The 57,671-nt window shown below is 67.8% G+C and carries 47 protein-coding genes and 3 tRNA genes (1 of these 50 running past the window's edge); 36 read left to right on the top strand and 14 right to left on the bottom strand.

Annotated features, from left to right (window positions below; translation table 11 throughout):
* Together LQZ87_RS00250 and rpoC are read left to right on the top strand one after the other, a co-directional pair.
* Positions 1-1,060, top strand: partial view of a DNA-directed RNA polymerase subunit beta gene (locus tag LQZ87_RS00250; RefSeq protein ID WP_230101441.1) — the 3' portion only. The gene continues 2,441 nt to the left of window position 1, outside the view; the window shows 1,060 of its 3,501 coding nt (coding positions 2,442-3,501); its start codon lies off the left edge, out of view; its stop codon occupies positions 1,058-1,060.
* A gap of 56 nt (positions 1,061-1,116) precedes the next feature.
* A complete protein-coding gene (gene rpoC / locus LQZ87_RS00245; protein WP_230101440.1) occupies positions 1,117-4,992 on the top strand; it encodes a DNA-directed RNA polymerase subunit beta' in 3,876 nt (1,291 codons plus the stop codon).
* A 55-nt stretch (positions 4,993-5,047) separates the two neighbouring features.
* Here the strand turns inward: rpoC and LQZ87_RS00240 are convergent, their stop codons facing one another.
* Complete coding sequence (locus tag LQZ87_RS00240; RefSeq protein ID WP_230101439.1) at positions 5,048-5,638, bottom strand: hypothetical protein; 591 nt, start codon at positions 5,636-5,638, stop codon at positions 5,048-5,050.
* Between the two features lie 141 nt (positions 5,639-5,779).
* On the opposite strand from LQZ87_RS00240, the gene LQZ87_RS00235 reads away from it, so the two are divergent.
* The 10 genes from LQZ87_RS00235 to LQZ87_RS00190 all read left to right on the top strand — a co-directional run bounded on the left by LQZ87_RS00235 (position 5,780) and on the right by LQZ87_RS00190 (position 12,917).
* Positions 5,780-6,697 (top strand): PfkB family carbohydrate kinase, encoded by a 918-nt coding sequence (locus tag LQZ87_RS00235; RefSeq protein ID WP_230101438.1) that lies wholly within the window; start codon positions 5,780-5,782, stop codon positions 6,695-6,697.
* Between the two features lie 87 nt (positions 6,698-6,784).
* Positions 6,785-6,869, top strand: a tRNA-Tyr gene (locus LQZ87_RS00230).
* A gap of 203 nt (positions 6,870-7,072) precedes the next feature.
* Positions 7,073-7,957: a bile acid:sodium symporter family protein gene (locus tag LQZ87_RS00225; RefSeq protein WP_230101437.1), complete on the top strand. Its 885-nt coding sequence runs from the start codon at positions 7,073-7,075 to the stop codon at positions 7,955-7,957.
* Positions 7,958-7,966: 9 nt separating this feature from the next.
* Positions 7,967-8,461, top strand: a complete 495-nt coding sequence (locus LQZ87_RS00220) for an FBP domain-containing protein (RefSeq protein ID WP_230101436.1) — start codon at positions 7,967-7,969, stop codon at positions 8,459-8,461.
* Positions 8,462-8,511: 50 nt separating this feature from the next.
* The gene (locus LQZ87_RS00215) at positions 8,512-9,309 is read left to right on the top strand and encodes an enoyl-CoA hydratase/isomerase family protein (protein WP_230101435.1); all 798 of its coding nucleotides are present in this window, start codon (positions 8,512-8,514) and stop codon (positions 9,307-9,309) included.
* A 53-nt stretch (positions 9,310-9,362) separates the two neighbouring features.
* Positions 9,363-10,568: a hypothetical protein gene (locus LQZ87_RS00210; RefSeq protein WP_230101434.1), complete on the top strand. Its 1,206-nt coding sequence runs from the start codon at positions 9,363-9,365 to the stop codon at positions 10,566-10,568.
* 8 nt (positions 10,569-10,576) lie between these two features.
* Positions 10,577-11,365, top strand: a complete 789-nt coding sequence (locus LQZ87_RS00205) for an inositol monophosphatase family protein (RefSeq protein WP_230101911.1) — start codon at positions 10,577-10,579, stop codon at positions 11,363-11,365.
* A 204-nt stretch (positions 11,366-11,569) separates the two neighbouring features.
* Positions 11,570-12,688, top strand: coding sequence for a M23 family metallopeptidase (locus LQZ87_RS00200; protein ID WP_230101433.1), 1,119 nt, complete (start codon positions 11,570-11,572; stop codon positions 12,686-12,688).
* Between the two features lie 50 nt (positions 12,689-12,738).
* Positions 12,739-12,810, top strand: a tRNA-Thr gene (locus LQZ87_RS00195).
* 33 nt (positions 12,811-12,843) lie between these two features.
* Positions 12,844-12,917 (top strand) — tRNA-Met (locus tag LQZ87_RS00190).
* 228 nt (positions 12,918-13,145) lie between these two features.
* On the opposite strand, the gene LQZ87_RS00185 is transcribed toward LQZ87_RS00190, so the two are convergent.
* The 3 genes from LQZ87_RS00185 to LQZ87_RS00175 form a co-directional block, all read right to left on the bottom strand.
* A complete protein-coding gene (locus tag LQZ87_RS00185) occupies positions 13,146-13,316 on the bottom strand; it encodes a hypothetical protein (RefSeq protein WP_230101432.1) in 171 nt (56 codons plus the stop codon).
* Between the two features lie 70 nt (positions 13,317-13,386).
* Positions 13,387-15,585: a heavy metal translocating P-type ATPase gene (locus LQZ87_RS00180; RefSeq protein WP_230101431.1), complete on the bottom strand. Its 2,199-nt coding sequence runs from the start codon at positions 15,583-15,585 to the stop codon at positions 13,387-13,389.
* 29 nt (positions 15,586-15,614) lie between these two features.
* Complete coding sequence (locus tag LQZ87_RS00175) at positions 15,615-15,824, bottom strand: heavy-metal-associated domain-containing protein (protein WP_230101430.1); 210 nt, start codon at positions 15,822-15,824, stop codon at positions 15,615-15,617.
* A 95-nt stretch (positions 15,825-15,919) separates the two neighbouring features.
* Here LQZ87_RS00175 and rraA point away from each other — a divergent pair, with 95 nt between their 5' ends.
* Together rraA and LQZ87_RS00165 are read left to right on the top strand one after the other, a co-directional pair.
* A complete protein-coding gene (gene rraA, locus LQZ87_RS00170) occupies positions 15,920-16,387 on the top strand; it encodes a ribonuclease E activity regulator RraA (protein ID WP_230101429.1) in 468 nt (155 codons plus the stop codon).
* Positions 16,388-16,444: 57 nt separating this feature from the next.
* Positions 16,445-17,128, top strand: coding sequence for a hypothetical protein (locus LQZ87_RS00165; RefSeq protein ID WP_230101428.1), 684 nt, complete (start codon positions 16,445-16,447; stop codon positions 17,126-17,128).
* A 28-nt stretch (positions 17,129-17,156) separates the two neighbouring features.
* On the opposite strand, the gene LQZ87_RS00160 is transcribed toward LQZ87_RS00165, so the two are convergent.
* Together LQZ87_RS00160 and truA are read right to left on the bottom strand one after the other, a co-directional pair.
* A complete protein-coding gene (locus LQZ87_RS00160) occupies positions 17,157-17,825 on the bottom strand; it encodes an endonuclease/exonuclease/phosphatase family protein (protein ID WP_230101427.1) in 669 nt (222 codons plus the stop codon).
* Positions 17,826-17,889: 64 nt separating this feature from the next.
* Positions 17,890-18,732 (bottom strand): tRNA pseudouridine(38-40) synthase TruA, encoded by an 843-nt coding sequence (gene truA, locus LQZ87_RS00155; RefSeq protein WP_230101426.1) that lies wholly within the window; start codon positions 18,730-18,732, stop codon positions 17,890-17,892.
* Positions 18,733-18,754: 22 nt separating this feature from the next.
* On the opposite strand from truA, the gene LQZ87_RS00150 reads away from it, so the two are divergent.
* From LQZ87_RS00150 to glmM, 4 genes are all read left to right on the top strand, one after another.
* Positions 18,755-20,683, top strand: coding sequence for an acyltransferase family protein (locus tag LQZ87_RS00150; RefSeq protein WP_230101425.1), 1,929 nt, complete (start codon positions 18,755-18,757; stop codon positions 20,681-20,683).
* Between the two features lie 169 nt (positions 20,684-20,852).
* Positions 20,853-21,299, top strand: coding sequence for a 50S ribosomal protein L13 (gene rplM, locus LQZ87_RS00145; protein ID WP_230101424.1), 447 nt, complete (start codon positions 20,853-20,855; stop codon positions 21,297-21,299).
* A 26-nt stretch (positions 21,300-21,325) separates the two neighbouring features.
* The gene (gene rpsI, locus LQZ87_RS00140) at positions 21,326-21,808 is read left to right on the top strand and encodes a 30S ribosomal protein S9 (RefSeq protein ID WP_290368232.1); all 483 of its coding nucleotides are present in this window, start codon (positions 21,326-21,328) and stop codon (positions 21,806-21,808) included.
* A gap of 7 nt (positions 21,809-21,815) precedes the next feature.
* Positions 21,816-23,174 (top strand): phosphoglucosamine mutase, encoded by a 1,359-nt coding sequence (gene glmM / locus LQZ87_RS00135; RefSeq protein ID WP_230101423.1) that lies wholly within the window; start codon positions 21,816-21,818, stop codon positions 23,172-23,174.
* 484 nt (positions 23,175-23,658) lie between these two features.
* Here glmM and LQZ87_RS00130 read toward each other — a convergent pair whose 3' ends face one another.
* The 3 genes from LQZ87_RS00130 to rfbA are packed head-to-tail and all read right to left on the bottom strand — an operon-like array spanning position 23,659 to position 26,923.
* Positions 23,659-25,059 (bottom strand): bifunctional dTDP-4-dehydrorhamnose 3,5-epimerase family protein/NAD(P)-dependent oxidoreductase, encoded by a 1,401-nt coding sequence (locus LQZ87_RS00130; protein ID WP_230101422.1) that lies wholly within the window; start codon positions 25,057-25,059, stop codon positions 23,659-23,661.
* Positions 25,059-26,054 carry a dTDP-glucose 4,6-dehydratase gene (gene rfbB, locus LQZ87_RS00125; protein ID WP_230101421.1) on the bottom strand — a complete coding sequence of 332 codons (996 nt, stop codon included), beginning with the start codon at positions 26,052-26,054 and terminating at the stop codon, positions 25,059-25,061. Before rfbB ends, LQZ87_RS00130 begins: the two co-directional genes overlap by 1 nt.
* Positions 26,051-26,923 carry a glucose-1-phosphate thymidylyltransferase RfbA gene (rfbA, locus tag LQZ87_RS00120; protein WP_230101420.1) on the bottom strand — a complete coding sequence of 291 codons (873 nt, stop codon included), beginning with the start codon at positions 26,921-26,923 and terminating at the stop codon, positions 26,051-26,053. The genes rfbB and rfbA overlap by 4 nt, the downstream gene beginning before the upstream one ends.
* Before the next feature lie 315 nt (positions 26,924-27,238).
* Between rfbA and LQZ87_RS00115 the strand changes: the two genes are divergently transcribed.
* The 17 genes from LQZ87_RS00115 to LQZ87_RS00035 are packed head-to-tail and all read left to right on the top strand — an operon-like array spanning position 27,239 to position 50,213.
* Positions 27,239-32,617 (top strand): DUF4082 domain-containing protein, encoded by a 5,379-nt coding sequence (locus LQZ87_RS00115; RefSeq protein ID WP_230101419.1) that lies wholly within the window; start codon positions 27,239-27,241, stop codon positions 32,615-32,617.
* A gap of 55 nt (positions 32,618-32,672) precedes the next feature.
* On the top strand, positions 32,673-33,743 hold the full coding sequence (locus LQZ87_RS00110) for a Gfo/Idh/MocA family oxidoreductase (RefSeq protein ID WP_230101418.1): 1,071 nt from the start codon (positions 32,673-32,675) through the stop codon (positions 33,741-33,743).
* On the top strand, positions 33,740-34,735 hold the full coding sequence (locus LQZ87_RS00105; protein ID WP_230101417.1) for an NAD-dependent epimerase/dehydratase family protein: 996 nt from the start codon (positions 33,740-33,742) through the stop codon (positions 34,733-34,735). Before LQZ87_RS00110 ends, LQZ87_RS00105 begins: the two co-directional genes overlap by 4 nt.
* Complete coding sequence (locus tag LQZ87_RS00100) at positions 34,732-35,922, top strand: DegT/DnrJ/EryC1/StrS family aminotransferase (RefSeq protein WP_230101416.1); 1,191 nt, start codon at positions 34,732-34,734, stop codon at positions 35,920-35,922. The genes LQZ87_RS00105 and LQZ87_RS00100 overlap by 4 nt, the downstream gene beginning before the upstream one ends.
* On the top strand, positions 35,919-36,929 hold the full coding sequence (locus tag LQZ87_RS00095; protein WP_230101415.1) for a hypothetical protein: 1,011 nt from the start codon (positions 35,919-35,921) through the stop codon (positions 36,927-36,929). The genes LQZ87_RS00100 and LQZ87_RS00095 overlap by 4 nt, the downstream gene beginning before the upstream one ends.
* On the top strand, positions 36,919-37,878 hold the full coding sequence (locus tag LQZ87_RS00090) for a methionyl-tRNA formyltransferase (protein ID WP_230101414.1): 960 nt from the start codon (positions 36,919-36,921) through the stop codon (positions 37,876-37,878). Before LQZ87_RS00095 ends, LQZ87_RS00090 begins: the two co-directional genes overlap by 11 nt.
* The gene (locus LQZ87_RS00085) at positions 37,875-39,005 is read left to right on the top strand and encodes a DegT/DnrJ/EryC1/StrS family aminotransferase (protein WP_230101413.1); all 1,131 of its coding nucleotides are present in this window, start codon (positions 37,875-37,877) and stop codon (positions 39,003-39,005) included. Before LQZ87_RS00090 ends, LQZ87_RS00085 begins: the two co-directional genes overlap by 4 nt.
* 5 nt (positions 39,006-39,010) lie before the next feature.
* On the top strand, positions 39,011-40,207 hold the full coding sequence (locus LQZ87_RS00080; protein WP_230101412.1) for a glycosyltransferase family 4 protein: 1,197 nt from the start codon (positions 39,011-39,013) through the stop codon (positions 40,205-40,207).
* The gene (locus LQZ87_RS00075) at positions 40,204-41,799 is read left to right on the top strand and encodes a lipopolysaccharide biosynthesis protein (RefSeq protein WP_230101411.1); all 1,596 of its coding nucleotides are present in this window, start codon (positions 40,204-40,206) and stop codon (positions 41,797-41,799) included. Before LQZ87_RS00080 ends, LQZ87_RS00075 begins: the two co-directional genes overlap by 4 nt.
* Positions 41,796-43,163, top strand: coding sequence for a glycosyltransferase family 4 protein (locus tag LQZ87_RS00070; RefSeq protein ID WP_230101410.1), 1,368 nt, complete (start codon positions 41,796-41,798; stop codon positions 43,161-43,163). The genes LQZ87_RS00075 and LQZ87_RS00070 overlap by 4 nt, the downstream gene beginning before the upstream one ends.
* Positions 43,160-44,038 carry a glycosyltransferase gene (locus LQZ87_RS00065; protein ID WP_230101409.1) on the top strand — a complete coding sequence of 293 codons (879 nt, stop codon included), beginning with the start codon at positions 43,160-43,162 and terminating at the stop codon, positions 44,036-44,038. Before LQZ87_RS00070 ends, LQZ87_RS00065 begins: the two co-directional genes overlap by 4 nt.
* 30 nt (positions 44,039-44,068) lie before the next feature.
* Complete coding sequence (locus LQZ87_RS00060) at positions 44,069-44,785, top strand: hypothetical protein (RefSeq protein ID WP_230101408.1); 717 nt, start codon at positions 44,069-44,071, stop codon at positions 44,783-44,785.
* Positions 44,782-45,705: a hypothetical protein gene (locus LQZ87_RS00055; protein ID WP_230101407.1), complete on the top strand. Its 924-nt coding sequence runs from the start codon at positions 44,782-44,784 to the stop codon at positions 45,703-45,705. Before LQZ87_RS00060 ends, LQZ87_RS00055 begins: the two co-directional genes overlap by 4 nt.
* Positions 45,702-47,144: an O-antigen ligase domain-containing protein gene (locus LQZ87_RS00050; protein ID WP_230101406.1), complete on the top strand. Its 1,443-nt coding sequence runs from the start codon at positions 45,702-45,704 to the stop codon at positions 47,142-47,144. The genes LQZ87_RS00055 and LQZ87_RS00050 overlap by 4 nt, the downstream gene beginning before the upstream one ends.
* A complete protein-coding gene (locus LQZ87_RS00045) occupies positions 47,144-48,703 on the top strand; it encodes an acyl-CoA ligase (AMP-forming), exosortase A system-associated (protein WP_230101405.1) in 1,560 nt (519 codons plus the stop codon). The genes LQZ87_RS00050 and LQZ87_RS00045 overlap by 1 nt, the downstream gene beginning before the upstream one ends.
* On the top strand, positions 48,700-49,926 hold the full coding sequence (locus LQZ87_RS00040; protein ID WP_230101404.1) for a pyridoxal-dependent decarboxylase, exosortase A system-associated: 1,227 nt from the start codon (positions 48,700-48,702) through the stop codon (positions 49,924-49,926). The genes LQZ87_RS00045 and LQZ87_RS00040 overlap by 4 nt, the downstream gene beginning before the upstream one ends.
* Positions 49,927-49,949: 23 nt before the next feature.
* Positions 49,950-50,213, top strand: coding sequence for an acyl carrier protein (locus LQZ87_RS00035; RefSeq protein ID WP_230101403.1), 264 nt, complete (start codon positions 49,950-49,952; stop codon positions 50,211-50,213).
* 597 nt (positions 50,214-50,810) lie between these two features.
* Here LQZ87_RS00035 and LQZ87_RS00030 read toward each other — a convergent pair.
* The 4 genes from LQZ87_RS00030 to LQZ87_RS00015 are packed head-to-tail and all read right to left on the bottom strand — an operon-like array spanning position 50,811 to position 55,530.
* Positions 50,811-51,959 carry a hypothetical protein gene (locus LQZ87_RS00030; protein ID WP_230101402.1) on the bottom strand — a complete coding sequence of 383 codons (1,149 nt, stop codon included), beginning with the start codon at positions 51,957-51,959 and terminating at the stop codon, positions 50,811-50,813.
* Positions 51,960-51,994: 35 nt separating this feature from the next.
* The gene (locus LQZ87_RS00025) at positions 51,995-52,855 is read right to left on the bottom strand and encodes a hypothetical protein (protein WP_230101401.1); all 861 of its coding nucleotides are present in this window, start codon (positions 52,853-52,855) and stop codon (positions 51,995-51,997) included.
* Positions 52,852-54,384 (bottom strand): glycosyltransferase family 4 protein, encoded by a 1,533-nt coding sequence (locus LQZ87_RS00020; protein WP_230101400.1) that lies wholly within the window; start codon positions 54,382-54,384, stop codon positions 52,852-52,854. Before LQZ87_RS00020 ends, LQZ87_RS00025 begins: the two co-directional genes overlap by 4 nt.
* A gap of 15 nt (positions 54,385-54,399) precedes the next feature.
* A complete protein-coding gene (locus LQZ87_RS00015) occupies positions 54,400-55,530 on the bottom strand; it encodes a glycosyltransferase (protein ID WP_230101399.1) in 1,131 nt (376 codons plus the stop codon).
* Positions 55,531-55,663: 133 nt separating this feature from the next.
* On the opposite strand from LQZ87_RS00015, the gene LQZ87_RS00010 reads away from it, so the two are divergent.
* Entirely contained in the window at positions 55,664-56,563 is a 900-nt protein-coding gene (locus LQZ87_RS00010) for a glycosyltransferase family 2 protein (protein WP_230101398.1), read from the top strand.
* 50 nt (positions 56,564-56,613) lie between these two features.
* On the opposite strand, the gene LQZ87_RS00005 is transcribed toward LQZ87_RS00010, so the two are convergent.
* Positions 56,614-57,531, bottom strand: a complete 918-nt coding sequence (locus LQZ87_RS00005; protein ID WP_230101397.1) for a hypothetical protein — start codon at positions 57,529-57,531, stop codon at positions 56,614-56,616.
* Positions 57,532-57,671: the final 140 nt, after the last annotated feature.

Genomic DNA, 57,671 nt, shown 5'->3' with positions numbered 1-57,671 from the left:
GATCTTCAACGAGAAGAGCCGCGAAGTCCGCGACACGTCCCTGAAGGTGCCGCACGGCGAGCAGGGCACGATCATCGCGGTCAAGGAGTTCAACGCCGAGGACGGCGATGACGAGCTCGGCTCCGGCGTCAACCGCCGCGTCGTGGTCTACATCGCCCAGAAGCGCAAGATCACCGAGGGCGACAAGCTCGCCGGCCGCCACGGCAACAAGGGTGTCATCGCGAAGATCCTCCCGATCGAGGACATGCCGTTCCTCGCCGACGGAACTCCGGTCGACATCGTCCTGAACCCGCTCGGAATCCCCGGTCGAATGAACTTCGGTCAGGTTCTGGAGACCCACCTCGGGTGGATCGCCAAGCAGGGCTGGAAGGTCGAGGGCAAGCCGGAGTGGGCATCGACCCTGCCCGAGGTCGCCTTCGAGGCGGCTCCTGGCACGAAGGTCGCGACCCCGGTGTTCGACGGTGCCGAGGAGCAGGAGATCGCCGGTCTCCTCGACTCGACCCTGCCGACGCGCGACGGCATCCGCCTCATCGACCGCTCGGGCAAGACCCAGCTGTTCGACGGGCGCTCCGGAGAGCCGTTCCCGGCTCCGATCTCGGTCGGCTACATGTACATCCTGAAGCTCCACCACCTGGTCGACGACAAGATCCACGCCCGTTCGACCGGTCCGTACTCGATGATCACCCAGCAGCCGCTCGGTGGTAAGGCGCAGTTCGGTGGACAGCGCTTCGGCGAGATGGAGGTGTGGGCCCTCGAGGCCTACGGTGCGGCATACGCCCTCCAGGAGCTCCTCACGATCAAGTCCGACGACATCCTCGGTCGCGTCAAGGTGTACGAGGCCATCGTCAAGGGCGAGAACATCCAGGAGCCCGGCATCCCCGAGTCGTTCAAGGTGCTCATGAAGGAGATGCAGTCGCTCTGCCTGAACGTCGAGGTCCTCTCGGCCGACGGCACCGCTGTCAACCTCCGCGACACCGACGACGAGGCATTCCGTGCCGCCGAAGAGCTCGGTATCAACATCTCCAGCCGATTCGAGTCCGCCTCGATCGACGAGATCTGACGCGCGGCTCCGCCCAGCGTCTGATCACAGAAATTTATTGAGACACAGGAGAACTAGTGCTCGAGTCAAACACCTTCGATGAGCTTCGCATCGGTCTGGCCACCGCAGACGACATCCGCGGATGGTCCTACGGTGAGGTGAAGAAGCCCGAAACCATCAACTACCGCACCCTCAAGCCCGAGAAGGACGGTCTGTTCGGCGAGCAGATCTTCGGCCCTTCCCGTGACTGGGAGTGTGCATGTGGAAAGTACAAGCGCGTCCGCTTCAAGGGCATCGTGTGCGAGCGCTGCGGCGTGGAGGTCACCAAGAGCTCCGTCCGTCGTGAGCGCATGGGCCACATCGAGCTCGCCGCGCCCGTCACCCACATCTGGTACTTCAAGGGCGTGCCTTCGCGCCTCGGGTACCTGCTCGACATGGCGCCGAAGGACCTCGAGAAGGTCATCTACTTCGCCGCATACATGGTCATCTCGGTCGATGAGGATGCTCGTCACCGCGACCTGGCCACGCAGGAGAACAACATCCGCCTCGAGCTGAAGACGCTGGGAGATCGTCGCGACGCGAAGATCGCCGAGCGGATGACCAAGCTGGAGGAGGAGCTCGCGGCCCTGGAGGCCGAGGGTGCCAAGGCCGACGCCAAGAAGAAGGTGAAGGACGCTGCTGAGAAGGAGATGACCCTCACCCGCAAGGGCGCCGACGAGGCGATCGCCAAGCTCGAGCGCGTGTGGGAGGACTTCCGCACGCTCGAGGTCGGCGCACTCCGTCCTGAGGATGACGTCTTCCACGAGCTGCAGGACCGCTTCGGTCAGTACTTCGAGGCCTACATGGGCGCGGAGTCGATCCAGCGCCGCCTGGCCGCCTTCGACCTGAAGGCGGAGGCCGAGAGCCTGCACCTGCAGATCTCCGAGGGCAAGGGCCAGCGCAAGATCCGTGCGATCAAGCGTCTGAAGGTCGTCAACTCGTTCCTCGAGACCGGCATGTCCCCGGCATCCATGGTTCTGGACGTCGTCCCGGTGATCCCGCCGGAGCTGCGCCCGATGGTCCAGCTCGACGGTGGCCGCTTCGCGACCTCCGACCTGAACGACCTGTACCGCCGTGTGATCAACCGCAACAACCGTCTTCGTCGTCTGATCGACCTCGGTGCCCCCGAGATCATCGTCAACAACGAGAAGCGGATGCTGCAGGAGGCCGTCGACGCACTGTTCGACAACGGCCGCCGCGGTCGCCCGGTCACCGGTACCGGAAACCGCGCCCTGAAGTCGCTCAGCGACATGCTCAAGGGCAAGCAGGGTCGTTTCCGTCAGAACCTGCTCGGGAAGCGCGTCGACTACTCCGGCCGTTCGGTCATCGTCGTCGGCCCGCAGCTCCAGCTGCACCAGTGCGGTCTTCCCAAGACGATGGCGATCGAGCTGTTCAAGCCGTTCGTGATCAAGCGTCTGATCGACCTCGGCCACTCGCAGAACATCAAGGCTGCGAAGCGCTCCGTCGAGCGCATGCGTCCTGAGGTCTGGGATGTGCTCGAGGAGATCATCCGCGAGCGCCCTGTGCTGCTGAACCGTGCACCCACCCTGCACCGTCTCGGCATCCAGGCGTTCGAGCCGCAGCTCGTCGAGGGCAAGGCCATCCAGCTGCACCCGCTCGTCTGCGCCGCGTTCAACGCCGACTTCGATGGTGACCAGATGGCTGTGCACCTGCCGCTTTCGGTCGAGGCTCAGGCCGAGGCCCGCGTGCTGATGCTCGCGTCGAACAACATCCTGAAGCCGTCCGACGGCCGCCCGGTCACCCTGCCTTCGCAGGACATGATCATCGGTCTGCACCACCTGACGGTGGTCAAGGATGGCGCCAAGGGCGAGGGTCGTGCGTTCGGCTCGGTCTCCGAGGCGATCCTGGCCAAGGACGAGGGAACCCTCGACCTGCAGGCGAAGATCCGCATCCGCATCCCCGGTCTGTCCTTCCTCGAGGGTCAGGCTCCTGAGGGCTACGAGAAGCACGGCCTCGTCGACGCTTCGCTGGGTCAGGCGATCTTCAACGACACGCTGCCCAAGGGCTACCCGTTCGTCCGCGAGCCTGCCGACAAGGGCAAACTGTCGCAGATCGTCAACAAGCTGGCCGAGGAGTACCCCAAGGTCGAGACGGCTGCGACGCTGGACCGCATCAAGGATGCCGGTTTCTACTGGGCGACTCGCTCCGGTGTGACCGTCGCCCTGAGCGACATCCTCACTCCTCCGAACAAGAAGGAGATCGTCGCCGGCTACGAGAAGCAGGCCGCGAAGGTCCAGTCGCAGTACGAGAAGGGCCTCACGACCGACGCCGAGCGTCGTCAGGAGCTCATCAAGATCTGGACCGAGGCGACCGACGAGGTTCAGGCCGCGATGCGCGCCAACTTCCCCGAGGACAACACCATCAACCGCATGGTGTCGTCGGGTGCTCGTGGTAACTGGCTGCAGATCCGCAACATCGCGGGTATGCGTGGTCTGGTGAACAACCCCAAGGGTGAGATCATCCCGCGTCCGATCATCTCCTCGTACCGCGAGGGTCTGTCGGTGGCGGAGTACTTCATCGCGACGCACGGTACCCGTAAGGGTCTGGCCGACACCGCTCTGCGTACCGCTGACTCGGGTTACCTGACCCGTCGTCTGGTGGATGTCTCGCAGGACGTCATCATCCGCGAAGAGGACTGCGGCACGTCGAAGGGCCTCGAGCTCCCGATCGCCGCTCCGAACTCGCAGGGCGAGCTGGTCCGCGACGCGAACGTCGAGAACTCGGTGTTCGCTCGTACCCTGGCCGCTGACGTGGTGAGCGAGTCGGGCGAGGTCCTGGCCGCTGCTGGTGACGACGTGGGCGACGTGCTCATCGACAAGCTCGTCGAGCTCGGCGTCGAGACCATCAAGGTCCGTTCGGTGCTGACCTGCGACTCGGCTGTCGGCGTCTGCGCGCAGTGCTACGGCCGTTCGCTCGCGACCGGCAAGACCGTCGACATCGGCGAGGCCGTCGGCATCATCGCCGCTCAGTCGATCGGTGAGCCCGGTACCCAGCTGACGATGCGTACGTTCCACACCGGTGGTTCTGCATCGGCGGATGACATCACCCAGGGTCTGCCCCGTGTGCAGGAGCTCTTCGAGGCTCGTACGCCCAAGGGCGCGTCGCCGATCGCCGAGGCCGATGGCCGCATCACGATCGACGAGACCGACAAGGCCAAGAAGGTCATCCTCACGCCCGACAACGGTGATGAAGAGGTCGTCTACCCGGTGCTGAAGCGTGCGACGCTTCTCGTCGAGGACGGCCAGCACGTCACGGTCGGTCAGCCGCTCCTGGTCGGCACGCTGGACCCCAAGGAGGTCATGCGTGTCATGGGTGCTCGCGAGGTGCAGCGTTACCTCGTCGGCGGCGTCCAGGGCGTCTACCGTTCGCAGGGTGTGCCGATCCACGACAAGCACATCGAGGTCATCGTCCGTCAGATGCTCCGCAAGGTCACCGTCGTCGATCACGCCGACACGACCCTGCTGCCGGGTGAGATGGTCGACCTCAAGCGCTACCAGGCGATCAACCGCGAGGCTGTCGCTGAGGGCAAGCGTCCGGCCTCCGGCCGTTCGGAGCTGATGGGTATCACGAAGGCGTCGCTTGCGACCGAGTCGTGGCTGTCGGCTGCGTCGTTCCAGGAGACCACTCGCGTGCTCACCGAGGCTGCCATGCAGGGCAAGCGCGACCCGCTGGTCGGTCTCAAGGAGAACGTCATCATCGGTAAGCTCATTCCCGCCGGAACCGGTCTCTCGAAGTACCGTGACGTCACGGTCGAGGCGACCGAGGAAGCCAAGAGCGAGCGCTACCCGAACCGGATCTTCGCATCCGACGGCGCGTACGCCGAGGGCGACTTCGGCTACGTCGACTTCGACGCGTTCTCGACGGATGACGTGACCCCTGGTACGTACAACTGACCCAGGTTCGATACGAAGGCCCCGCCCCTCTTCGGAGGTGCGGGGCCTTCGTCGTCTAGTCGAACAGGTGCGCGACGATGCTCGAGGTGTACCCGCTCGGGGCGAGGTTGGAGTAGCTCGTGTCGATGAGTACGCCCTCGCGCCAGAACAGGGTGCGTCCGTCGGTCACGGGGTAGGTGTCGTTCTTCCAGGTCTTCTCGCACCGGGTGCCATCGTGGGGCGTGAAGCAGGTGAAGCCCTCGTCGTCGGCGAGCTCGTTGAGCATGTCGAGCGCCGGCCCGCGGTTCAGGTGCGAGATCGTCGTGGCGAGTGCGGTGGTGTCTGCGCGCGGGTCGCGCCAGATGCACAGCAGCGAGCCGTCGGGCTGGATGCCGGTGGCACCGACATCCGGGTCGTTCAGCGGGATGCCGTCGAGCTGAGCGAGCACGTCGTCGGACAGGAGTGCCCGGCAGTCGTCCGGGATCGGAATCGCGTCCGCCGCCGGCGTCTCGCTCGGCTCAGGCGATGCGGATGCTGCGGTCGATGGACCCGCGGACCCGGATGCCGAGCCCGACGGCGACGGCGTCGTCTGCGCGGGCGTGCACCCGACGAGTGCAAGCGCGAGCAACATGGCGGCAGCGGCCAGAGACGACATCGTGGTCCTCATGCCCACACGGTAGGGCATCCGTCGCGACCGGAGAAGGATTTCGCGGCTCCGACGCCGCCTGAAGCCCCGAGATCCTTCTCGCATACCCCAAGAAGACGCGCGCGGGAGCACGTGTAAGCGCGGGTGCGACACAATGAGTGGATGCCGCACACACCTCGCTCCGTCGTCATCGGCGACGCCCTCATCGACGAGATCCACGACTCCGGCGGAGTGCGAGAACTGGTCGGCGGCGCCGCCCTGAACGTCGCGGTCGGGCTGCGGCGTCTCGGCATCCAGAGCACCCTCATCGCGATGGTGGGCGATGACGAGGCGGGCGACCACATCCGCGAGTATCTCGCCGACCACGACGTGACGCTCGTGGAGAGTACGGCGCCGAACGGTTCGTCGCGCGCGATCGTGCGGCGTGATGCGAGCGGAGAGCCGACGTACGTGTTCAACGACGCGGCGCAGCGGCGCAGCATCCGTTACGGCGACGCGGCCAGGCAGGCGATCGGCGGCGCTGACCTCGTGGCGATCAGCTGCTTCCCCTTCGATCGGGCGGACGAGGTGGACGCTCTCGCCGAGGCCCTGGTGGGAGCGCGGGTCGCGATCGATCCGAATCCGCGCACCGGCATGCTCAGTGACCGCGCGGAGTTCGTCAGGGGATTCGAACGGGTGGCCGCGGATGCCGCGATCGTCAAAGTCGGCGCGGACGACGCGACGATCCTCTACGACGGCGACCTCGATGCGCTGCGGGCCCGGCTGCGCGACGCCGGCGCGCAGGCTGTGCTGGCGACGGCCGGCCGCGATGGGGCGGTTCTCGAGACGGATGCCGGCACCTTCACGGCACCGGTCTCCGAGCTGTCCGGCCCCATCGTCGACACGGTCGGAGCCGGGGATGCGACATTGGCGGCGGTGGCTGCCGGTCTCGTCGGCGCTCGACCTGCGACGTCCGAGGACTGGCAGGGCCTGCTCGTTCGGGCCATGGATGTCGCGGCTGCGACCTGCCGCGCCGAGGGCGGGCTGCTGCGCACTCCGGAGTCGCTTCAGGACGGGGAACGGGGCGTGCACGGCAGCTGACGGTTCGATTTCTTGCACCTGCTTCTGGCAGGTATGATTGATACTCGCGCCCCCGGTTGGCTGTACAAGCTGGACGGGTGTGCATTTGGCAAGTTACCCAAGTGGCCAAAGGGAGCTGACTGTAAATCAGCCTGCATCGCATTCGGGGGTTCGAATCCCTCACTTGCCACCAAATGAACTGAGCGTCGTCCCGCAGGGGCGGCGCTCAGTTCGTTTATCAGGTGATGCGGGATTCGGGGAGGCGTGAGCGCAGCGAACACCGGAGTCCCTCACTTGCCACCAAATGAACTGAGCGTCGTCCCGCAGGGGCGGCGCTCATTTTGTTTATCAGGAAGCTCGTGACATCCGGACCCAGTGTCCGCCACACTGAGTCCCATGGGATCAGCGTTGACCACCATCGGACTACCCGTCGCCCTCGGCATCATCATGCTGGGGCTCGGGCTCAGCCTCACACTCGCCGACTTCGCCCGCGTGCTCAAGCAGCCGAAGGCGGTGCTCATCGCCCTGGTCTGTCAGCTCCTGCTTCTGCCGGCGATCTGCTTCGGGCTCGTGCTGTTGTTCCAACTGCCGCCCGTGCTCGCGGTGGGCATGATGATGCTCGCGGCATCGCCAGGAGGGACGACGGCGAACCTCTACAGTCATCTGTTCCGCGGTGACATCGCGCTGAACATCTCGCTCACCGCCGTGAACTCCGTCATCGCCGTGATCACTCTGCCGCTGATCACGAACTTCGCGATCATGTACTTCGAGCCCTTCGACGACCAGCTCGGGCTGCAGTGGGCGAAGGCGCTCGAGGTGTTCGCGATCGTGCTGCTCCCTGTCGCCGTCGGGATGCTCATCCGGCGCTTCTGGCCGAAGTTCGCCGATGGCATGGATCGGCCGGTGCGGATCGCGAGCGTCATCATCCTCATCGTCGTGATCGCGGGTGCCGTGGCATCCAACTGGTCGCTGCTGGTCGACAACTTCGCTCAACTCTCCCTGATCACGATCCTGTTCTGTCTGATCAGCCTCGCCCTCGGATACGTCGTGCCCAGGGGCCTGAAGATCGAACGGCGTCAGGCGATCGCGACGTCGTTCGAGATCGGCATCCACAACGCCACCCTCGCGATCGTGATCGCCCAGAGCGTGCTCGGCTCGACCGAGCTCAGCCTGCCTGCCGCGGTCTACGGCGTGCTGATGTTCTTCGTCGCCTTCGGTTTCGGGTTCCTCATCCGAGACCGCAGCCGCGACCGCGCGCCCGCCGACGCCGTGACTTCATAGACTGGAGCGATGCGAGCGCTCACCGAGTCCGACGTCCGCGCGGCGTTCATCAACGCGACAGACGACGAGCTGCGGATGATCGAGATGCCGCACGACTTCCTCCTCGTCGACTGGGACTTCCACGATTTCCTGGCCTGGCGCGACCCGGCATCCAGCAAGCGCGGCTGCATCCTCGTGCAGAGCGGCGACGATGTGGTCGGCATCGTGGTGCGCGCGAGCGAACCGGGTCGCAGCCGCAACGGCATGTGCAACATCTGCCACACCATGCAGCCCGGCAACCAGGTCGCCCTCTTCGGGGCGCGCAAGGCCGGCGATGCCGGACGACGCGGGGACAGCGTCGGCACCTACATCTGCGCCGATCTGTCCTGCCACGAGAACGTCCGGCTCGCGCATCCACTCGCACCGAACGAGGTCCGCGCCGCCGGCCAGGTGGATACGCGACTGGACGGCACCCGTCGTCGTATGGAGAATTTTGTCGGTCGGGTACAACACGAAACGGACTGAGTGCACGCTCTGGATAGGCTGACGAAGTCCGCGCTTCGAAGGAGATGCCCATGAGCGATCCCATCCTGTTCTCGGTCGATGAGGGGCTCGCGCGCCTCACGCTGAACCGTCCGACCCGTCTCAATGCCTTCAACTCCGACCTGGCGCACGCGTGGCGGGATGCCACGGCCGAGGCGACCTTGCGCTCTGATGTGCGGGCCATCCTGTTGGATGCCGCGGGCCCGGCGTTCTGCGCTGGAGGGGACGTCCTCGAGATGGCGACGCTCATGACGGATGGTTCGCCGCTGACCGAGCTCGCCGGCGTCATCAACGCCGGCATCCGCGCGCTCACCGAGTCGTCGATCCCTGTGGTCGCCGCGGCGCACGGCACGACTGCCGGTGGCGGACTCGGCATCCTGCTCAGCACGGACTACGCGATCGTCGGCGGCGGTTCCAAGATCGGCAGCCTATACGCGAACATCGGACTCACCCCCGATCTGTCGGTGTCGGCGCAGCTCGCGGACGCGGTCGGCCGGCGCCGTGCGCTGCAGCTCGTCCTTCAGGACCGCCTGCTCAGCGCCGACGAGGCTCTCGAATGGGGACTCGTCGCCGAGGTCGTGACCGGTGCGGATGCCGCCGAGGAGGCTGAGCGCGTTCGTGCCCGCGCCGAGGAGGTCGCCCGGTTCTGGCTGGCCGGGGCCGCCGAGGCGTACGGGCAGGCGAAGCGCCTGGTGCGATCGCAGCCCTCGCGCACGTTCGCCGAGCAACTGGAGGAGGAGGCGCGCTCGATCGGAGCGTCGTTCGACACCCCGGATGCCAAGGCCCGCGTCGCGGCTTTCGCTGCGGCATCCGCGAAGAAGGCGCGCTGACTTACCCACAAAAGCCGTGACACCCCGGCGCGACGCGACCCTCGCATGCGAGGATGAGTGCAACGTCGGCCGAAGAGGGGATCACGATGTCAGAGGTCAATGAAACGCGGACGAAGGCGAACGCTTCGCTGCTGATCCGCGGAGCGATCTGGATCGCCATCGGCGCGCTGATCGCCGCAGCGTTGGTGTGCGTGGTGTGGGTGCTGATCGGAGATCAGGACGGCATCATCGGGCGGGCATTCCTGACGATCCTCCTGCTCGCGGCATTCGCCGGCATTGCGATCCTCGAGGCCGGTCTCGCGCCGAAGCGCCCGGATTGGCTGGCTCTGGCGAGCATGATCACCTGGATCGTGGCGCTCATCGCCGGCGCCATCAAGATCTGGCTGCCGACCGAGTACGACGAGTACACCGGCGGTGTCGGACGGTTCTTCCTGCTGCTCGTGATCATCGGCGTGCTTCAGCTCGGCCTGCTGCACGTGCGGCTGTTCACCCCGGCGGCGCAGCGTTACGTCACGACGTTCACGCGGGTCATCTACTACGTCACGATCGCGATGCTCGTGCTGCTCGTCGCGATGCTCGTGTTCTTCCTGACCTTCCCCGACACGTTCGAGTACGCCGACCTGTACTGGCGCATCGTGGTCGCGCTGGCGATCCTCACCGCCGTCGGTACGACGCTCATCCCGCTGCTGAACGCGCTGTTCGCGCCGAAGAAGCACGTGGGCCCGTTGGCGGCACAGGCCCACGGAGCATTCGCTGGCTCGGCCGTCGCAGCCCTGCCCACGGCGCCGACCGCCCAGGGGGCCCAGCAGTGGCCGACGTACGCCGATGGTGCGACGCCTTTGCCGGTGCTGCCCGACGGGTCGCCGGACTGGAACGCGTACTACACCGGCTATCCGACGCAGCAGCAGGCGCCGGCCCACAGCTACCACCCGACGCAGGAGTCGACGCCCTCATTCCCGACGGTGCCGTCGGACGGGCATGCGCAGCCGTTGGTGTCGTCGCCTGATGCGCCGATCGGTGCGGACGGGTTCCCGGTCCCGCCGGCCGGGGCGCCAGCCGCGCACGATGGCATCGCCGGCGAGACTGCTGCGCAGCCTGTGCCGGAGCCGACGTCTGAGCAGGTGCCAGTGCCCGAGCAGGCGCCAGTGCCCGAGCACGCGCCGGAGCAGCCTCCGGTTCCCCCGCAGCCCGAGGATCCGCCGACGCCGCCCGCAGTGCCCGGCGCGTTCCCTCCGCCTCCGCCGGCGCCCCGACGGTGACCGGCGAGCTGCCGCTCGCGGTCGAGCTTCAGGAACTCGCCGCCGACATCGCTCGTGAGTCCGGGGCGCTCGCGCGCGAGCGCCGTGCGGCCGGCGTCGCGCTCGCCGCGACGAAGACGACTCTGGCCGACATCGTCACCGAGGCGGATCGCGAGGTCGAGCAGCTCATCCGCTCGAGGTTGAGCGCCGAGCGCCCCGGCGACGGCTTCCTCGGCGAGGAGTCCGGTGCGGCAGTCAGCGAGACCGGGATCACCTGGATCGTCGACCCGATCGACGGCACCGTGAACTACGCGTACGGCATCCCGGCGTACAGCGTCAGCATCGCGGCCGTCCACGGCACTGGTGACCCGAACTCCTGGCACGCGCTCGCGGCCGCGGTCTACGCCCCGGCGATGGGCGAACTCTTCACGGCCTCGCGTGGCGGGGGAGCGTGGCTCGGCGCCCAGCGACTGGTCGTCAACCCGGCGAATCCTGCCGGGGCGCTCCTCGCCACCGGATTCGGATACGACCCGTCGACCCATGATGGCGACCTGGCGACCGTGCGCGAGGTCATGCCGCTCGCCCGCGACCTGCGGCGCATCGGCTCGGCGGCGCTCGACCTCGCGTACGTCGCGGCCGGCCGGCTGGATGGCTACTTCGAACGAGGCTTGAAGCCGTGGGATTTCGCCGCCGGTGCGCTCCTGGTGGAAGAAGCGGGGGGAGTCGTCACGCGGCTCGACACGGCATGCGCCCGCCCGATGATCATCGCCGCCGGACCAGAGCTGCACGCTGAGCTCGTGCGCGTTCTCGACTCGTAGATCGAGGTGCGGCGTGCATGGCGTTCCCAGGCCACTCGCGATAGTGTTTTCCCGATCGTTACCCGCGTAGCCCGATGCGCGGGATCTTGCCCCGGAAACTGACGAATTACCCGAGAGACTGTCTTGCCCTTCGATACCCCTATGGCCGAGAGTGCGCCTACGCGACGATCGAGCCGTCGCCGGACCGCGGACACCGCGACCTCGGTGAGCATCGAAGAGACCTCTCCTGCGGCCCCAGCGGACGTTCCCGTCTCGACGCTGTCGCGCCGAGAACTGCGCGAGCGCGCTCGTTCCGCGGCGACCGACATCATCATCGAGAGTGTCGTCGCCGAGTCCGAAGTCGTGGCAGAGGCTGAGGCGGTCGTCGCCGATGCCGAGGCGGTCGTCGAGGCTGAGCCTGTCGTCGAGGCTGAGCCTGTCGTCGAGCAGGAAGCTCGCTCCGACGAGGATGCGTTCTCCGCGGCATCCCGAGCATTCGCCTCCGTCGCGACGGACCCGGCCATGCGTGTCGTCGAGGCAGCGCCTCGGCAGAAGCTGCCGACCGCGGCCACCGCGATCCACACGGCACCGCGCAAGGGGCGCAAGATCGTCGCCGTCGGTGCGACGGTCGGCGTGATGGGCATCGCAGGTCTTCTTGCGGTGTCGATGACGTTCCCGGCCGAAGCGCTCGCTGCTGCGAACGGCGCTCCTTCGTCTGCGGGGATGTCGCTGGTGGCGGCATCCCAGGCCTCGTCCTCGGCCGATGCCGACGAGATCCAGGCGTACGTCGCTTCATCCGACCTGCAGAACGAGGCGATCCAGCGCTCCGACGGCTTCTCGACCGCGTCCCTGATCGATCTCGCCGGTCAGCAGGGCATCACGTACTCGAACAAGATCTACACGAACGATCCGGATGCTGCGATCCAGTGGCCGTTCATGGTGGGCGTCGGCATGAGCTACGGCTACGGCATGCGCAACGGGACCCTCCACGAGGGACTGGATCTGCTTCCTGGCGACGGTGCTCCTGTGCAGGCGATCGCGGACGGCAAGGTTCGCATCGCCACCGAGTCCGGCGGCAACTACGGCGTCACGGTGTACATCGATCACATGATCGACGGGGAGCTGATCACGAGCCACTACGCGCACATGCAGTACGGCTCGCTGCGCGTCGTCGCGGGCCAGACCGTCAAGGTCGGCGACATCATCGGCAAGGTCGGCAACACCGGTCGGTCGTACGGGGCGCACATGCACTTCGAGCTGATCGTCGACGGTTCGACCATCGATCCGCTGCCGTGGTTCAACAAGAACTCCGGCAGGTATGACGGGGTCGCCCCGGTTTCGTGAGAACGCCGAAGTGATGGTATTCTCGTGTGGTTGCCTTCACGGGTGACAACGCCCCGATAGCTCAGTGGCAGAGCACTTCCATGGTAAGGAAGGGGTCGTCAGTTCAATCCTGACTCGGGGCTCGCAGCTTCCGCTTTTCATGCGGAATGCCGTGCGGCAGGGTAGCTCAGTTGGTGAGAGCGCACGACTCATAATCGTGAGGTCGCGGGTTCAAGCCCCGCTCCTGCTACAGAATGAAACCCCCGGTGCAGCCGGGGGTTTTGTCGTTTCCGGGGCCGTCCCGTCCTTCGTCGTCCCGTCCTTCGTCGTCCCGTCCTTCGTCGTCCCGTAAGTCGCATGCGGTATCAGTTCGGTCGGTTATGAGCGCGCAAAACCGACCGAGTTGATACAGCATCGCGGGGTGCTGATCGCATCCTCGGTCGTTGAATCCGGGATCCGGGACAAGCGACGGAATCCATCACGCGTCGTCGTGACTGTGGTCCGCCGTGTCCGGCGTCGCTCGGGCCAAGTCGGCGGCTTCTTCCTCGGGGCGAGGCGCGACGTTCTCGTCGAGTTCGAGTTCCGGCACGCTCGGCTCGCCGGCATCCGGCACATGATGCGGATGCTGTTGATCATCGCTCATCGACATGGCGCGCCTCCTCTGATCCTGACCGTACTCCTCCCGGGCGCTGTCGGGCGGCCAGACGCCATGCTGCGCCCTACCGGAAGGCTCTCAGCCGCAGGCTGTTGCCGACGACGAACACGCTCGACAGGGCCATCGCGGCCCCCGCGAGCATCGGGTTCAGCATCCCGAGCGCGGCGAGCGGAATGGCGGCGACGTTGTACGCGAACGCCCAGAACAGGTTCGACTTGATCGTACCGAGCGTCTTGCGCGACAGGCGGATCGCGTCGACCGCGCTGCGCAGATCCCCCCGGACGAGTGCGATGTCGGATGCCTCGATCGCCACGTCCGTGCCCGTCCCCATCGCGAGCCCCAGGTCGGCCTGAACCAGCGCCGGGGCATCGTTCACGCCGTCGCCCACCATCGCCACCACGCGACCCTCTGACTGCAACCGTTTCACCACCTCGACCTTGTCAGCCGGCAGCACCTCCGCAATGATCTCGTCGATCCCGACCGCTGCCGCGATGTGCCGCGCGGCCGCCTCGTTGTCCCCGGTGAGCAGGATCGGCGTCAGGCCCAGCGCGCGCAGTCCGCGGATCGCCTCCGCGCTGGTCGGCTTGACCGTGTCGGACACGACGAGGATGCCGCGCGCAGCACCGTCCCACCCGGCGGCGACCACGGTCTTGCCCTCGGCTTCTGCGGCGGCCTTCGCTGCGGCGACGCGCGGCGACAACGTCAGCGCCCAGTCCGCGAGCAGAGACTCGCGTCCGACGACGACGCTGTGCCCGTCGACAACGCCCTGAACTCCGCGACCCTCGATGTTCGCGAAGCCCTCGACGACGGGCATCACGCCGGGGACGCGCGCGGCGATCGCCTGAGCGACGGGATGCTCCGACGCGTGCTCGACGGCGCCGGACAGGCGCAGCAACTCATCGGCATCCACCCCGTCTTCGGCGATCACACCTGTGAGCGCCATGCGCCCTGACGTGACTGTCCCGGTCTTGTCGAGGACGACCGTGTCGACCTTGCGCGTGGACTCGAGGATTTCCGGACCCTTGATGAGGATGCCCATCTGCGCGCCGCGGCCGGTGCCGACCAGAAGTGCGGTCGGCGTCGCCAATCCCAGTGCGCAGGGGCACGCGATCACGAGCACGGCGACGGCGGCCGTGAACGCAGCCGACACCGGGAACCCGGCGATTAGCCAGCCGACGAGTGCGGCGAGAGCGATCACGAGCACGATGGGCACGAAGACGCCCGAGATCCGGTCGGCGAGGCGCTGCACCTGGGCCTTGCCGGTCTGTGCGTCCTCCACGAGCCGGGCCATCTGCGCGAGCTGCGTGTCCGATCCGACGCGCGTCGCGCGGACCACGAGGCGGCCGCTGGCGTTCACGGTCGCTCCGGTGACGGCATCCCCTTCGCCGACCTCGACCGGAACCGACTCGCCGGTGAGCATCGAGGCGTCCACGGCCGAGTGGCCGGAGACGACGACGCCGTCGGTGGCGATCTTCTCGCCCGGACGCACGACGAACTCGTCGCCGACGCGCAACTGCTCGATCGGGATCGAGACCTCGACGCCCTTGCGCAGCACCGCAACATTCTTCGCGCCGAGGTCCAGCAGAGCCCGCAGTGCTGCGCCGGCCTGTCGCTTGGCGCGCTTCTCGAAGTAGCGTCCGGCGAGGATGAACATCGTGACGCCGGCGCCGACCTCGAGGTAGATGTTGGCGGCGCCGTCCGATCGCGACAGCGTGAACTCGAACGGATGCGTCATGCCGGGCATCCCGGCCGTGCCGAAGAACAGCGCGTACAGCGACCAGCCGAACGCGGCGAGCGTCCCCATCGAGATCAGCGTGTCCATCGTGGCGGCGCCGTGCCGCAGATTCGTCCACGCCGCACGGTGGAACGGCCACGCACCCCACACGATCACCGGAGCTGCGAGCGTCAGCGAGGCCCACTGCCAGTACGTGAACTGCAGCGCAGGGATCATCGCCATGAGGATCACCGGCACCGTCAGGATGATCGAGACGATCAGCCGCTGGCGGAGCGACGTGAGTTCGGGGTCGTCCTGCTCGTCCGCAGCTTCCGGCATCGCCGTCGGAAGCTGCGCGGAGTATCCGGCCTTCTCGACCTCTTCGATCAGCACCGCGGTGTCGAATCCGGACGGGGCGGTCACCTTCGCCTTCTCGGTCGCGTAGTTGACGGTCGCCTGGATGCCGTCGAGCTTGTTCAGCTTGCGCTCGATGCGCGTCGCGCACGAGGCGCAGGTCATGCCGCCGATCTCGAGTTCGACGCTGCTCATGGTCGCTTCTTTCTGTGCTGCTTGTCGTGTCAGGCGCGGACGGCGGAGTACCCGGCCTCGTCGACGGCCGCGAGAATCGCCGCGTCGTCGAGGGGAGCGGATGCCGTCACGACGAGCTTGCCGGTCTGCGCGCTGACCTCGATCGCGTCGACGCCGGCGACCTGACCGACCTCTTCGCGCACGGACATCTCGCAGTGGCCGCAGGTCATGCCGGTCACTTGGTATTCGGTGGTGCTCATGGTGGGTTTCCCTTCGTTCGTCAGACGCAACCATAGTACCCCCTGGGGGTATTCCCGTGGATGTTCCTGACATTGCCCCGTGCGAGGATGGCCGCATGACTCAAGCCACGGCAGACCTCTACGACGAGTTCGGCGATGACCTTCAGTCCGTGTCTACGCAGTTCCGCTCCTTCGGTGGACGCTCGGCGTTCGATGGGCCGATCCGGACGATCCGCTGCTTCGAGGACAACGCACTCGTCAAGTCGACACTCGCGACTCCGGGCGATGGCGCCGTGCTCGTGATCGACGGCAACGGCTCGCTGAACACCGCGCTCATGGGCGACATGATCGCCGAATCAGCCGCCGCGAACGGCTGGGCGGGTGTCGTCATCCACGGCGCTATCCGCGACAGCGTCGCGATCAACGCTCTCGACCTCGGCGTCAAGGCACTCGGAACCAACCCTCGCAAGAGCGCGAAGCTCGGCGCCGGCGAGATCGACATCGACCTCGAGTTCGCGGGAGTGACGTTCCGCGTCGGCAAGCGCCTGTACTCGGACGAAGACGGCATCCTCGTCGAGAGCTGATCGTCAGTGACGCCCGGCGTGGCACCCGTTCGGTCGCAGATTGTGGGGGAATGCTGCATGAATCGTGTTGCCGGCGCCGTGGCCCCGCTTCTCGCTATGGTTTCGATTCTGCTCGCAGGATGCGCCAATGGTGTCGCTTCGGCGGAGCCGTCCACCGAAGCAGCGGCACCCGAGGATCCGTCGGGCACGCCGACGCCGTCAGCCTTGTCGGTACCCGCGGTTGAGGCGAATCTGGTCGTCGACTCGGACGGCATCTCATACATCGATGCCGCGGGCACCGAGACAGTGCCGTTCGACGACCGCGACGCAGTGCTCGCTCTCCTGGAACAAGCCACGGGGGAGCTGCCCGCCCCGGAGCCGATCGAGCCGCCGACCGGCTACGACATGCAGCTGGAGCGCTACAGCTGGGACGGCCTGTGGGTCACAGCCGACGTCGATCATGAGATGCCGGTGCGCATTGCGGTGGTCGGCGCTCAGGTCGACGGCATCCCGATCGCCACGGAAGACGGACTCGCCGTCGGCTCGACTCGCGACGAGGTGCTGGCTGCCGATGGCTGGGCGCTTGTATTCGAGGAGGATCAGGCGACGGCGACGCAGCTAGGAGTCGGCGGGCGGGAAGTGCCGGGCACGAAGTCGCTCTCCAATCCGGGATCCGTGGGAATCGTATACGTCTTGTTCACGCTCGAGGGCGACGAAGTGAAGCAGTTCTATGCGCCATCGGATGACTTCAGCGATCTCTGAGTCTCGGGCCTCCTGACCCGACCCGCTGCTACCCGACGGCCGCGGTCACCAGGATCGGGCGGTGGTCGCTCGACCGCTGCGGCAGCGTCTGGATGCTGTCGATCGTGAAGCCGTCGGATGTCGCGAAGTCGTAGTGCCCCTTGAACACCCGGTACCGGGTGTACGTGCGCTCGTCGCTGAGCGTCAGCGTGTAGCCGTGATCGCGGACGGTCTGCCCCAGATTCTCCTTGAACACGGGGTAGTTGTAGTCGCCGACCATCAGTACCGGCAGTCCCGGTCCCATCGTCTCGAGCTCGGTGAGAGCGGCACGGATCTGGTTGCGGCGCAACGAGTTCAACGCGGTCAACGGTGCTGCGTGGAACGACGCGACGATGAACTCCTGCCCGTTGTCGATGTCCTGCAGCCGCACGCCGAGCACCCGCTCATGCGCCGGCTTGAGCATCCGGTCGTGCAGTGACTTCTTCAGCCCGATCGTGCGGATGTCCTGCAGGCGGAACAGGTTGGTCCGGTAGTACAGCGCGAGCCCGAGCCGGTTGCCCTGGGTGGCATCCGCGAGCGCCAGTCCGCTGATCTCGTTCGGCAGATCCGCCACGTCGCACTCCTGCAGGCACAGCAGATCCGGCTCGTGCAGGTCGACGAGCTCCTCGAGCTCGGTAGCCGCACGATGCTTTCGCAGGTTGTAGGAGATGACCTTCATCATCGCCACGCTACTGCGCTCACCTGAGTCGCGGGTGTCGAAACCGTGAACGACTCCGGTTCGGCTACTCGGAATCGCGTCGCGCGCGCGTCTGCTCGGCGCGCGCAGCCAGCAGTTCGTCGGCGGGGTAACCGACCTCGGTCAACGTCAACCCGCGGGCGGCGAGCACTTTGAACTCGCTCGTGCGCCGCAGCGCATCGCGCAGCACGACGAGATCGCCCACGTCGAGACGCTGCTCGCCGACAGCCGCACAGGCCCCGACGAGCGCGCGCACCATGCTGTGGCAGAAGGCGTCGGCCTTGACCTCGGCGACGAGCACGCCGTCGGCATCCCGCGCCCACCGATAGTCGAGGAGCGTCCTGATCGTCGTCGCATCGTCGCGGGCCTTGCAGTACGCCGCGAAGTCGTGCAGACCGATGAGGGACTGCGCCGCGGCATCCATCGCCTCGACATTGAGCGATCCGCGGATGCTGGTGGTATCGAGCCTGCGCGCCGGATCGAAGCCGGCCACCTCGTCGGCGAGCCGGTACCGATAACGTCGCCAGACTGCCGAGAACCGCGCGTCGAAGCCCTCGGGAGCGAGCGACGTCCGGTGCACCGTGACGTCGGGGTAGGCGCCGAGCACCCCGCGCATCCGAGCGGCGACGGAGCCGGCCGGGTCGGTCGACGCTCGGCCATGACGGGTGAGCACGCGCGCCCACTGCGCATCGTCCAGGTCGACGTGAGCGACCTGGCCGGAGGCGTGCACGCCGGCATCCGTTCGGCCCGCGACGACGAACTGCACATCCGACCCGACGATCCGCGCGAGGGCCGCCTCGAGCGTGCCCTGCACCGTACGAAGGCCGGGCTGCTTGGCCCACCCGCGGAAGTGCGTGCCGTCGTAGGCGATGTCCAGGCGGATTCTCACGTGCCCAGCCTAAACTGGAGCTTTGACTTCGCCCGGTTGCGAGCCGCGGCACGACTTCGGACATTTTATGCAGAACCAGACGACACTCACGCGATTCGCTGGCCTCGACGGCCTGCGCGCGGTCGCCGTCACCCTTGTGGTCGTCTACCACCTGTTCCCCGGGCTGCCGATGGTCGGCGGGTTCGTCGGCGTCGACGTGTTCTTCGTGATCAGCGGGTTCCTGATCACGTCGCTGCTGCTTCGGCCGTCACGGCTGGGGCGCCTCGCTTCGCCTCGTCGCCTCATCGACTTCTGGCGGCGGCGCGCGCGACGGTTGCTGCCTGCGCTCGCCGTGGTCGTCACCGTCTGCGCGACGGCCGCGTGGATGCTGGGCGGCGACCTGCTCGTCGGCATGGGCCGCCAGGTGCTGGGGGCTGCGACCTTCAGTTACAACTGGCTCGCGGTTGCCGACGGCACCGACTACTTCGCCGCGACCGCTCCCGAGCTGTTCCGCAACTTCTGGTCGCTGGCCGTCGAGGAACAGTTCTACGTCGTGTGGCCGCTGCTGCTTCCGCTCGTGCTGCTGATCCCCGGACGCTGGGCTCGGGTCGCGCTCGTGGTCGTCGCCGGCGGTGGATCCGCGTGGTGGATGGCACAGCTGGTCGCCGGCGGAGACGTCACCCGCGCGTACTTCGGTACCGATGCGCACGCGTTCGGGCTCTTGATCGGCATCGCGCTGGCGCTCGCCGTCGCGAACATGCCGCAGAAGGAATGGATGCTGTCGCGGACCGTCAAGTCGGCGTCGCTGCTCATCGGGTTGCTCGGACTCGCCGCGATCGTCGTCGCCGCGCTGATGCCGGAGACTTCGGATGCCGTGACGTTCCCCGGCACCCTGCTGCTTGCGAGTGTCGGCTCGGTGACCGCGATCTTCGCCGGGGTGTGGCCCGGATCCTGGTTCGGCCGCGCGCTCGACGTGCAACCGCTGAAGTGGATCGGCGATCGCTCGTACGGCATCTACCTCTGGCACTGGCCGGTGCTCGTGCTCGTGCTCGTCGGCACACAGGGCTTCGGACCGGAGGCCGGGGTGCCGGTATGGGCCGGCGCGTCGGCGCTCGTGCTCGCCGTCGGTGCATCCGCGGTGTCGTACCGGTTCGTGGAGGCGCCGTTCCGCAAGTACGGGTTCCGGCATGCGATGCGCGGCCTCGGGCGACGGATCGCCGGACGGCCGATGAGCAAGGTCGCAGGTATCGCCGCGCTGACGATCGCCCTGGTGGCGATCGGCGGCACCGCAGCGGCGATCGTGAACGCCCCGCATTCGACCACTGCTGCCGCGGCGATCGACCGCGGCGAAGACGCGCTGAACACCGCGGACGAGAAGGCGAAGCCGACCCCGAAGCCGACTCCGCAGGAAGCCGTCATCCCGGAGGGCACCGAGATCACGGCGGTCGGCGACTCCGTGATGCTGGCATCCGCTCCCTCCCTGCTCGAAGAGTTCCCGGGCATCGAGGTGGATGCAGAGGTCTCGAGGTCGATCTGGGCAGGTCCCGACATCCTGCAGCACCTTGAGGACAACGGCCAGCTGCGGCAGAACGTCGTCGTCGGACTCGGCACGAACGGACCGGTCGACTGGGGCGTGCTCGAGCAGATGTCCAAGATCGCGGGTCCTGACCGCAACCTCATCCTCGTCAACGCTCATGCCCCTCGTGAGTGGATCCCCGGCGTCAATTCGGACATCGAGAAGTTCGCGGATCGGCATCGGCGCGTCTGGGTCGCGGACTGGTCCGGCGACATCGCGCCCCATGAGGATCTGCTCGCCGGTGACGGCATCCACCCCGGCAAGGCCGGGGGAGACGTGTTCGCCGGTTCCGTGGAGACCGCGCTCGAGCAGATCGACAAGGACCGCGCCCGGGCCGAGAAGGACTTCGCGAAGGCGCCGACCGGTCGCGCCCCGCGCATCCCGTTCCCGGAGTAGGCCCGCATTTGGCCCCCGCCCCGGGATGCCGTAAGCTATCACTTTGGTACTCGACTGCCGAGTGCCGCGAACGTGAGCCCTCCACTGGCGTGTTCGAGTCACTAGACGAAGAACCACCCCGGAGTGGGATTCACGAACCTCTCCGTTCGATCAAGAAAGCAGCACTATTGTGACGCGCACTTACACTCCGAAGGCCTCGACGGTCCAGCGTGACTGGATCGTCATCGACGCCACTGATGTCGTTCTCGGCCGCCTGGCCTCGCACACCGCAGCGATCCTGCGCGGCAAGCACAAGCCGACCTTCGCAAACCACGTCGACACCGGCGACTTCGTCGTCATCATCAACGCCGAGAAGGTCGCCCTGACCGGCCAGAAGCTCCAGAAGAAGATGGCTTACCGCCACTCGGGCTACCCGGGCGGCCTCACGGCTGTCTCGTACGCCGAGCTTCTCGAGAAGAACCCTGTCCGCGCTGTCGAGAAGGCCGTCCGCGGCATGCTCCCCAAGAACAGCCTGGGCCGTCAGCAGCTGACGAAGCTCAAGGTGTACGTCGGTGCCGAGCACCCGCACGCCGCTCAGCAGCCGAAGCTGCACACCCTCGACCAGGTCGCCCAGTAAGCGCCGCAACGACTAAGGACATACTCGTGGCTGACATCGAATCCACCGAAACCCCTCAGAACTACTCGACCTCCAGCCCGGAGGCTGTGGCAACCGAGACGGCTCCCCGTCCCGTGCTGAACGTCTCCGGCGCTGCCGTCGGTCGCCGCAAGCAGGCCATCGCCCGCGTGCGCGTGGTCCCCGGTTCGGGCACCATCACGGTCAACGGCCGTACGCTCGAGGACTACTTCCCGAACAAGCTGCACCAGCAGCTGATCAACGACCCGTTCAAGGTCCTGAACCTCGAGGGCGCGTACGACGTGATCGCACGCATCTCGGGTGGCGGCGACTCGGGCCAGGCCGGCGCGCTGCGTCTCGGCATCGCCCGTGCGCTCAACGGCATCGACGTGGAGAACAACCGCGCGACGCTGAAGAAGGCCGGCTTCCTCTCTCGTGACGCTCGCGTCATCGAGCGCAAGAAGGCTGGTCTCAAGAAGGCCCGCAAGGCGCCTCAGTACTCGAAGCGCTAAATCTCTGATGCCGCTTTTCGGCACGGACGGCGTACGTGGACTTGCCAATGGCGTCCTCACCGCCGATCTCGCGCTCTCCCTGGCCCAGGCGACTGCCGTCGTCCTGGGCCAGGGCCGCACCGCAGAGGCTCGCAAGGCCGAAGGCAAGCGACTGTCCGCAGTCGTCGCCCGCGACCCGCGCGTCTCCGGTGAATTCCTCGTGGCCGCCGTCTCGGCAGGCCTCGCCGCATCCGGCGTCGACGTGCTCGACGCGGGTGTCATCCCCACTCCCGCCCTGGCGTTCCTGATCGGCGACCACGACGCAGACTTCGGCGTAATGGTGTCGGCCTCGCACAACCCGGCCGCGGACAACGGGATCAAGATCTTCGCCCGCGGCGGTGTGAAGCTTCCCGACATCGTCGAGCAGCGCATCGAAGCCGCGATGGCGGGCGAGAAGCTTCTCCCCACGGGCTCCGGTGTCGGGCGCATCGAGCGCTTCTCCGATGCGGAGGACCGGTACAAGCTGCACCTGCTCGGCTCTCTGCCGCACAGCCTCGATGGCATCCATGTCGTTCTGGACTGCGCGCACGGCGCCGCGTCAGGCGTCTCGCCTGAGACCTTCAAGGATGCCGGAGCCACCGTCACGGTGATCGGCGCCGACCCCGACGGTCTCAACATCAACGACGGTGTCGGCTCCACGCATCTGCACAACCTCGCTGAGACTGTCGTCCGCCTGGGCGCCGATGTCGGAATCGCCCACGATGGCGATGCGGACCGCTGCCTCGCCGTGGATGCCGAGGGCAACATCATCGACGGCGACCAGATCATGGCGATCCTCGCCGTCGCGATGAAGCAGCGCGGTCACCTCACCGACGACACTCTCGTCGCGACGGTCATGAGCAACCTCGGTCTGCACATGGCCATGCGCGAGAACGGCATCACGGTGCGGCAGACCGCCGTCGGCGACCGCTACGTCCTCGAGGACATGAACGCGAACGGCTTCGCCCTGGGCGGCGAGCAGTCGGGGCACGTCATCATGAGCGAGTTCGCCACCACCGGCGACGGCGTCCTCACCGGACTCCACCTGGTCGCGGAGATGGCGCGGCAGAAGAAGTCGATCGCCGAGCTCGCTGCCGTCATGACCATCTACCCGCAGATCCTCATCAACGTGCGTGATGTCGACAAGGACCGCTGCGCCGATGACGAGGGCGTCCAGGAGGCCGTCGCCGCCGTCGAGGCCGAACTCGGTGACACCGGCCGCGTACTGCTGCGCAAGTCGGGCACCGAGCAGCTCGTGCGCGTGATGGTCGAAGCCGCGGATGCCGAGTCTGCGAAGGCTCACGCGGACAGGCTCGTCGCCGTCGTCAAGGAGCGGCTCGCGCTTTAACCGGACCTCATCAGGCTAAAGCGCGGATCGTATCCGATCTGATGTCGTATGTGCGGTAGGCGAAGATCACGGAAACATAACGAGTTGCTCGCGCAATCTTGTTGGCCTCCCGCGCGCGGCCTATGCTTGCCGCACTTGTTCCGAGCGTAATCCGAGCGTTCGAGGCGAGAGAAAGGTCCGGATCAGCGTGAGCCCTTCCTAGGAGGACTCGTCGTCGAACCGGAATGGGGATTGGGGACCCAGGGGAGAATACGTGGGTTGTTGGCTTCGTGCGTGACGCGCGTCGCCATGGTCGGCCTGCTGGCCGGACGCTGATCTACCGGCGGTGACAACTGCCGGATCCATCGGCACCAGCAGCCGAGGAGGACGCATCATCGAGGCCGCGCGCAGCGCGGCGGCATCGTCAAACGATGATCGAGGCCCCTCCGGCCAGCGACCGACGTGCCTCACGCGCGACGTGCAGACGTCGGTCGCCGGCCCGCACTCACTCGCCGAGTTGCGAGACGTATGCCTTGAGCGCTGCGTCTGAGTCTTGCGGCTTGTACCCGGTGCCTGTCAGTTTCTCGAGGTCGAGGATGCTGTTGTGCGGCCGCGGTGCGATGGGCCCTGTCGCCTGTGCGTAGTACGCCTCGGTGCCGACGGGTGTTACGCGTGCGGGGTCGTGGCCGGTGAGCCGGTAGACCTCGCGCGCGATGTCGGCCCAGGTTCGCGCGGGTCCGGTGCCGGTGAGGTTGTAGGTGCCGTGCGGGGCGCCGGTGGCGAGCAGGTGGTGGATGCCGCGGGCGAGGTCGTCGGTGAAGGTGAGCCGCCCGTGCTGGTCGTCGATGACGTTCGGGTCGATGCCGCGTGCGGCGAGGTTCGCCATGGTGCGGACGAAGTTGTTGCCGTCGCCGATGACCCAGGAGGTTCGGATGATGTAGTGGCGTGGGGTGGTTGCTGCGGCGAGGTCGCCGGCGGCTTTGGACTGTCCGTAGACGCTGAGCGGGCTGACCGGCGCATTCTCGGTGTATGGTTCGGTGCTGGTGCCGTCGTAGACGTAGTCGCTGGAGATGTGCACGAGGGTGAGGCCGTACTCGGTGGCGATGCGGGCGAGTGCGGCGGGGCCTGTGGCGTTGATCTCCCACGCGGCTGCCCGGCCGTCAGGCGTCTCGGCGGTGTCGACGGCGGTGTACGCGGCGGCGTTGATGATGGTGCTGTACTCCCGCCACCGACGAACTGTCGCGAGGTCGGGGCTCGTGATGTCGAGCTCGGCCCTGGTGGTGTACTCGATGTGCGGGGCGTCGCCGTAACGGGCACGCAGAGCCCGACCGACCTGCCCGTCCGCGCCGGTGATGAGGATCTTCTTCGGCCGGATCGGGGTGACGTCGGCGAGCCGCGGGTGTGCTTTGTCCTTCTCAGAGATCTGCACCTGGTCCAGAGGGATCGGCCAGTCGATGGCGGCGCTCTCGTCGGCGAGGTTCAGGTTCGCGTAGTCGGCGTCGGCCGACCAGTGGTCGTTCACGAGGTACGTGTACGCGGTGTTCGGCTCGAGGGTCTGGTACGAGTTGCCGACTCCGCGGGGCACGAAGATCGCCTTCGACGGGTCGATCTCGGTCGTGAACACGACCCCGAAGGTGGGGCCTTCGCGCAGGTCGACCCAGGCGCCGAAGATCCGCCCTGTGGCGACGGAGATGAACTTGTCCCACGGCTCCGCATGGATGCCGCGGGTCGTCCCGGCCGCGTCGTTGAACGAGATGTTGTTCTGCACTGGACCGAAGTCGGGCAGGCCCGCCGCGGTCATCTTCTGCCGCTGCCAGTTCTCCTTGAACCAGCCCCGGGAATCGCCGTGCACCGGCAGGTCGAGGAGGAGCAGGCCGGGGATCGGGGTCTGAGCGATCAACACCATCACTGGCCCTTTCGTGCGTAGAACGCCTCGGTGGCATCCTTGGCCGGAGCCCACCACGACTCATTCTCGCGGTACCAGTCGATCGTCGCAGCCAGCCCCGCCTCGAAGTCCGCGAACTGCGGCTCCCACCCGAGCTCGGTGCGCAGCTTCGATGAATCGATCGCATACCGCAGGTCGTGCCCTGCCCGGTCGGCGACATGGTCGTACGCGTCAGGATCCTGCCCCATCAGCGAGAGGATCAACTCCACGACGTGCTTGTTGTTGCGCTCCCCGTCGGCGCCGATCAGATAGGTCTCCCCGATGCGGCCCTTCTCCAGGATCGTGAGCACGGCGGACGAGTGATCGTCGGCATGGATCCAGTCCCGCACGTTCTGCCCCGCACCGTACAGGCGGGGGCGGATGCCGCGGATGATGTTCGTGATCTGCCGGGGGATGAACTTCTCCACGTGCTGGTACGGGCCGTAGTTGTTCGAGCAGTTCGAGATCGTCACCTGCACCCCGAACGACCGCACCCACGCCCGCACGAGCAGATCCGAACCCGCCTTCGTCGACGAATACGGCGACGACGGATTGTACGGGGTGGTCTCGGTGAACCGGGCCGGATCATCCAATTCCAGATCCCCGTACACCTCATCCGTGGAGATGTGATGGAAGCGCACATCACGCCGGCGCGCGGCCTCCAGCAGCGTGTACGTGCCGACGATGTTCGTCTCCAGGAACGGACGCGGGTCATCCAACGAATTGTCGTTGTGCGACTCCGCCGCATAGTGCACCACAGCATCCGTCTCGGCGAACAGTCCGTCCACGAGCGCCGCATCCGTGATGTCCCCGTGCACGAACGCGACCCGATCCGCAGGCAGACCGGCCAGAGACGCCCGGTTGCCCGCATAGGTCAGCGCATCCAGCACCGTCACCCGGTGATCGGTGTGCTCCACCACATGGTGCACGAAGTTCGATCCGATGAACCCGGCTCCGCCGGTCACCAGCAGCTTCATCGATCGTCCCGATCGAGCAGCTCCAGCAGGTACCGGCCGTACCCCGACTTCACCAGACCCTCCGCACGTGACCGCAACGCGTCGTCACTGAGGAACCCGCGCCGCCACGCGACCTCCTCGGGCACCCCGATCTTCAGCCCGGTGCGGCGCTCCATCGTGCGCACATAGTCGGCGGCATCCGTCATCTGATCGAACGTCCCCGTGTCCAGCCACGCCGTGCCGCGCGGCAGAACCTCCACCTGCAGCTTCCCCCGCTCCAGGTACTCCCGGTTCACATCCGTGATCTCATACTCCCCGCGCGCGCTGGGCGACAGCCCCCGCGCGATCTCGACCACATCGTTGTCGTAGAAATACAACCCCGGCACCGCGTAGTTGCTCCGCGGCGACACCGGCTTCTCCTCCAGAGACACCGCCGCACCCGAACCGTCGAACTCGACCACGCCATAGGCTGTGGGTTCCGCCACCCAGTAGGCGAAGATCGCGCCACCGTCGATGCCCGAGAACCGGCCGAGTTGATCGCCCAGGCCTGGCCCGTACAGCAGATTGTCGCCGAGCACGAGTGCCACCGGCTCATCGCCGATGAAGTCCGCACCGATCGTGAACGCCTGCGCCAGACCGTCCGGCGACGCCTGCTGCGCGAACGTCAACCGGATCCCGAACTGCGACCCGTCACCGAGCAGCCGCTCGAAATGCGCCGCATCATGCGGTGTCGTGATCACCAGGATGTCGTCGATCCCCGCCAGCATCAACGTCGACAGCGGGTAATAGACCATCGGCTTGTCATACACCGGAACCAACTGCTTCGAAACACCCAACGTGATCGGATGCAGACGCGTGCCAGAACCGCCCGCGAGAATTATCCCCTTCATGAGAACTCCCCAGTCTCATCACGCACTCCCCAGTGCGTACGTGCGGGGGACTTCCCCGAGCCGTCCCGCACGGCACAGCGTAGCCCACTGTGACCCGGCCGCAACAGGGCTCGTGATGCTCCGTCCCGAGGACGTTCGATTTGCAAGGAAAAACGTCTCCCAAGAAAAAGGTGGTGACGACCGGGGGCTGTCCGGCTATAGTGACGCTCGGGACGGTTCTCCGTGTCCGCTCGTTCTGGGGATGAGCGGTGCAACCACGAGAACCGTGAAGGTCGCACGCGGGGGCGGGCGGCCTGACTGGGGAAACTGGGGACAATGGGGAGTTCAATCGTTCGCCGTGGGAGGCGATCACAGCCGATCCGTCGGGCTGCCGTCGCGCTGGCGGCCGTGCTGACGCTGGTCGTGAGCGGGTTCACGACGATGCCGGCACCCGCCGAAGCGGCAGGGAGCTCGTGCGGCCCCACCATCAACGAGATCGCGTGCGAGAACTCCAAGCCGGGCACCGACCCGGGCGTGTGGGACATCACCGGCGCTGGCGATGCCAGCATCCAAGGATTCGCGACCGACATCTCGGTCGACCGTGGTCATCGCATCGACTTCAAGATCGACACGGATGCCGACGAGTACACCATCGACATCTACCGCACCGGCTGGTACCAAGGTCTCGGAGCCCGGTTCATCCAATCAGTGCCGGTCACGGCGACGCTGCCTCAGATCCAGGACGAGTGCAAGTCGGACGAGGCGACGGAGCTGTACGACTGCGGCAACTGGGGCGTCTCGGCATCCTGGAACGTGCCGGAGACCGCGGTCTCCGGGGTGTACATCGCCAAGCTGACGCGAACCGACAACGACGATTCCAGTCACATCACCTTCATCGTCCGCGACGATGACAGCCATTCCGACGTCGTGTTCCAGACGTCTGACCCGACCTGGCACGCCTACAACACCTACGGTGGATCCGACTTCTACCAGGGCGGGGGCCCCGGTCGGGCCTACAAGATCAGTTACAACCGTCCGTTCGCGACCCGCAACTGGGTGGGCGGCCGGGACTTCTACTTCAGCAGCGAGTTCGCCACCGTCCGGTTCCTCGAACGCAACGGCTACGACATCAGCTACATCGCCGGCGTCGACACCGACCGCCATGGCGGTCTGCTGTTGAATCACAACGTCTTCCTGTCCGTCGGACACGACGAGTACTGGTCGGGCGCGCAGCGCACCAACGTCGAAGAGGCCAGGGACGCCGGAGTGAACCTGCAGTTCCTCTCCGGCAACGAGGTCTACTGGCGCACTCGCTACGAACCGTCGATCGACGACTCGCACACGCCCTACCGCACGCTGGTGTCGTACAAGGAGACGTGGTCGAACACGAAGATCGATCCGACCGCCGAGTGGACGGGAACCTGGCGCGACCCGCGCTTCGCCGCCGCGGACACCGGCGGGACGCTGCCGGAGAACGCGCTCACCGGCACGATGTACATGAGCAACGACACGGACCTCGCGATCACGGTCTCGCAGGCCGAGGGCAAGACACGGCTGTGGCGGAACACCAGTCTCACCTCTTTGCCGGTGGGTGCCACACAGGCACTCGCGCCGCACACCGTCGGCTACGAGTCCGATGAGGACATTGACAACGGATTCCGTCCCGACGGTCTGGTCCGGCTGTCCACCACGGTCGGCCCGACGCCGCAGTACCTGACCGACTACGGCAACGTGGTGGTGCCGGGGACGACCAAGCACCACGTCACGTTGTACCGGGCGGCCAGCGGTGCGCTGGTGTTCGGCGCCGGCACGATCCAATGGGGGTGGGGACTCGACCAGACCCACGACGGCGCCGGAGCGCCGGCCGACGTGCGGATGCAGCAGGCGCAGGTCAACCTCCTCGCGGACATGGGCGCGCAGCCCTCGACCCGGATGAGCGGCCTGGCCGCGGCGACGGCGAGCACCGACACCACGGCTCCGACGACGACGATCACAGGCCCGGCGGCCGGGGCATCCATCCCCGGCGGCTCGAAGGTCACCATCACGGGGACAGCGGCGGACGTCGGCGGCGTCGTGGCCGGAGTCGAGGTGTCGACGGATGGCGGCGAGACCTGGCATCCGGCAACGGGCACCACCTCGTGGAGCTACACGTACAACCAGCAGGGGTCAGGAAGCGTCGCCCTGCGTGCACGCGCGATCGACGACAGCGCCAATTTCGCGACCGGGGGCACGGCTCGGACGGTCGCGGTGACACCGCCGTACAGCGCGCTCGGAGACATCGTCCCTACCATCGCGAGCACGGACGACACCGGTGCTGTCGAACTCGGCATGCAGTTCACTCCGACCGACGACGGCTTCATCAGCGGGGTGCGCTTCTACAAGGGAGCGGCGAACACGGGCACGCACGTCGGATCGCTGTGGAACTCGGCCGGCACGCGACTCGCCACCGTCACCTTCGCGGGGGAGACCGCGACGGGGTGGCAGAGTGCCCTGTTCGCGAGTCCCGTCGAGGTGATCGCGGGTCAGAAGTACGTCGTCTCGTACACGTCCCCGAACGGCGGGTACGCGGCGGATGCGCGGTACTGGCCGTACCGTGCGACGCCGTCGGCGCCGGTCGCCGTCGCGCCGGGCGTGGGGGATGCCGCGCCCGGGGTGTTCGGTGTTGCCGGTCGCATGCCGACGGAGACCTGGTACGAGTCGAACTACTACGTCGACGTGCTCTTCGACGGCGTAGACGGGTCGCCGTTGCGAATCCTCACGGCATCACCGGTGCAGGGTTCGTCGAGCAACCCGACGAACTCGCCCATCACGGTCACGTTCTCGCGTGCGCTGCTCGCGTCGAGCCTGTCGCTGTCGTTGGAGGATGCCGGCGGCACAGCCGTCGCCGGGGCTACGGCCTACGACGCAGCCACCAAGACGGCGACGTTCACACCGACAGCGGCGCTCGCCGCGGGCACGACCTACTCGGTCGCGGTGGCGGCGACGGATCAGAACGGGGTCGGCCTCGCCGAGAACACCGGCACCTGGACCTTCTCGACTGCTGGGGCGACGCTGCCGGACGGCAGCTGCCCGTGCTCGTTGTTCACCGATCTCTCGCGGCCGGACATCGCCTCCGCGGCGGACACCGATGCGGTGACGCTCGGCGTGAAGTTCTCCAGCAGTGAGGCAGGGCGCATCACCGCGCTCCGGTTCTTCAAGGGGTCGGCCAACGGCGGCACGCACACGGGCACGCTCTGGAGCTCGACGGGCAGTCAGCTCGCCACCGTGACCTTCACGGGGGAGTCCACACAGGGATGGCAGACCGCGACGCTGTCGACACCGGTCACCGTCACGGCAGGCACGACGTACGTGGTGTCGTACACGGCGCCGGTCGGCGGCTACTCGGTGACCGCTGGTCGCTTCACGAACGCCTACTCGCGAGGTCCGCTGACGGTACCGGCCAACGGCGCCGTGTTCACGTACAGCGGTGGGTTCCCGAACCAGACATCCACGATCGACTACTCGGTCGACGTCGTGTTCGAACCGCAGACCCCGGTGCCGACTCTGGTCAGCACCACGCCGCAGGATGGAGCGATCGACGTCGCCGTGAGCACGACCGTCAGCGCGCGCTTCGATGCACCGCTCACCTCGGCCACGATCGGTCTGTCGAACGGCGGTGTCGCCGTGGCCGGAACCTCCGCGCTGTCGACCGACGGCAAGACGCTGACGTTCACGCCGACGCAGGCGCTGCCGTTCGGCGCCTCGCTGCAGGCGAAGGTCACCGACGTCGTCGGTGCCGACGACGCGCAGGGAGCCGACGCGACCTGGTCGTTCACCACAGGGAGCGAGTCGGGTTCTGCCGTCGTGACGATGTTCAGCGGCACGCCGACGGACGCGGTCACGGCCACGGACGACTCCGACTCCGTAGTCCTCGGGATGTCGTTCACGACGAGTGAAGCAGGTCAGGTCGGGGCGCTGCGCTTCTACAAGGCGCCGACCAACAGCGGTACGCACATCGGCTGGCTGTGGGGAACCGGGTCGACGCCGCTCGCCACGGTGACGTTCAGCGCGGAGAGCGCGAGCGGATGGCAGCGGGCCGTCCTCAGCGAACCGGTGGACATCATCCCTGGTCGCACGTACACGGTGTCGTACCTCGCGCCGAACGGCAACTACAGTTACCGCGTCGGAGGCTTCACGACCCCGGTCGTGAGCGGACCGCTCACAGCGGATGCCGGCGCCAACGGCGTCTACCGGTATGGGGCCTCCGGTCGTCCGACGACGGTCTCCGCGAGCGCATCCAATTACTTCGTCGATGTCGAGTTCGTCGCGGGCGCCGTCCAGGTCCCGGACACGATCTTCGGCGACACCGTGCCGACGGTCCAATCCAACTCCGACAATGACGCGGTGGAGGTGGGCACCGCATTCACGGTCGCCGCGCCCGGCGAAGTCACCGCGATTCGCTTCTACAAGGGCGCGGCGAACAGCGGAACGCATGTCGGCACGCTGTGGGACGGCGATCGCACGGCGCTCGCCACCGTCACCTTCACCGATGAGACCGAATCGGGCTGGCAGCGCGCTGCGCTGTCGAACCCGGTCGCGGTCTCGCCAGGGACGACCTACGTCGTCTCGTATTTCGCACCCAACGGTCACTATTCGAGCACGCCGGCCTACTTCGCCTCGGACCGCGTCAGCGGATCGATCACGGCGCCGGGTGGCGCGAACGGCCGATACATTTACGGCACCACAGGTGGTTACCCGACGTATTCCTGGAATTCGACGGCGTACTTCGTGGATGCCGAGATAGCGTTCGGGTCGGGATCGCCGGAGTCACCCCCTCAGACTCCGGCCCCCGACCCGAGCCCAAGCCCGACGCCGAGTCCCACTCCGTCTCCGACGCCGACGCCGACGCCGAGCCCGACTCCGACTCCGAGCCCGACGCCGACGCCGACCCCGACACCGGAGCCTGAACCGGCCCAGACGTTCACGGTCACGGCTCGCGAGCCCGCGTCCGCGGCAGTCGAGATCGCGCCGACCACAACGGTCACCGCGACGCTCGACGCAGACGCGCCTGCAGCGGCGGTGACGCTGACCGCGGGATCGGGCAGCGTGGCCGGAGCATCCGTCTACGACGCCTCGACGCGCACCGTCACCTTCACGCCGACCGAGCCGCTGGCCTGGTCGACCGCGTACACGGCCACCGTGACTGCGGGCGACGCACAGATCGCCGATGCGACGTGGAGCTTCACCACGACGGCCGCACCGCCGATCGTCGACGTCGTGAGCATCTTCGGCGACGCCACACCGCAGACCCCCGCATGGAACGACCCTGATGGAGTGCAGGTCGCGACACGATTCACTGTCGACGTGGCAGGCGAGATCACCGGCATCCGCTTCTACAAGGGAGCCACCAACACCGGCGCACACACCGGGTACCTGTGGAACGCGGCAGGCGAGAAGCTGGCCGAGATCGCCTTCACCGCCGAGACGGCCGAGAGCTGGCAGACCGCGACCTTCACCACGCCGGTCGCCCTGCAGCCCGGGGTCGAGTACCGGGTCGGGCTCTACAGCACCACAGGGCGCTACGCCATGGACCTCAGCACGCTGGCTCAGGAGACCAGCGTCGGTCACTTCACCATTCCGGCCAGCGGCAGCTCGTGGATCTATTCCCGGGCGTTCCCGAACAACCTGTCCGCCAACAACTACTGGGTCGACGTGCTGTTCGACCCCGTCGAATAAGTGCCATGACGCACCGACCGTGATGACGCATATCTGGGGAGAAATGAGGGGAATCATGACGGAGAAACTGAACGTCGCAGTCATCGGCGCCGGGTACTGGGGGCCCAATCTCGCGCGCAACTTCCGCGCGAGCGCCGACTGGGACCTGGCGGCGATCTGCGATCTCGACATCAAGCGGGCTCAGCAGGTCGCCGACGGGATCGGGGGAGCCCCGGTCACCGCCAGCCTCGACGACGTGCTCGCCGACCCGAAGGTCGATGCGATCGCGATCGCCACACCGGCGCGCACCCACCACCCGATCGTGCTGGCGGCACTCGACGCAGGCAAGCACGTGATGGTCGAGAAGCCCCTCGCCGACCAGCGCCACCGCGGCGAGGACATGGTCGCCCGCGCAGCCGAGAGCGGGCTGGTGCTGATGGCCGACCACACCTACTGCTACACACCCGCGGTGCTGAAGATCCGCGAGCTGATCGCCGAGGGAGAGCTCGGCGACATCCTGTTCGTCGACAGCGTCCGGATCAACCTCGGTCTCATCCAGCCCGACGTCGACGTGTTCTGGGATCTCGCCCCGCACGACCTGTCGATCATCGACTTCGTGCTGCCGGGGGGCCTCGACACCACCTCGGTCGCCGCTCACGGGGCCGACCCGCTGCGCACCGGCAAGGCCTGCGTCGGCTACCTCGCCATGCCGCTCGTCGGTGGGGCGATGGCCCACATCCACGTGAACTGGCTGAGCCCGACGAAGATCCGCCAGATGGTCATCGGCGGAACGAAGCGGACCCTCGTCTGGGACGACTTGAACCCGCAGCAGCGCATCAGCGTCTACGACCGCGGCGTCGACATCGCCTCGGTCACCAAGACGGTGTCGACCGTCGCGCGCGACGCCAACATCTCCTACCGGCTCGGCGACACGTGGTCACCGGCGCTGCCGGAGCGCGAGGCGCTCGGCAATGTGGCGGCCGAGTTCGCGAGCGCGATCCGCGAGGGCCGGCCGGCGCGCACAGACGGCGAGGCCGGCCTTCGCGTGCTCTCGGTTCTGGATGCCGCGCAGCGCAGCCTCCAGGCCGGCGGCGCCCCCGCACCATTGACCCTCGACATCCAACCCGCACGGAGCGCAGCAGCATGACCGCCATCGAAGGATCCCGCATCCTCGTCACCGGCGGGGCCGGCACCATCGGCTCCACCCTCGTCGACCAGCTGCTCGCGGCCGGCGCCGCTCACGTGGACGTGCTCGACAACCTCGTCCGCGGCCGCCGCGCCAACCTCGACGACGCGCTCGCCACGGGACGGACCTCACTGATCGACGGCGACATCCGCGACGCGAGGCTCGTCGACGAGCTCGTGGCCGAGCAGGACATCGTGTTCCACCAGGCGGCGATCCGCATCACGCAGTGCGCCGAGGAGCCGCGGCTGGCCCTCGAGGTGCTGGTCGACGGCACGTTCAACGTCGTCGAGGCGGCGGCCAAGCACAAGGTCGGCAAGCTCATCGCGGCATCCAGTGCCTCGGTGTACGGCATGGCAGAGGAGTTCCCGACCACCGAGCGCCATCACCACGAGAACAACGACACCATCTACGGTGCGGCCAAGACGTTCAACGAGGGTCTGGTGCGCAGCTTCCGCGCCATGCAGGGGCTCGACTACGTGCTGCTGCGGTACTTCAACGTGTACGGCCCTCGCATGGACGTGCATGGCCTGTACACCGAGGTGCTGGTGCGGTGGATGGAGCGCATCGTCGACGGCAAGCCGCCCCTGATCTTCGGCGACGGCAACCAGACGATGGACTTCGTCTGCGTGCCCGACATCGCCCGTGCGAACGTGCTGGCCGCCCAGAGCGACATCGTCGAGGGCACCTACAACATCGCCAGCTCGACCGAGACGAGCCTGCTCGAACTCGCCGAGGCGCTGCTGCGGGTCATGGGCTCCGACCTCGACGTCGAGCACGGGCCCGAGCGGGCCGTGAACGGCGTCGTCCGTCGCCTCGCCGACATCACCGCCGCGAAGCGTGACCTCAGCTGGGAGCCGACGATCGGGCTCGAAGAGGGCCTGCGCCAGCTCGTCGAGTGGTGGGGTCCGCTGCGCGACGAGATCGCAGCCGGAAGAGCGGTGGACGCAGCATGAGCGAGCGCATCAATGTACCCGGGCGCATCAATGTAATGGTCCCGTGGCTCGGCCAGGAGGAGGCGGATGCCGCCGCCGAGGCCATCGCGAGCGGATGGGTGGCACAGGGGCCGCGGGTCGCGCGGTTCGAGCAGGAGTTCGCCGCCGCCATGGGCGCGCGGTTCGGAGTCGCGACCACGAGCTGTACCACTGCGCTGCACCTCGCCTTGACCGTGGCGGGGATCGGCCCTGGCGACGATGTCCTGATTCCGTCGTTCTCGTTCATCGCGACGACCAACGCCGTCCGCTACGTCGGTGCGAACCCCGTCTTCGCCGACGTCGATATCGTCACCGGCAATGTCACCGGAGACTCGCTGGCCGCGGCGCTGACCGACAGGACGCGTGCGGTGATCGTCGTCGACCAGGGCGGCGTGCCCGTCGACCTCGACGATATCCGCCGGGTCACCGATCCGCTCCGGATCATCGTCGTGGAGGATGCCGCGTGCGGCGCAGGTTCCACGTACAAGGGGCGCCCGGTCGGCACGGGCGCTGACATCGCGACCTGGTCGTTCCACCCTCGGAAGCTCCTCACCACCGGTGAGGGCGGCATGATCACGACCGATCGGGAAACCTGGGCGGTGCGCGCCAAGCATCTGCGCGAGCATGCCATGAGCGTCTCGGCAGCCGATCGGCACGCGTCGGTGCTGCCCCCGGCGGAGGAGTACTCCGAGGTGGGCTACAACTTCCGCATGACCGACCTGCAGGCGGCCGTCGGCCTCGTGCAGCTGACCCGTCTGCCGGCGATCGTGGCACGTCGCCGCGAGATCGCTGCGCGCTACCGGGACACGATCGACGGGATCTGCGGACTGCGCGCGGTGAGCGACCCTGCGTACGGTACGAGCAACTTCCAGTCGTTCTGGGTCGAGGTCGAATCCGACTACCCGACCGATCGGGACGGGCTGCTGACCGCGCTCGCCGAAGCCGACATCTCGGCACGCCGCGGCATCATGGCCGCGCACCGTCAGGCGCCGTACGTCGACCTCACGCCGTCCGCCGGGCTGCCGGTGACCGAGCGGCTGACCGACAGCACGCTGATCCTGCCGGTCTTCCACACGCTGAGCGAGGCCGATCAGGACCGGGTGATCGCGGTGCTGCGGCAGCCCGTGCGCACGCTCGTCTCAGCCATCGAGGAAGGTGCGCGGACGTGAGCACGGTCGTCGATGATCGCCCGGGCTTCGGCGTGGGCAGGCTGGCTCGGCTCGTCCGGACCGCGGTCGACCGTCTCAGGATCGATCTGTCGGGGGCGGCGGTGCTCACAGAGGCCGCCACCGGGGCTTATGTCGTCACGCCGGTGATCGCTGCGCTGGCCGGGGCACAGGTCACCGCGGTGACGCGCACCACCAGACACGGCAGCGCCGAGGAGGTCTTGCGCCGGACGGCCGAGCTCGCCGGGCGATTTCAGGTGGAGGACCGCATCCGTGTCGTCACCGAGCGCACGCCGCAGATGTTCCGCGCTGCGGACATCATCACCAACAGCGGTCATCTTCGACCGATCATCGGGGAGTTCGCCGAAGCGATCCGCCCTGGTGCCGCGCTGAGCCTCATGTTCGAAGCGTGGGAGATCCAGGCGGGTCGGGTGGATCTCGATCTCGACGGCATCCGGAGTCGTGGCGTTCGCGTCGCGGGCACCAACGAACGGCATCCCGATATCGACGTGTTCTCCTACCTCGGCTCGATGGCGGTCGCTGAGCTCGCCGATGCCGGTGTCCCGTCATACGGGAACCGGATCGGCGTGCTCTGCGACAATCCGTTCCGGGAATTCCTGACCTCCGGTCTCACCGGCGGCGGCGCCGAGGTGTCGGCCGCCGCCTCCCTGCACGAGCTTCCCATCGGGGATCTCGATGCTCTGGTCGTCGCCGTCACCCCGACCGGCGCGTCCGTGTTGACCGCCGACGACTTCCACCTGATCCGGATGCTGCAGCCCGACCTGGTCGTCCTGCAGTACTGGGGAGATATCTCGCGCGAGGCGGCCGCTGGCGTCAGCGTCTGGCCTCCCTCGGCTCCTGCTGACGGCCACATGGCCGTCCTACCGTCGAAGGCGGGTCCCGACGCGATCGTGAACCTTCAGGCCGGCGGTCTCAAAGTCGGCGAACTGCTGTTGCGCGACCCTGCATCCCTGTCCGCGGCGGAGAGGGAGTATCTCGATGAACTCTGACACCGCACGCATCGTCCTCGTGGGCGACGGGCCGACCGCAGAATCCGCACTGCGGTCGCTGATCGGGCGATTCGATGTCGTCGCCGTTGTCCGCACCGTCGACGACGAGGCAGCTGATCCGGTCGCACGCGTCGCGGATGAAGCCGGCATCACTGTGCTCGCAGCTCCGAATACCGCGGCGCTCGAGGTCGAGATCGATCGGTTGGCCCCCGACCTGGTCGTGGTGTCGTCGTACTCGCGGATTCTGCCGGACCGTCTGATCTCGCAGCGCCCGTTTCTCAACGTCCACTACGCGGACCTTCCCCGGTACCGGGGCCGAGCGAACGTCAACTGGGCGCTCATCAACGGCGAGTCGCACGTGGGGATCGCCATCCACCGCATCGTCGAGGGCGTCGACGCCGGGCCGATCATCGCACGGGACCGCATCCCGATCGGCGAGCGCGACGACGTCACCGATCTCTACGCGCACCTGAACGAGCGTCAGGCGGAGCTTCTGCCCGACGCGATCATCGCCGTGCTGCACGGTGAGACCGGTACCGTTCAGGACCCGACCGAGGCGACCTACTGCTGCGGACGCGTCCCGGATGACGGCCTGATCGACTGGGCAGCGGGAACGGACGCCGTCGATCGCCTCATCCGAGCACTGACGGCGCCGTACCCGGGAGCGTTCACGTTCTGCGGCACCGCTCGGATCGTCGTCGACGAGGCCTCGCCGGTCGCAGACGCAACCGAGTACGTCGGCCGCGTACCGGGCAGGGTCGTCCAGGTGCACCGTCGGTCCGGTGAGGTGGACGTCCTGACCGGCGACGGGGTTCTTCGGCTCCGGTCGATCCGCGTCGACGGCGAGTCGTGCCGTCCTGCCGACGTCATCTCATCCGTGAGCGCGACGCTGGGCCTCTTTCCCCTCGATTTCCTCCGCGCGTCGGGCCTGATCGGAGCATCCGCATGAACAACGTCCCTTTCCTCGATCTCGCCGCACAGCAGGCCGAGGTCGCCGATGAGGTCCTCGCCCGATGGAAGCAGCAGCTCGGAGCCGCAGCCTTCGTGGGTGGGCCGGAGGTGAACGCCTTCGAGCAGGAGTACGCCGCCTACATCGGCGTGCGTCATGTGGTCGGCGTCTCGAACGGCACCGACGCCCTCGAACTGGCGTACCGCGCCGTCGGCGTGCAGCCCGGTGACGAGATCATCATGCCGGCGAACACCTTCATCGCCACGGCTGAGGCCGCGTCGCGGATCGGCGCAGTGCCGGTCTTCGTCGACGTCGACGACGAGTACCTGCTGATCGATCCGGCGGCGATCGAGGATGCGATCACCGAGCGCACCCGGGTGATCGCGCCGGTGCACCTGTTCGGGCAGACCGCGCCGCTGGAGCAGATCGTCCCGATCGCCGAGCGACACGGACTCACGGTCGTGGAGGATGCCGCGCAGTCACAGGGCGCCTCCGGCCCTGCAGGGCGGGCGGGTTCGATCGGCCGGGTGGCCGCGACGAGCTTCTACCCGGGCAAGAACCTGGGGGCGGCGGGCGACGCCGGTGCGGTGATGACCGACGACGCCGAGATCGCCGCCACCGTCCGCAACCTCGGTGGGCACGGCAGCAGCGTCAAGTACGTCCATGACCGCGTCGGCATGAACGCGCGGCTGGATGCCGTGCAGGCGACGGTGCTGCGGGCGAAGCTGCGCCGGCTCGACGCCTGGAACGCCGCGCGCCGCGTGGCCGCGGACCACTATGCGCAGCTGCTCGCGGACGTCGACGGGCTGCGGCTTCCCGCCGTGCGCGCGGGCAACGAGGACGTCTGGCACCTGTACGTCGTTCGCACGGCGGAGCGCGACCGCGTGATGGCCGAACTCGGCGCAGCAGGCATCGGCGTCGGCATCCACTACCCGACACCCGTGCACCTCACAGAGGCGTATCGGTCGCTCGGATACCGTGACGGGCAGTTCCCGGTGGCCGAGGCCGCGGCCGACAGCATCCTGTCTCTGCCGATGTTCCCGCACCTGACCGATGAGCAGCAGGAGCGGGTGGCGAGTGCCGTGCGCGCTGCCGTCGTCGGCGTGCGGGATCTGGCGCTGAGGTAGCCACCATGCGCGTCCTCGTCATCCTGAACAGCCTGGAACTCGGAGGCACCCAGATCAACGCTGTCGACTTCGCTCGCACGATGCGCGGGCGCGGGATCGAGTCGACCCTGGTGGGGCCGCGCGAGTCCGGTGGAGGTCCGTCGCTGCTCGACTACGCCGCAGCGCAAGTGGTCGAGGTCCGCGAGTACGATCCAGCACACGGAGTGATGGCGCAGGCCAGGCAGTTGCACCGCATGGCCGACGAGCTGTCCGCCGACCTCGTCCACGTGTACGGGATGTGGGGCGCCGCGCGCCCTGCCTATTGGGGGCCCGCCCGCTTCGGGCGCAGGCCCTGGGCCCAGACCGTGTATGAGATGAGCGTCACCTCGGTCGTGCACCGCAACATGCCGCTCGTCGTCGGTACCGAGTACCTGGTCGAAGAGCTCGAGCATCGCCCCGGTCGCACGATCCTGGTCTCACCGCCGGTCGATCTGGGCGCCGATTCGCCAGAGGTGCCGGGAGCAGAAGCCTTCCGCGCCGAGCACGACTTGGGCGAGGGGCCGCTGCTCGGCATCGTGAGTCGACTCGAACCACGGCTGAAGGGCACGGCCCTCGCGGTCGCGATCGACTCCATGCGCGTCCTCTCGGCCACCGGAGCGACGCTGTTCGTGGTCGGCAGCGGCGAGGCGGAAGGGTCGCTGCGGCGCCTGGCCGAGGCGGTGAACGACATCGTCGGCCGCCCAGCCGTCCGCATGCTCGGGGCGCTGGCCGATCCGCGACCCGCCTACGCCGCGGCCGACATCGTGCTCGGCATGGGCGGTTCGGCGGCCAGGGCGCTCGCGTTCGGGAGGCCGCTGATCGTGCAGGGCGAGGCCGGATGGTCGTGCCTGTTCGACGAGGGCACGGCGCGGATGCTGGCCCGGTCCAGCTACTGGAGCCCAGAGCGGCCGGAGCGTCCGGTCGAAGATCTCGTGAAGATCGCTGAACCGCTCATCGCAGACCGGGAGCGGCGGGTCGCGCTCGGAGCTCTCGGCCGCGACTTCGCCGTCGATCGCTTCGGGCTCGACGCGATGTCCGAGCGGATGGCGCAGTTCTACGCCCACTCGGTCGACGCCTACGGACTGCGGGAGTGGCTGCTAGACCTGCCACGCGAAGGGCGCAGGCTCGCCGAACGGGTCGGGCGTCGGATGCGGCCGAGGGTTCCTGAAGAGGTGACGACGTGAAGATCCGGCAGACCGACCGGGTCGGCGGCACCGACGAGCTCGAGACGACGATCGCTGCTGATGCCGTCAGCGGACGCGCCGCCTCCGGTGTGCTCTGGCTGACCGCGCAGAAGTGGGCGACGAGGCTGCTCGGCTTCGTCACGATCGCGATTCTGACCCGCATGCTCAGCCCGGAGGACTTCGGCACCGTCGCCGCGGCCTCGACGGTGCTGCCGTTCTTCTTCCTGCTCGCCGACCTCGGGTTCGCGGCGTACATCGTCCAGGTCAACAAGACCGATCGGCGGATGCTGAGCACCGCCTTCTGGTTCTCGCTCGGTGCCGGCGTCGTGCTGTGCGCGACGCTGTTCCTTCTCGCTCCTCTGCTGGGCGCGGTCTTCCGAGACGAAGACGTCGTTCCGGTGCTTCATGCGCTGTCGCTGTGGGTGCTGCTGACGGCCGCCGGTTCTGTTCCGATGGCGCTGCTGAGGCGCGACATGCGCTTCGCCGTCCTCGCAGGACAGGGGGCAGCCGCGGCAGCCGTCGCCCAGGTCGTCGCGATCGTGATGGCGGTATCGGGCTTCGGCGTCTGGGCGCTGGTCGGCCAGAGCCTCGTCGCCCCGGCGATCACGACGGTGCTGGCGTGGATCACATCGCGCTGGCGGCCGACGCGCGCTTTCTCACGCACCGAGTTCCGAACCATGGCGACGTTCGGCGGCCAGGTGCTCGGCGTCGAGTTCGTCGCCATGCTCCGAGCGTGGGGCGAGGCCGCGGTGATCTCGGCGATGCTCGGTCTAGGAGCCCTCGGCTACATGAACATCGCCCAGCGTCTCGTTCAGGTGGTGCAGGATCTCACAGGCAGCGCGATCGTTCCGGTGACGCAGGTGGCCTTCGCGAAGATCCGAGACGATCGACCACGGCTGCTCGGTGCCTATCTGCGTGCCCTGCGGCTGACGTACTTCGCCCTGTCGCTGCCGTTGACTCTGCTCGCCGTGACCGCCCCGCTGCTCATCCCGATCGTCTTCGGAGACGGCTGGGGGCCGAGCGAGCAGGTGGCGCAGGTGCTCGCGCTCGCCGGCATCCTGTCGGTCGGTGCCTGGCTGGACCACGGCCTCTTCTACGGGATGGGTCGCCCCGGCGTGTGGTTCGTCTACGCGTTGATCATCGACGGACTGACGCTCGGCACGACGTTCGCGCTCGCGGGCTTCGGCCTCGTCGCGATCGCCTGGGGCTTCCTCGTCGTCTGCATCGTGGCGACGGCGACGCGGTGGTTCCTCACGTCACGGATGCTGAAGACGCGTGTGGGAGTCGTGGCGCGGCCGTTCGGCTTCCTCGTCGCGGCCGTCCTCGCATCAGGGGCCGCGGGCTGGGGCGTCAGCCGCCTCACCGCCGAGATGCCGGTGTGGGGCTCGCTCGTGCTGATCGGGATCGCCGTGCTGGTCGTGCATCTGCTCATCACCCGTGTGCTGGCGCCGCAGGTGCTGCCGGAGGCGCTGACGATGCTCGCACGGTCACGGCTCGGGGCGCGGCTTCCCGGCATGCGCCGCTGGGCAGATGGAGGAGTTCTGTCCTCGTCGGCGACCGCCGATGGGGTTGCTGGAGGGGAGCAGAGATGAACAGGGAGAACAGGGCACGCCGTCGCGTGCTGATCATCGTGCAGAATCTGCCGGTTCCGCTGGACCGTCGGGTGTGGTTGGAGTGCCAGGCGCTGCGCAGCCAGGGCTATGAGGTGTCCGTGATCTGCCCGAAGGGGCCTGGCGACCCGTCGTATCAGGAGATCGACGGCGTGCACATCCACAAGTACGCCCCGGCGCCGGAGGCGAAGGGACTCGCGGGGTTCGCGATCGAGTTCGCCTACTCGTGGGTGCGCACGGCGCTGCTGTCGTTCCGGGTGCGCCGGCGCCATGGATTCGACGTGATCCAGGCGTGCAACCCGCCGGACACGTACTGGCTGCTTGCGCTGCTCTGGCGCCTGCGCGGGGTGCGGTTCATCTTCGACCACCACGACCTGAACCCCGAGCTGTACATCTCGCGCTTCGGTCGGCCGACGAGCATCGGTGGCCGGCTGCAGCTGGGCGGACTCGTGATGCTCGAGCGCAACACCTTCCGCTTCGCGGACCGAGTGCTCTCCACCAACGGCTCCTACAAGCGCGTCGCGGAGCGCCGCGGCGGACTCGCCTCCGACCTCGTCACGATCGTGCGCAGCGGGCCTGACACCACGGTCATGCGACCGGTGTACCCCGATCCGCAGATCCGCGAAGGCGCCGATCACGTGCTCGCGTACCTCGGGATCATGGGGCCGCAGGACGGTGTCGAGAACATCCTCGCCGTGATGGACGAGCTCGTTCACAATCGCGGACGCACGGGCGTCCGCGCGGTGCTGATGGGTTTCGGGGACTGCCTCGAAGACCTTAAGCGCGAGTGCACCGCCCGCGGCCTCGACGACAACGTTGTCTTCACGGGCAGGGTCGGGCCCGACCAGATCACCCAGTACCTCAGCTCGGCCGACCTGGGGCTGGGCCCCGATCTGAACACCCCGCTGAACAACGTCTCCACAATGAACAAGACCATGGAGTACATGGCGTACGGCGTGCCCGCCGTGTCGTTCGACCTCGTCGAGACGCGGGTCTCGGCCGGCGACACGGGGGTGTTCGTGCCGTCAGGTGACATCGTCGGATTCGCGGATGCCGTCGAGGCGCTGCTCGACGACCCGGAGCGCCGGGTGGAGCTGGGGCTCGCCGCGCGTCGCCGCGTGGCCGCCGAGCTGGACTGGAAGCCGCAGGCCGAGGCGTACGTCGGCGTGTTCGACGATCTGCTCGACAATGCCCCCGATGCCGCGCGCCTGGCCGTCTGGCCGCACGCATCGCGTCCGCAGGCGGCGGCCGGATCGGATGACCGCGAACTCGTCGATCTCGATGACGTCGCCGAGCTGCGCCGGTTCCTGCGAGACCGCAATCGATCGACAGCCGATGTGACATGAACGTCGATCACGTCCTGCTGACGCGCTTCAACCTGCCCACGGGCGGCGTCGAGGCCCGCATACGCGCGAGCGAGACCTGGCTGACGAACAGGTGGGCGCTGTTCCAGCAGTACTGCGCGCCGTCGGTCGCGGCCCAGACGACGGCGGACTTCGACTGGGTGATCTACTTCGACCCGGAGAGCCCCGACTGGCTGAAGCGGGCAATCGAGCCGTACACCGAGGAGGGGCTGTTCACGGCGATCTTCCGTGCCGAGGTGCCTCGTGAGGTCCTCGTCTCGGATCTGCGGGGCATCGTCAGACACGGCGACGGGATGCTGCTGACGACGAACGTGGACAACGACGACGGGCTCGCGGTCGATTTCATGCAACGGCTGCAGGATGCCGTCACCTTCGACGATCAGCGCGCGCTGTACATCACGGACGGTCTGATCAAGAGCGATGCCGCCGTGTACCTGCGCCGCGATCCGAGCAACGCGTTCTGCTCTGTGGCGGAGCCGTGGGAGGATCCGCGGACGTGCTGGGACGACTGGCACATCATGCTGGGGCGCTCCATGCCGGTGGTCGAGATCACGGGGACACCGGGCTGGCTGCAGGTCATCCACGGTGAGAACGTCAGCAACCGCGTGCGCGGCCGACTGGTCTCGCCGGTGGGTTGGCGTTCATCGTTCCCCGCGCTCCTCGACGATGTGAACACGCCGCCTGCCGGCCGGATCACCAGGGATCGGGTTCTCGTCGCGCCGGCACGTCGGTTGCGCGACGCCGCCCGATCGACGATGCGCCGGGCCGCGCTGGCCGTTCTCGGCAAGGACGGGATGCTCGCCCTGAAGGCCCGTCTCAGGCCCGAAAGATCAGGCAGCGCAGCGGGACGGGGGTGACCTATGCTGAGCGTGAGGGGAGACGCGACGATGCGCGATGCTCTGGGGGGGATCGTACGGCGTTGGTATGTCGTGTTCGCCGTGCTGCTCGCGTTCGCCGTCCTCACGACGATGTTCTATCGCGACGGGGGATCGTTCTCCACCCGGACCACGGTGACCTTCACCCTGCCGTCGCGATCGACTCTGCTCCCCGAGAGCGGACTCACCGACCTCAGCATCATCTCGTTCGCGGGAGCCGTCGCGACGTCGATCAACGCCGGCAAGCCGGTGCAGACGTTCTCGTCGTCGGATGCTCCGTACTACGGCGCCGGCGTTCGCGAGGGCATCATGGTCTCGCTGCGCAACACCGGAAGCCAGTTCATCAGCAGCTTCCCGTCGGCCACCATCGACATCCAGATCGTGGGCCGCACCAGGGAATGGGTGTCCGAGCGGCAGCAGCAGCTGCTCGACGACATCATGGCGGTGACCGACGCGCAACAGACCGCGACGCTCACGCCCGAATCAGACCGTATTACCGCGACGATCGAGCCGCTCAGCACCGAGATCCACCAGGTGTCGCCCGGCAGGTCGGACGTGATCATGGCGGTTTCCGCCATGACACTGGCGGCGCTCGTCACAGCCTTCTCGGCTGCTGTCGTCCTCGACCGGATCATCCGGCGGGAACGGCATCCGAGGAGACAGCGAGTGATCCGCCGAGGGGACTCGCGCGCGCTGGGGAGCGTGCGCGTGAAAGGGGAGACAGTATGAATATCGCAGACACGCTTTGGGGGTTCGTCCGCCGCTGGTACGTGGTCGTTCCGGGGTTCATTCTCGCGGTGGCCGTCGGCATCGGGATGTTCGCCGTGGTGCAGCCGGGCTACGAACGCACGGCTACGCAGCTGCTGATTCCGGGGGAGGGAACCATCCCTCCAGACACCACGAACCCGTATCTGTTCCTCGGCGGCCTGCTGCAGGCCTCGGACATCGTGGTGCGCGTCATGCAGTCCGCTGAAGTGCTCGGACCGGCGGTCGAAGACCATCCGGGCACCGAGGTGGTCGTGCGACGCGACCCCACCGTCTCGGGGCCCGTGATCCAGATCGTCGTCACCGGCCAGAGCGATGAGGCGGCCGAAGAGGTGCTGTCGAACCTGATCGACGAGACCTCGGTCGTCGTCGAGCGTCTGCAGGAGCAGCAGAACGTCGACCTGGACGACCGCATGAGTGTCTCGCTTCTGACGGAAGACACCGAGAGCGTCCTGCAGCAGAAGACCCGACTCCTTCTCAGCGCCGGTGCCGCGCTCGGTCTCGTCGTGCTCACCCTGATCGTGGCGAGTTTCGTCGACGGTCTGGCACGGCGGGCGCGCCGCGGCGGGCGCAAGGGCGGATCCGGGCGGGTTGACGGAGCCGCGGTCGAGGATGCGTCGGACGAAGCGCCCGCGGATCGGAACACCGATGCAGACGATGAGGTGAGCGTCAATGGAGCGCCGGCCGAAACCCCGGGGCGCGACGTCGGCGTGGAGCACGACATCGTTCGCGTTCGCGGTCGCGGTGCCGTGCACCCAGACGATGACGCTGTGGATGATCTCGAGGACGACTACGACGAGAGCGTAGAGGACTTCGAGGACGACTACGACGCGGACTCGGAGGTGGCCGTCACAGGGCCCCGGCGCGCGGCGAGCGTGAGATGACGATCCTCCGGTCGGGGACGTCCAGTCCGATCGCAGCCGACGCCCACAGCGCTCTGGGCCGCACCGCCGGAGTGACGGCTGCCACAACGCTGACGGTGTACATCGTGCTGCTGTTCGCCGTGCCCTCGAGCACATCGATCGCCGCCCTCGGCGGCCTCGGCCGGCCGGCGCAGCTGTGGGGCATGTTCCTGCTGTTCTGGTGGCTGCTCTCCCGGCTGCAGGCCCGCACCCCCGGGCAGCTGCGCTCGGTGCCGCAGCCGGTTCGATATGCGCTCGTCGCCTTCGTCGTCGTCGCACTCGTGAGCTTCGCGGCAGCGCTGCTGCGCGGCCAGCCTGGCGACCAGATCAGCCCGGCGACCACGGCACTGCTGCGGCTCGCCTCGTGGAGCGGCGTGCTGCTGGTGGCCATGGACGGCATCCGCACTTACGATGACGTCGCGAAACTGATCCGGCGCCTCGCGCTGGCCGGTACGGCGATGGCCGCGCTCGGGCTCGTGCAGTTCTTCACCGGCCAGACCTGGCTCGACTGGATCGTCAACATTCCCGGCCTCGCGTTCGAGGGCGCGGATGCGGCGACACGGGGATCGTTCACGCGGGCATCCGGCACGGCGATACATCCGCTCGAATACGGCACGGCCGTCGTCGCCGCGATCCCGTTGGCGATCACCACCGCCGTGAACAAGGGCTTCCGGACCACGCCGTCGCGGTACGCCGGGTGGTGGTGGGGCGCGGTGGCCGTGATCATGTTCGCATCGGCCGTGTCGGTGTCGCGCTCGGCGCTCATCGGCCTGTTCGTCGCCGTCGTCGCCTCGCTGCCTGCGATTCCCGTCGCGTATCGGTGGCTGATCGGGGTGGGCGGTGGAATCATCGCGGCGGCGGCGCTGGCGATCATTCCCGGCATGTTCGGAACCGTGATGAATCTCTTCGTCGGAGCATCGGACGACCCCAGCACGCAGTCGCGCACGGCCGCGCTCGCTCGCGTGCCGGAGTTCCTGTCGTCCTCTCCGACAATCGGTCAGGGGTTCGGAACGTTCCTTCCGCGCTACTACATCTTCGACAACGCCTGGGTGCTGCTCCTGGTCGAGCTCGGCGTCCTCGGGGCGTTGAGCCTCGCCGCGATGGTGCTCTCCGCGATGGGGTCTGCGCTCTGGTCGAGCAGGCATTCTCCGTTCGCCGACCTGCGTGCGATGGGCCGCGCGCTCGTGGCCTCGCTGCTCACGATCTCGGTGCTGCTGATCTTCTTCGACGGGCTGTCCTTCCCGATCTCGGCAGGGCTGCTCTTCCTGATGATCGGGCTGACCGCGTCGGTGCGCACGGTGGCCGCGGCGGACGAAGACCTCGTCGCAGCGTCGCGACACGTCGCCCGCCCCGAGCCGGCGCTGCCGGAGGCCAGCACGCTGCCGGCCGCGAAAAGCGCGCAGAAGGATCCGGCGACCTGATGCGCACGGCGATCCACCACCTGCTGTCGGAGCAGGCGAGACAGCGACCGGATGCTCCGGCGCTGAGCTATCAGTCGGCGACGCACAGCTACGCCGAGGTGTGGGGTGCCGCGCGCTCTGCCGCCGCGCAGCTGCACGGTCTCGGGCTCGAGCGGGGCGATCGCGTCGCGATCTATCTCGAGAAGCGCGTCGAGACGGTCGCTGCGTTCTTCGCGGCGTCCGTCGCCGGGGGCATGTTCGTGCCGATCAATCACGTGCTCAAACCCGCCCAGGTCGGGCACATCCTCGCGGACAGCGGGGCGCGGTTCCTCGTGACCTCGGCCGACCGGCTGTCACAGCTCGCCGTCGTGCTGGCTGGGGCGTCCGTCGAGCACGTGATCGTGGTCGGTGCTGCGCCGCCCGAAGCAACCGGAGACCACAGCGTGCACGGCTGGGCGGCTCCCGGCACCGGCGCCGACGACTTCACGCCGGTCGACGTCATCGATCTCGACCCGGCCGCGATCCTGTACACGTCCGGCAGCACCGGCAAGCCCAAGGGCGTCGTGCTCAGCCACCGCAACCTCATCGTCGGCGCCGAGAGTGTCAGCACCTACCTGCACAACACCGCGGACGACGTGATTCTCAGCGTCCTGCCGCTGAGCTTCGACGCCGGCCTCAGCCAGGTCACGACGGCGTTCGCGGTCGGTGCGCACTGCGTGCTGATGAACTACCTGCTGCCGCGTGACGTGCCCAAGATCTGTGCGGCGCACGGCGTCACAGGGCTGACGTGCGTTCCGCCGCTGTGGTTGCAGCTCGCCGACGTCCCTTGGCCGGACGACGTGGCTCGCCGCATCCGCTACTGGGCGAACACCGGAGGACGGATGCCTCGCACGACTCTCGACAAGCTCCGCGCGACCTTCACCGAGGCCGATCCGTATCTCATGTACGGGTTGACCGAGGCGTTCCGATCCACCTACCTGGACCCTGCCGAGGTCGACCGCAGGCCGAACTCGATCGGCAAGGCGATCCCGAACGCCGAGGTGCTTGTGCTGCGGCCAGACGGCACGCGGTGCGACCCGGGCGAGGAGGGCGAGCTGGTGCACCGCGGGGCCCTTGTCGCCCTCGGATACTGGAACGACCCCGAGCGCACGGCGCAACGCTTCCGCCCCGTGCACCACCCGGGTCAGGAATGGCGTGCCCCTGAGCTCGCCGTCTGGTCGGGCGACACCGTGGTCGCCGACGACGAGGGCTTCCTGTCGTTCGTCGGCCGCTCCGACGACATGATCAAGACCTCCGGGTATCGCATCAGCCCGACCGAGCTCGAAGAGGCGGCGTACGGCACCGGTCTGGTGCGCGACGTGGTGGCCGTCGGGGTGGAGGACCCGGCTCTCGGTCATCGGATCGTGTTCGCGGTCACGCCGGCCGCCCACGGCTTCGAGGCCGCACACCTGATCACGGCGCTTCGCCCCCTGCTGCCGGCGTACATGCTGCCGTCGCGGGTGGACGTGCGCGATGACCTGCCCCGCTCGCCGAACGGCAAGTTCGACCGCCCTCGCATCAAGTCAGAGGTTTCCGCATGAGTCCGCACGAACACGTCACCGCCTTCGGCACGATCGACGGCGAATTGAGGGTGGGCGGGATGCCGCTCAGCAGGCTCTCCGCACGGGTCGGCTCGACGCCCTTCTTCGCCTACGACCGGGGCGTGCTCGACGCTCGCGTCGATCTGCTGCGCGCTGTGCTCCCCGAACGCATCGAGCTCAGTTATGCGATGAAGGCGAACCCGATGCCGGCCGTGGTGCAGCACCTTGCGACGCGCGTCGACCGGATCGACGTGGCATCCGCCGGCGAGATGCATCATGCGCTCGACACCGGCATACGCGCCGATCGGGTGAGCTTCGCCGGTCCTGGGAAGACGCCCGCCGAGATCAGCCAGGCTGTCGCCGCCGGGATCATCGTCGAGGTCGAATCGACCACGGAGCTGCGCCGAGTGATCGCCGCCGGCGACGAACTCGGTCTCTCACCGCAGGTAGCCATGCGCGTGAATCCCGACTTCGCGGTCAAGGGCTCCGGCATGCGCATGGGCGGTGGCCCGCAGCAGTTCGGCATCGACGCCGAGCAGGTGCCCGAGGTGCTCGCGGAGCTCGCCGGAAGCATCGACATCCTCGGATTCCACGTGTTCGCCGGGTCGCAGAATCTGAACGCCGAGATCATTGCCGAGGCGCAGACCCGCACGGTCGACCTCGTCACTGAGCTCGCCGAGTTGCTGCCCACGTCGCTGCGCTACCTCAATCTGGGCGGCGGTTTCGGCATCCCGTACACCGAACGCGATCGTCCCCTCGAGCTGGAGCGGGTTGCCGAGAACCTCGGCCGACTCATCGACGGGCCGATCGCCGCGCGATTCCCCGAGGCGAGTCCCGTGATCGAACTCGGCCGGTTCATCGTCGGCGAGTGCGGGGTCTATGTGACCCGTGTGGTGGATCGGAAGGTGTCGCGCGGGCGCACGTTCCTCGTCGTCGACGGCGGCATGCACCACCAACTGGCCGCTTCCGGCAACTTCGGCCAGGCCATCCGGCGGAACTATCCGCTGATCGTCGGGACCAGGGCAGCGGATGCCGGGGGCGAGGGCGTGTCCGTCGTCGGCTGCCTGTGCACCCCGCTCGATCTGCTCGGCGACGATGTCGAGTTGCCGGCGGATGCCGACATCGACGACCTGATCGTCATCTTCCAACAGGGGGCGTACGGCCTGACGGCCAGCCCCACCGCGTTCCTCGGGCACCCGGCACCCGCCGAAGTGCTCGTCTAGACACCTGAACCAAGGAGACAGCAATGACCGCAGAGACTCTGACCGCCGTGCGCGAGGTGCTTATCGATGCGCTGGAGCTGCCCGACAGCCCCGCTGACCTCACGCCCGACACGCAGCTGTTCGGGGCGCGCCCCGAGCTCGATTCGTTCGGCGTCGTCGCGCTCGTCGGCGCGCTGGAGGACCGCTTCGACATCACGATCGACGACGACGAGTTCGGCGCCGAGCTGTTCGAGACCGTCGGCACGCTGACTGCGTTCGTCGACGACAAGCGCGCCTCTGCGGCGTGATTTTGCGCGGCCACGCCTGATTCCGTGCGGCCACGTCTGATTCGCGCTGCGACCCTCTGACTCGCGCTGCGACCCCTGACTCGCGCTGCGACCCTCTGATTCGCGCGGCCGCCATCGATCACGCCGCCGCCTGGTGCGGACCCGCCGTCGAGCTCACGCTGCGAGCGCGCGGTTTCTACCGCGGGCGCGGTCGCGTGGCCGCCGCTGGTTCAGATTAGGGTCCGGTTCGCGCGGCCGCCTGTCACGCGGCGGGTCGGAATCGTTTGGGTGGCGGGTCGATCCCGCCCCATGCATAGCTGAGTACAGTCCTTGTTCGCATCGGGAATGTCTCTCCCGACGGATGGTGGAGCACGAAGTCGTCTTTGTCTCGCCGGGTGATCCGCCATCCGCCGTGGTGCAGGGTCATGTGGTGGTATCGGCAGAGCAGTACCCCGCGGTCGATGTCGGTCCGGCCTTGATCCCGGTCCCATTCGTCGATGTGGTGGGCTTCGCAGTATGACGCCGGGCGGTCGCAGCCGTGCCACCGGCATCCACCGTCACGGATCGCGAGGCCGATGCGCTGTTTCGGCGTGAACAACCGTTGCTCTCGTCCGACGTTCAGCGGATTGCCGCAGGAATCGACCGTGACAGGCACGAACCCGGTGTCGCAGACGTGTTGCTCTGCGACGGCGCCGGGCATGGACACCAGGTGGTCCTCGCTGTGTGCGACCGAACCGGTGTTGCCTCGGCATCCACCGTCTGCACCAGCCGGACGCCCGCCTGGCGGGTGCCGAACACGTTCTCGGCGTCCGCGAGCGCACCGGCGCGCAGCACATCCATGATGAGGTCGTAGGCGAGCTGATCGTTCGTGCGCGGGTCATCCGCCAAAGATGCGGCCTGTTCTTTCTCATCCGGGTCCACGAACCGAGGTCCGCCCCGGCGAGGTCGCAACGCGGCCGCCATCAACGTCTCGAGGAACAGATCGCCCTCATCGTCGAACACCATGCTCGCCCGCTTCTGCCCGTCCTGCCCGCGGAACGTCCGGAACGACCGCTTCTCGAACCGGTCCAGGAACCGTGCCTCGGCGCCCTCGGGGTCGAGCAGGTCACGGATCGTCCGCGCCTGCTGCCACAGCTCCTCGACCGTGCGCACCGCAGCCTCACCGATGAGATGTTCAGCGGCCTGCGCCCATGCCGCCCGAGCCTCCTCCTGCGCTTGCGCGCGGGCATCAGCATCCACTGGGTCGGTGTCGGTGCCATCCGGTTCGAGCTCCGGCGGCTCACCCAGCCCGCGCCGGATCGCATCGAACTGCGACGACGTCAGGCCGCCGTCCCGTAACGCACCCCGCAACGGCTGGTACCAGGGTGCAGAACCCTCCCCACGCGCCTCCTCACCAATAGGAGATGAGGCATCAGACGGTTCGGTGTCGTCGACCAGCGCTTCCCCGACCCGCGCCTTTCGCGCGGCATCCGCCTTGGTCGACCCCGTCACGTCCTGGATCAGCGATGCCGCCGACCGGTGCCCCCGCGACGCCGACAGCCCAGAGTGCCCGCGGTCGCGCGTCGACCGCACCGCGATCACGCCGGCAGCGGCGACCTGAATCTGCTCGACCTGCTTCGCCAACGCCGCGGTCTCTTCCAGGACTCTCACCACATCGGCATCCGCCATCAACATCATCGACGCCTGCACCGATTCCGCATCACCCACGTCGGCACCGCACCCACACAAGGTGGGGATCAGCGCCGCGACGTCGGTGAAAACTGCCATACTTCATGCTCCCAGGGGCCACCGACATTGGATGACTACCAGTTCACGAGCGCCAGTTCGCTGTACAGGTAGTCGACGTCGGCCGCGGGGATGCCGGTGCCGCGCACCATCCGCGCCCGCGGCGCGGCGAGCACGCGGCCGAAACTGGCCGTGAATCCGAGGATGCGCTTCTCGGCCAGAGTGAACGGCAGACCGTGCCGCAGCAGCAGGTGCGATCGCACCGCGCGCCATTCGCGCCGCAGCAGGTCACGGCTGCCGCCAACGTACAGCGGCAGGGCGAACAGTCGAAGATGCTTCAGCGTGTGCGCGCGGAACACGAGATAGGCGTACTCGTCCCCGCGCTGCACGAGCACATGACGGGCGGCGGCCGCGTCGCGATGATCCCGGTGCACCTGAGCATCCGGCCCGCGCAGGACGCGGGCGATCGCGACCGCATCGCCGCTCACCCGCACGTCACGCCCTCGCACCCACGGCGGATTGACCACGAGCTTCGTGGCGCTGTCGAGCCGGGTGAAGCCGAGCCGTTCGTTCATCGCGACGACGTTGCCGCTGGGGGAGAGATCGGTGAAGACGAACTCCCGTTGTTTCAGCAGAGCGCGGATCAGGCGCACGCTGTGCATGCGATGCTCCTCGAGCACGCAGAACGCCGCCAGATTGCACACCGGCACAGGGTCGCCATCGACGATTCGCTGCGAGTACACCGCCGCGTACGCGCCGACGACGCGGTCGCCGTCCTTCAGCATCCAGCCGCGGTTCGGACCCGCCTCCGCCCACGGCGGCCGCAGCAGGCGCGCCCAGGACGAGACCGTCACCGCCGGATTGAGCTCGTCGTGCAGGAATCGCGCGACGGCCGCGGCATCCGCATCGGCGATCGGCAGGACCTCGACCGTGCTCATGATGCCGACCTGCCGTCGGGGCCGGTCGGATCGAGGGACGGATGCCGTGCCGCCGCCTCGTGGATGATCGCTGCGTGGCCGGCCAGCATCGCCTGCACGCCGCCGGGGTCAGCGTCGCCGCGCGAGGTGGAGGGGCCGCGCGAGGTGGATGGGCCGTGCGAGGTGGCGTCGCCGGAGAGCGAGACGTCGCTGTCGGAGGACAGCACGTGCGAGGTGGAACCGCCATACGAGGTGGCACCGTCCCCGCGCTCGGCGAGCACCGTCTGCGCGATCCGGTCCACGGCCGCTCGCAGCTCAGCAGCGTTGGACTGCTCCGCCGAGTGCCACCGCGCGCTGCGAACGCGGGCGTCGCTGACGAGTCCGGCGTCGCCCGTCGCATTCGGGATCAGCACCGACCGGTCGGCGTCTCGTGCGACGAGCTCGCGCGCCCCGCCGACATCGCTGAGCAGCAGGGGCAGCCCGAATGCCGCGGCCTCCGTCGCTGCCATCGGCCACCCCTCGAAGAACGAGTCGAGCACGAACGCGTCGGCTGCCGCGAGCAGCGCGGCCGCGTCGGAGTTGCCGAGCAGATGGATGCGGTCGGCTGCCGAACCCGCGCGGCGCAGCGCGTCGGCTCGGCGCAGTTCAGCCCAGTCCGACGGAGCTCCCGCCCAGACCAGACGCAGCGGCACGCGAGACGACTCGGTCGCCGGCCCGAATGACGCGACGAGCCCTCCAGCATTCTTCTGCGCGTCGTAGCGCGCCAGGCACAGGAACACGAGGTCGTCGGCGATGTCGACGCCCAGGACCGTTGAGAGCTCCTCACGAGCACGCCGTCGGTCGTCCGGCTGTGCGGCATGCGGCGCGGGTGCGCCGTTCGGCACGACGACGATCGGTGCGGAACCACCGAGGTGGGCGAGGTGGAACTCGCGCACCGTCGCGCTGACCGCGATGCCGGTGACGGATGCAGCCATGAGGTCGGAGAACGCCGCCCAGCGGGCCGGGGTGAAGTGGATCTCGGTGTTGTGCATCACGGGGATGAGAGGCCGCGCGCTGTCGATCGCGGCTCGCTCGATGTGCGGCGGCGCGCTGTGCAGCTGGACGACGTCGGGGGCGGCGTCCTGAATCGCCTGACGGGCCGCCGCCTCGTCGTCTGCGGCGAGCACCCGGATGCCGACAACCCTGAGCCGCTGCGCCCGATCGCCGCCTCCCGGCGCGATCACGATCGGTTCGACGCCGTGCGCGGCGAGACCCAGGGCGAGGGCCTCGATGACACTGCCGATGCCACCGATGTCGAGGCTGTCGGCGGCGAGGACGCACCGCGTCGCGTCCACGCCGCTCGCCGCGAGACGCCCTGTGCCCGTCGGCGCGGAGGGCTCGGATGCGACAACTGCCCGGCGCGGCAGCGAGGGCAGATCACGTGAAAGAACGGCCCTCGTCAGGCGATGCACATAGCCGTAGCGCACGCGGGGCGGCAACCAGTCGGTGACGAGCACGACGGCTCCCCACAGGCCGGCGGCGAAGCGGGCGCGCGGATCGCGTGAACGCATATTCGCCATGGCGGATCAGGCGAAGCCGGGCAGGGGGCGGTTGCGCCGGGACGGCCAGAGCGCCTTGAGCTCATCGGCGCTCGCCCCGATCAGCGCCCATCGACCCGTCGAGTGCGAATTACCGAGTACGTGCGGCTGACCGTCGAACGGCGTGAGGGCCGTCTGCGTTTCATCGGTGAGTCCGGCGACGAAGATCAGCTCGTCCGCGTCGCGGGCGGCGATGGTGTCGCGTGCCGTGTCGACGTCGGCGGTGGCGACGGCGAACGGCCGATCGAAGCGAACGAGGTCGTCGGCGTGATCGGCGGTGGCAGCCGGATCGAGGTCGAGCACCCGCAGTGCCCGCTTGCCGCCGATCTCGAGAGCCTCGTCGATCAGCATCCGGATGTCGGCGAACACCTTCTCGCTCTCCGGGCTGATCCGATGCACGTCGCGCGCGACGGTCGATTCGCCCCACCAGATCCGGGCGCTGCGGAATCGGCGCAGTCCCTGCTGCACCGGCGTGGTCGCGTCGTCGCGTCGCACCGTGCCGCATGTCGTGTGGATGGGCACCAGTTCGGGGTACTCGTCGGCGACATGACGATGCGCGAGATCGAGCTTGGCGAGGTTCGTGCTCAGGCTGTTGTGCGTGAGGGGCACATCGCGCGCGACCGCACGACGCCCGGCTCTGCGCACGCGCAACGCGTACTCGACGCCGTAGGCGTGCCACGCCAGCAGCGGGTCCTCGGAGATCGGCTCATCGAGCACCTGCTGCCTGGTCATCATGAGCAGCACCTCGTCGAGGGTCTCGACGTCGCGCGGTGTGGGAGCCGGTTCTCCGATCATCACGATCCGATCGCGGAGGCGGCCGATGATGAGGTCGTCGCGGTCGATGCCTGCCGCGCCCATGATCCCGATGTCGGACGCATGGAGCAGCTCGGCTGCGGCCTCCTCGAGCGCGGGGAGCGAATGCAGCACGACGTCCTGGTGGACGAACACCACCACGTCGTTGCGGGACTCGCGCGCGCCGTGATTCAGCGCGGCCCCCGCTGTCGAGAAGCGGTTCTCGCGGTTGTCCACTGCCAGCAGCTCGGATTCCGGCGCCGTCGCGGACTGTGCGTCGACGGAGCGACGCAGGCACGACGAGAGCACGTCCGCGTCGTTGTACACGCACACGATCGATACCGGTACCCGCCGGCGTTCCCCAACACCCATAGGTTGCATCCCCACACCGTGAGTCTAGGGGTGGACCGCCTCGGGCAACAGAGCGGCGGCGAACTCCGAGCATCGCTACGATGAGCGCGTGAGCGTGAATGTCGCCGTCACCGTCGTGACCTACAACAGCGAGGACCACGTGTCGGCGTTGCTCGACAGCATCCCGGCAGCGTTGGGAGACTTGACGGCATCCGTCGTCGTCGTCGACAACGGGTCGACCGACCGCACGCTCGCGATCCTCGGATTACGTGACGACTGCACGCTGGTGCGCTCCACGAACGTGGGCTACGCGGCCGGCATGAACCGCGCCGTCGCAGCATCACCGCAGGCGGACGCCATCCTGATCCTGAACCCGGATGCCACCCTCGATGCCGATTCGGTGCCGCGGATGCTGGCCGTGCTCGACAAGCCTGGGGTCGGCATCGTCGCACCGCGCGTGCGCGAAGAGGACGGCGAGCTCTCGCCGACGCTCCGGCGTCGCCCGACGTTCGGACGGGTCGGCGGGCTGAGCTTCACCGGATGGCCGCGATTCACCGAGCGGATCGAGGATCCGCGCGAATACGAGACCGAGCACGACGTCGACTGGGCCGTCGGAGCCGTGCTGCTGGTCGACTCCGAGTGCTACGAGAGCCTGGGCGGGATGGACGAATCGTTCTTCCTCTACTCCGAGGAGACCGACTTCAGCCTGCGCGCGCGGGACGCCGGGTGGGCGACGCGCTACACCCCTGATGCCGGCGCCGTGCACGTCGGAGGCGGCTCCGGCGAGAGCGCCACGACGCACATGATGAAGATCCTGAACCGGGTGCGCATCTATCGACGGCTCACCGGGCCGGTGCGCGGATGGTTCTACCTGTGGGCGAGCGTACTCGTCGAGCTGCGTCGCGCGGTGCTCGGACGCAAGGAGTCCTGGCCGACCGTGCGCGCGCTCGTGAAGCCGTCCGCTCGGCCGGCGCCGCTGGGGATTAACGGGATGTTCGTCCCGCGCTGACCGTGGCCTCCCGGGCGAACCCGAGAGGCCACAGCGGTGTCAGGGCGCGATCACTCCTCGACGCGACCGATCGCCGTGCCGTCGGCATAGCGGTTGCCCGACCAGACGTTGCCGTTCGGCGCCCCGCGGCCGTTCAGGCTGTTCGTCGGACCGTACACGCCGCACGTGCCGGAGCTGCCGCGGGCGAACACGTTGTCGGTGACGGTGATGTTCTTCGTGTCGGGGTAGGGCTTGCCGGGGTAGTAGCCCGGGTTCAGGCAGTAGCCCGCCTGCGTGTGCACCCCGGCGCTGGTGGTGAAGGTCGAGGCCAGGAAGTTGCGGTTGATCGTGATGTTCTGGATCGGCGCGTAGTCGCCGTAGAACCCGATCACTGCAGAGCATCCGGCATCGCTCGTGCGGGTCGAGATCTTCGACCAGTCGCCGCAGCTGGCGTAATTGTGCTCGATGCGGAAGTTGTTCGTGCCGTTCCCGCCGAACGCGTTGTAGTGGTACGAACCGCCCAGCTCCATGCCGTGGACCCAGTTGTCCTTGGCCTCGCAGTTGCTGTCGCACTTGATGACGCCCTCGCCGCCGTGCGAGTTCACTCGGTACGCGAAGAAGTTGCTGCGTCCGATGTTCTCCCACCAGGGCAGGTCAGGAGGGCTGACCTCGGTGTCCTCGATGAGGACGGGGCCGTAGCTGGCCTTCTCGCTGTAGATGACGCCCTTCACGAGCGAATTGCGGATGGTCACGCACGGCGTGCTCTTCGACGTCGTGCCGTTGCCGGCCTCGATGATCAGTGTGCTGTTCACGACCTTCGAGTCGATCACGACGCCGCAGCTGCGGATGGTCGTGGGGCCCGTGTAGGTGGTCAGCGAGACGGGCTTGCGGGTGTCGCCGGCGAGCCCCTGCGGGTAGCCGGTGTTCTGCGGTCCTGGCCAGCATCCGCCCCACGGATCGGCGCCGCCCGGGGTGTTCGGCGCACCCACACAGCCTGCCGCCGTGGGCGGGGTGGTCGGCTGCGTCACGGGAGGCTGCGTCACGGGAGGCGTCGTCACGGGAGGCGTCGTGGGCTCCGTCGGAGTCGGCGCCGGAGTCGGTGTCGCCGTCTGGGTGGGCTGGGGCGTCG

This window comes from Microbacterium sp. Bi121 (assembly GCF_918698005.1).
Classification (GTDB): domain Bacteria; phylum Actinomycetota; class Actinomycetes; order Actinomycetales; family Microbacteriaceae; genus Microbacterium.
The sequence above is the reverse complement of the archived record's forward strand: the minus strand, read 5'-3'. Positions and strand labels throughout refer to the sequence as shown.

Coding starts and splice junctions, on each gene's coding strand:
- LQZ87_RS00240 (WP_230101439.1), bottom strand. CDS start 5,638: ATGAGGACCACGATGTCGTCTCTGGCCGCTGCCGCCATGTTGCTCGCG.
- LQZ87_RS00235 (WP_230101438.1), top strand. CDS start 5,780: ATGCCGCACACACCTCGCTCCGTCGTCATCGGCGACGCCCTCATCGAC.
- LQZ87_RS00225 (WP_230101437.1), top strand. CDS start 7,073: ATGGGATCAGCGTTGACCACCATCGGACTACCCGTCGCCCTCGGCATC.
- LQZ87_RS00220 (WP_230101436.1), top strand. CDS start 7,967: ATGCGAGCGCTCACCGAGTCCGACGTCCGCGCGGCGTTCATCAACGCG.
- LQZ87_RS00215 (WP_230101435.1), top strand. CDS start 8,512: ATGAGCGATCCCATCCTGTTCTCGGTCGATGAGGGGCTCGCGCGCCTC.
- LQZ87_RS00210 (WP_230101434.1), top strand. CDS start 9,363: ATGAGTGCAACGTCGGCCGAAGAGGGGATCACGATGTCAGAGGTCAAT.
- LQZ87_RS00185 (WP_230101432.1), bottom strand. CDS start 13,316: ATGTCGATGAGCGATGATCAACAGCATCCGCATCATGTGCCGGATGCC.
- LQZ87_RS00180 (WP_230101431.1), bottom strand. CDS start 15,585: ATGAGCAGCGTCGAACTCGAGATCGGCGGCATGACCTGCGCCTCGTGC.
- LQZ87_RS00175 (WP_230101430.1), bottom strand. CDS start 15,824: ATGAGCACCACCGAATACCAAGTGACCGGCATGACCTGCGGCCACTGC.
- rraA (WP_230101429.1), top strand. CDS start 15,920: ATGACTCAAGCCACGGCAGACCTCTACGACGAGTTCGGCGATGACCTT.
- LQZ87_RS00165 (WP_230101428.1), top strand. CDS start 16,445: ATGAATCGTGTTGCCGGCGCCGTGGCCCCGCTTCTCGCTATGGTTTCG.
- LQZ87_RS00160 (WP_230101427.1), bottom strand. CDS start 17,825: ATGAAGGTCATCTCCTACAACCTGCGAAAGCATCGTGCGGCTACCGAG.
- glmM (WP_230101423.1), top strand. CDS start 21,816: ATGCCGCTTTTCGGCACGGACGGCGTACGTGGACTTGCCAATGGCGTC.
- LQZ87_RS00130 (WP_230101422.1), bottom strand. CDS start 25,059: ATGGTGTTGATCGCTCAGACCCCGATCCCCGGCCTGCTCCTCCTCGAC.
- rfbB (WP_230101421.1), bottom strand. CDS start 26,054: ATGAAGCTGCTGGTGACCGGCGGAGCCGGGTTCATCGGATCGAACTTC.
- rfbA (WP_230101420.1), bottom strand. CDS start 26,923: ATGAAGGGGATAATTCTCGCGGGCGGTTCTGGCACGCGTCTGCATCCG.
- LQZ87_RS00115 (WP_230101419.1), top strand. CDS start 27,239: ATGGGGAGTTCAATCGTTCGCCGTGGGAGGCGATCACAGCCGATCCGT.
- LQZ87_RS00110 (WP_230101418.1), top strand. CDS start 32,673: ATGACGGAGAAACTGAACGTCGCAGTCATCGGCGCCGGGTACTGGGGG.
- LQZ87_RS00105 (WP_230101417.1), top strand. CDS start 33,740: ATGACCGCCATCGAAGGATCCCGCATCCTCGTCACCGGCGGGGCCGGC.
- LQZ87_RS00100 (WP_230101416.1), top strand. CDS start 34,732: ATGAGCGAGCGCATCAATGTACCCGGGCGCATCAATGTAATGGTCCCG.
- LQZ87_RS00090 (WP_230101414.1), top strand. CDS start 36,919: ATGAACTCTGACACCGCACGCATCGTCCTCGTGGGCGACGGGCCGACC.
- LQZ87_RS00085 (WP_230101413.1), top strand. CDS start 37,875: ATGAACAACGTCCCTTTCCTCGATCTCGCCGCACAGCAGGCCGAGGTC.
- LQZ87_RS00080 (WP_230101412.1), top strand. CDS start 39,011: ATGCGCGTCCTCGTCATCCTGAACAGCCTGGAACTCGGAGGCACCCAG.
- LQZ87_RS00070 (WP_230101410.1), top strand. CDS start 41,796: ATGAACAGGGAGAACAGGGCACGCCGTCGCGTGCTGATCATCGTGCAG.
- LQZ87_RS00065 (WP_230101409.1), top strand. CDS start 43,160: ATGAACGTCGATCACGTCCTGCTGACGCGCTTCAACCTGCCCACGGGC.
- LQZ87_RS00060 (WP_230101408.1), top strand. CDS start 44,069: ATGCGCGATGCTCTGGGGGGGATCGTACGGCGTTGGTATGTCGTGTTC.
- LQZ87_RS00055 (WP_230101407.1), top strand. CDS start 44,782: ATGAATATCGCAGACACGCTTTGGGGGTTCGTCCGCCGCTGGTACGTG.
- LQZ87_RS00050 (WP_230101406.1), top strand. CDS start 45,702: ATGACGATCCTCCGGTCGGGGACGTCCAGTCCGATCGCAGCCGACGCC.
- LQZ87_RS00045 (WP_230101405.1), top strand. CDS start 47,144: ATGCGCACGGCGATCCACCACCTGCTGTCGGAGCAGGCGAGACAGCGA.
- LQZ87_RS00040 (WP_230101404.1), top strand. CDS start 48,700: ATGAGTCCGCACGAACACGTCACCGCCTTCGGCACGATCGACGGCGAA.
- LQZ87_RS00035 (WP_230101403.1), top strand. CDS start 49,950: ATGACCGCAGAGACTCTGACCGCCGTGCGCGAGGTGCTTATCGATGCG.
- LQZ87_RS00030 (WP_230101402.1), bottom strand. CDS start 51,959: ATGGCAGTTTTCACCGACGTCGCGGCGCTGATCCCCACCTTGTGTGGG.
- LQZ87_RS00025 (WP_230101401.1), bottom strand. CDS start 52,855: ATGAGCACGGTCGAGGTCCTGCCGATCGCCGATGCGGATGCCGCGGCC.
- LQZ87_RS00020 (WP_230101400.1), bottom strand. CDS start 54,384: ATGCGTTCACGCGATCCGCGCGCCCGCTTCGCCGCCGGCCTGTGGGGA.